At 70.4% G+C, this 55,737-nt stretch carries 51 protein-coding genes and 1 other RNA gene (2 of these 52 only partly in view); 24 read left to right on the forward strand and 28 right to left on the reverse strand.

All coding sequences use genetic code 11. The features are described from left to right. From K8556_RS23130 to K8556_RS23140, 3 genes are all read left to right on the forward strand, one after another. Window positions 1–641, forward strand: the 3' portion of a protein-coding gene (locus tag K8556_RS23130; RefSeq protein WP_171413429.1) for a Fic family protein. The gene continues 199 nt to the left of window position 1, outside the view; the window shows 641 of its 840 coding nt (coding positions 200–840); its start codon lies off the left edge, out of view; the stop codon is at window positions 639–641. A 192-nt stretch (window positions 642–833) separates the two neighbouring features. Then, on the forward strand, window positions 834–1,955 hold the full coding sequence (locus K8556_RS23135) for a bifunctional oligoribonuclease/PAP phosphatase NrnA (RefSeq protein WP_223742247.1): 1,122 nt from the start codon (window positions 834–836) through the stop codon (window positions 1,953–1,955). Next, entirely contained in the window at window positions 1,952–3,097 is a 1,146-nt protein-coding gene (locus K8556_RS23140; protein WP_223742248.1) for a cysteine desulfurase family protein, read from the forward strand. The genes K8556_RS23135 and K8556_RS23140 overlap by 4 nt, the downstream gene beginning before the upstream one ends. Before the next feature lie 22 nt (window positions 3,098–3,119). On the opposite strand, the gene K8556_RS23145 is transcribed toward K8556_RS23140, so the two are convergent. The 3 genes from K8556_RS23145 to K8556_RS23155 form a co-directional block, all read right to left on the reverse strand. Continuing rightward, complete coding sequence (locus K8556_RS23145) at window positions 3,120–3,296, reverse strand: hypothetical protein (protein ID WP_223742249.1); 177 nt, start codon at window positions 3,294–3,296, stop codon at window positions 3,120–3,122. A gap of 108 nt (window positions 3,297–3,404) precedes the next feature. Beyond that, complete coding sequence (locus K8556_RS23150; RefSeq protein ID WP_255671364.1) at window positions 3,405–4,316, reverse strand: serine/threonine-protein kinase; 912 nt, start codon at window positions 4,314–4,316, stop codon at window positions 3,405–3,407. 77 nt (window positions 4,317–4,393) lie between these two features. Beyond that, complete coding sequence (locus tag K8556_RS23155; RefSeq protein ID WP_223742251.1) at window positions 4,394–5,389, reverse strand: hypothetical protein; 996 nt, start codon at window positions 5,387–5,389, stop codon at window positions 4,394–4,396. A 159-nt stretch (window positions 5,390–5,548) separates the two neighbouring features. Between K8556_RS23155 and ssrS the strand changes: the two genes are divergently transcribed. The 3 genes from ssrS to tyrS all read left to right on the forward strand — a co-directional run bounded on the left by ssrS (window position 5,549) and on the right by tyrS (window position 7,769). Next, window positions 5,549–5,741, forward strand: a non-coding RNA gene (ssrS, locus tag K8556_RS23160) — 6S RNA. Window positions 5,742–5,760: 19 nt separating this feature from the next. Continuing rightward, the gene (locus K8556_RS23165; protein WP_223742252.1) at window positions 5,761–6,390 is read left to right on the forward strand and encodes a 5-formyltetrahydrofolate cyclo-ligase; all 630 of its coding nucleotides are present in this window, start codon (window positions 5,761–5,763) and stop codon (window positions 6,388–6,390) included. 116 nt (window positions 6,391–6,506) lie between these two features. Continuing rightward, window positions 6,507–7,769 (forward strand): tyrosine--tRNA ligase, encoded by a 1,263-nt coding sequence (tyrS, locus tag K8556_RS23170; RefSeq protein ID WP_223742253.1) that lies wholly within the window; start codon window positions 6,507–6,509, stop codon window positions 7,767–7,769. Window positions 7,770–7,800: 31 nt separating this feature from the next. Here tyrS and K8556_RS23175 read toward each other — a convergent pair whose 3' ends face one another. Next, window positions 7,801–8,616 carry an SDR family oxidoreductase gene (locus K8556_RS23175; RefSeq protein WP_223742254.1) on the reverse strand — a complete coding sequence of 272 codons (816 nt, stop codon included), beginning with the start codon at window positions 8,614–8,616 and terminating at the stop codon, window positions 7,801–7,803. A gap of 95 nt (window positions 8,617–8,711) precedes the next feature. On the opposite strand from K8556_RS23175, the gene K8556_RS23180 reads away from it, so the two are divergent. Further along, window positions 8,712–9,875 (forward strand): EndoU domain-containing protein, encoded by a 1,164-nt coding sequence (locus K8556_RS23180; protein WP_223742255.1) that lies wholly within the window; start codon window positions 8,712–8,714, stop codon window positions 9,873–9,875. A gap of 48 nt (window positions 9,876–9,923) precedes the next feature. Here K8556_RS23180 and K8556_RS23185 read toward each other — a convergent pair whose 3' ends face one another. After that, window positions 9,924–15,989: an alpha-2-macroglobulin gene (locus K8556_RS23185; protein ID WP_223742256.1), complete on the reverse strand. Its 6,066-nt coding sequence runs from the start codon at window positions 15,987–15,989 to the stop codon at window positions 9,924–9,926. A gap of 51 nt (window positions 15,990–16,040) precedes the next feature. Beyond that, window positions 16,041–16,682 (reverse strand): RlmE family RNA methyltransferase, encoded by a 642-nt coding sequence (locus K8556_RS23190; protein ID WP_223742257.1) that lies wholly within the window; start codon window positions 16,680–16,682, stop codon window positions 16,041–16,043. 81 nt (window positions 16,683–16,763) lie between these two features. Here K8556_RS23190 and K8556_RS23195 point away from each other — a divergent pair, with 81 nt between their 5' ends. Both K8556_RS23195 and K8556_RS23200 read left to right on the forward strand, forming a co-directional pair. Then, window positions 16,764–17,171, forward strand: a complete 408-nt coding sequence (locus tag K8556_RS23195) for a hypothetical protein (RefSeq protein ID WP_223742258.1) — start codon at window positions 16,764–16,766, stop codon at window positions 17,169–17,171. Between the two features lie 51 nt (window positions 17,172–17,222). Then, window positions 17,223–17,510: a hypothetical protein gene (locus K8556_RS23200; protein WP_223742259.1), complete on the forward strand. Its 288-nt coding sequence runs from the start codon at window positions 17,223–17,225 to the stop codon at window positions 17,508–17,510. On the opposite strand, the gene K8556_RS23205 is transcribed toward K8556_RS23200, so the two are convergent. After that, window positions 17,511–18,650: an acyl-CoA dehydrogenase family protein gene (locus K8556_RS23205; protein ID WP_223742260.1), complete on the reverse strand. Its 1,140-nt coding sequence runs from the start codon at window positions 18,648–18,650 to the stop codon at window positions 17,511–17,513. Window positions 18,651–18,982: 332 nt separating this feature from the next. Between K8556_RS23205 and K8556_RS23210 the strand changes: the two genes are divergently transcribed. From K8556_RS23210 to K8556_RS23225, 4 genes are read left to right on the forward strand one after another with little or no spacing between them, the layout of a single operon-like run. Continuing rightward, window positions 18,983–20,083, forward strand: coding sequence for an efflux RND transporter periplasmic adaptor subunit (locus tag K8556_RS23210; RefSeq protein WP_223742261.1), 1,101 nt, complete (start codon window positions 18,983–18,985; stop codon window positions 20,081–20,083). 38 nt (window positions 20,084–20,121) lie between these two features. Further along, on the forward strand, window positions 20,122–23,271 hold the full coding sequence (locus tag K8556_RS23215; protein WP_223742262.1) for an efflux RND transporter permease subunit: 3,150 nt from the start codon (window positions 20,122–20,124) through the stop codon (window positions 23,269–23,271). Beyond that, complete coding sequence (locus K8556_RS23220; RefSeq protein ID WP_223742263.1) at window positions 23,271–23,834, forward strand: MarR family winged helix-turn-helix transcriptional regulator; 564 nt, start codon at window positions 23,271–23,273, stop codon at window positions 23,832–23,834. Before K8556_RS23215 ends, K8556_RS23220 begins: the two co-directional genes overlap by 1 nt. Window positions 23,835–23,886: 52 nt before the next feature. Then, the gene (locus tag K8556_RS23225) at window positions 23,887–24,993 is read left to right on the forward strand and encodes a hypothetical protein (protein ID WP_223742264.1); all 1,107 of its coding nucleotides are present in this window, start codon (window positions 23,887–23,889) and stop codon (window positions 24,991–24,993) included. A gap of 9 nt (window positions 24,994–25,002) precedes the next feature. Here K8556_RS23225 and K8556_RS23230 read toward each other — a convergent pair whose 3' ends face one another. The 9 genes from K8556_RS23230 to K8556_RS23270 form a co-directional block, all read right to left on the reverse strand. Then, window positions 25,003–26,754, reverse strand: a complete 1,752-nt coding sequence (locus tag K8556_RS23230) for an AMP-binding protein (RefSeq protein ID WP_223742265.1) — start codon at window positions 26,752–26,754, stop codon at window positions 25,003–25,005. A 25-nt stretch (window positions 26,755–26,779) separates the two neighbouring features. Then, complete coding sequence (locus K8556_RS23235; RefSeq protein ID WP_223742266.1) at window positions 26,780–27,697, reverse strand: alpha/beta fold hydrolase; 918 nt, start codon at window positions 27,695–27,697, stop codon at window positions 26,780–26,782. Continuing rightward, window positions 27,694–28,140 carry an acyl-CoA thioesterase gene (locus K8556_RS23240; RefSeq protein ID WP_223742267.1) on the reverse strand — a complete coding sequence of 149 codons (447 nt, stop codon included), beginning with the start codon at window positions 28,138–28,140 and terminating at the stop codon, window positions 27,694–27,696. Before K8556_RS23240 ends, K8556_RS23235 begins: the two co-directional genes overlap by 4 nt. 40 nt (window positions 28,141–28,180) lie before the next feature. Continuing rightward, window positions 28,181–28,546 (reverse strand): holo-ACP synthase, encoded by a 366-nt coding sequence (locus K8556_RS23245; protein WP_223742301.1) that lies wholly within the window; start codon window positions 28,544–28,546, stop codon window positions 28,181–28,183. Then, window positions 28,546–29,505, reverse strand: a complete 960-nt coding sequence (locus K8556_RS23250; protein ID WP_223742268.1) for a ferritin-like domain-containing protein — start codon at window positions 29,503–29,505, stop codon at window positions 28,546–28,548. The genes K8556_RS23245 and K8556_RS23250 overlap by 1 nt, the downstream gene beginning before the upstream one ends. Continuing rightward, window positions 29,502–29,798, reverse strand: coding sequence for a hypothetical protein (locus K8556_RS23255; protein WP_223742269.1), 297 nt, complete (start codon window positions 29,796–29,798; stop codon window positions 29,502–29,504). The genes K8556_RS23250 and K8556_RS23255 overlap by 4 nt, the downstream gene beginning before the upstream one ends. Window positions 29,799–29,946: 148 nt before the next feature. Next, complete coding sequence (locus K8556_RS23260; protein WP_223742270.1) at window positions 29,947–31,125, reverse strand: CaiB/BaiF CoA-transferase family protein; 1,179 nt, start codon at window positions 31,123–31,125, stop codon at window positions 29,947–29,949. 93 nt (window positions 31,126–31,218) lie between these two features. Then, a complete protein-coding gene (locus tag K8556_RS23265; RefSeq protein WP_223742271.1) occupies window positions 31,219–31,548 on the reverse strand; it encodes an SCP2 sterol-binding domain-containing protein in 330 nt (109 codons plus the stop codon). Window positions 31,549–31,644: 96 nt separating this feature from the next. Then, window positions 31,645–32,019: a response regulator gene (locus K8556_RS23270; RefSeq protein WP_223742272.1), complete on the reverse strand. Its 375-nt coding sequence runs from the start codon at window positions 32,017–32,019 to the stop codon at window positions 31,645–31,647. 207 nt (window positions 32,020–32,226) lie between these two features. On the opposite strand from K8556_RS23270, the gene K8556_RS23275 reads away from it, so the two are divergent. Together K8556_RS23275 and K8556_RS23280 are read left to right on the forward strand one after the other, a co-directional pair. After that, entirely contained in the window at window positions 32,227–33,276 is a 1,050-nt protein-coding gene (locus K8556_RS23275; RefSeq protein WP_223742302.1) for a sensor histidine kinase KdpD, read from the forward strand. A gap of 78 nt (window positions 33,277–33,354) precedes the next feature. After that, window positions 33,355–33,591, forward strand: coding sequence for a twin-arginine translocase TatA/TatE family subunit (locus K8556_RS23280; RefSeq protein WP_223742273.1), 237 nt, complete (start codon window positions 33,355–33,357; stop codon window positions 33,589–33,591). 130 nt (window positions 33,592–33,721) lie between these two features. Here K8556_RS23280 and K8556_RS23285 read toward each other — a convergent pair whose 3' ends face one another. From K8556_RS23285 to folE, 5 genes are all read right to left on the reverse strand, one after another. Beyond that, window positions 33,722–35,590: an AMP-dependent synthetase/ligase gene (locus K8556_RS23285; RefSeq protein WP_223742274.1), complete on the reverse strand. Its 1,869-nt coding sequence runs from the start codon at window positions 35,588–35,590 to the stop codon at window positions 33,722–33,724. Beyond that, entirely contained in the window at window positions 35,587–36,327 is a 741-nt protein-coding gene (locus K8556_RS23290; RefSeq protein WP_223742275.1) for a tetratricopeptide repeat protein, read from the reverse strand. Before K8556_RS23290 ends, K8556_RS23285 begins: the two co-directional genes overlap by 4 nt. 146 nt (window positions 36,328–36,473) lie before the next feature. Next, the gene (locus tag K8556_RS23295; RefSeq protein ID WP_223742276.1) at window positions 36,474–37,214 is read right to left on the reverse strand and encodes an RNA polymerase sigma factor RpoD/SigA; all 741 of its coding nucleotides are present in this window, start codon (window positions 37,212–37,214) and stop codon (window positions 36,474–36,476) included. 230 nt (window positions 37,215–37,444) lie between these two features. After that, window positions 37,445–38,872 carry an FAD-binding oxidoreductase gene (locus K8556_RS23300; RefSeq protein ID WP_223742277.1) on the reverse strand — a complete coding sequence of 476 codons (1,428 nt, stop codon included), beginning with the start codon at window positions 38,870–38,872 and terminating at the stop codon, window positions 37,445–37,447. Then, the gene (gene folE, locus K8556_RS23305) at window positions 38,869–39,438 is read right to left on the reverse strand and encodes a GTP cyclohydrolase I (protein WP_255652079.1); all 570 of its coding nucleotides are present in this window, start codon (window positions 39,436–39,438) and stop codon (window positions 38,869–38,871) included. The genes K8556_RS23300 and folE overlap by 4 nt, the downstream gene beginning before the upstream one ends. Window positions 39,439–39,804: 366 nt before the next feature. Here folE and K8556_RS23310 point away from each other — a divergent pair, with 366 nt between their 5' ends. The 6 genes from K8556_RS23310 (at window position 39,805) to K8556_RS23335 (ending at window position 45,095) form a co-directional block, all read left to right on the forward strand. Next, a complete protein-coding gene (locus K8556_RS23310; RefSeq protein WP_223742279.1) occupies window positions 39,805–40,185 on the forward strand; it encodes a hypothetical protein in 381 nt (126 codons plus the stop codon). Window positions 40,186–40,288: 103 nt separating this feature from the next. Continuing rightward, complete coding sequence (locus tag K8556_RS23315; protein ID WP_223742280.1) at window positions 40,289–41,626, forward strand: zinc-regulated TonB-dependent outer membrane receptor; 1,338 nt, start codon at window positions 40,289–40,291, stop codon at window positions 41,624–41,626. Window positions 41,627–41,648: 22 nt separating this feature from the next. Continuing rightward, the gene (locus K8556_RS23320; protein WP_223742281.1) at window positions 41,649–42,572 is read left to right on the forward strand and encodes a metal ABC transporter solute-binding protein, Zn/Mn family; all 924 of its coding nucleotides are present in this window, start codon (window positions 41,649–41,651) and stop codon (window positions 42,570–42,572) included. A 4-nt stretch (window positions 42,573–42,576) separates the two neighbouring features. Then, complete coding sequence (locus K8556_RS23325) at window positions 42,577–43,437, forward strand: hypothetical protein (protein WP_223742282.1); 861 nt, start codon at window positions 42,577–42,579, stop codon at window positions 43,435–43,437. Continuing rightward, the gene (locus K8556_RS23330) at window positions 43,424–44,242 is read left to right on the forward strand and encodes a metal ABC transporter ATP-binding protein (protein WP_223742283.1); all 819 of its coding nucleotides are present in this window, start codon (window positions 43,424–43,426) and stop codon (window positions 44,240–44,242) included. The genes K8556_RS23325 and K8556_RS23330 overlap by 14 nt, the downstream gene beginning before the upstream one ends. After that, a complete protein-coding gene (locus tag K8556_RS23335; protein ID WP_223742284.1) occupies window positions 44,223–45,095 on the forward strand; it encodes a metal ABC transporter permease in 873 nt (290 codons plus the stop codon). The genes K8556_RS23330 and K8556_RS23335 overlap by 20 nt, the downstream gene beginning before the upstream one ends. A 26-nt stretch (window positions 45,096–45,121) precedes the next feature. Here K8556_RS23335 and K8556_RS23340 read toward each other — a convergent pair whose 3' ends face one another. The 6 genes from K8556_RS23340 to K8556_RS23365 all read right to left on the reverse strand — a co-directional run bounded on the left by K8556_RS23340 (window position 45,122) and on the right by K8556_RS23365 (window position 49,758). Then, window positions 45,122–45,670 (reverse strand): isochorismatase family protein, encoded by a 549-nt coding sequence (locus tag K8556_RS23340; protein ID WP_206792756.1) that lies wholly within the window; start codon window positions 45,668–45,670, stop codon window positions 45,122–45,124. Window positions 45,671–45,742: 72 nt separating this feature from the next. Next, window positions 45,743–47,485 (reverse strand): hypothetical protein, encoded by a 1,743-nt coding sequence (locus K8556_RS23345; RefSeq protein ID WP_223742285.1) that lies wholly within the window; start codon window positions 47,483–47,485, stop codon window positions 45,743–45,745. A 21-nt stretch (window positions 47,486–47,506) separates the two neighbouring features. Then, window positions 47,507–48,106 carry a hypothetical protein gene (locus K8556_RS23350; RefSeq protein ID WP_223742286.1) on the reverse strand — a complete coding sequence of 200 codons (600 nt, stop codon included), beginning with the start codon at window positions 48,104–48,106 and terminating at the stop codon, window positions 47,507–47,509. 18 nt (window positions 48,107–48,124) lie between these two features. After that, window positions 48,125–48,508 (reverse strand): hypothetical protein, encoded by a 384-nt coding sequence (locus K8556_RS23355; RefSeq protein WP_223742287.1) that lies wholly within the window; start codon window positions 48,506–48,508, stop codon window positions 48,125–48,127. A 29-nt stretch (window positions 48,509–48,537) separates the two neighbouring features. Continuing rightward, window positions 48,538–49,029: a hypothetical protein gene (locus K8556_RS23360; RefSeq protein WP_223742288.1), complete on the reverse strand. Its 492-nt coding sequence runs from the start codon at window positions 49,027–49,029 to the stop codon at window positions 48,538–48,540. Between the two features lie 288 nt (window positions 49,030–49,317). Further along, window positions 49,318–49,758: a hypothetical protein gene (locus tag K8556_RS23365; RefSeq protein WP_370639958.1), complete on the reverse strand. Its 441-nt coding sequence runs from the start codon at window positions 49,756–49,758 to the stop codon at window positions 49,318–49,320. Between the two features lie 179 nt (window positions 49,759–49,937). On the opposite strand from K8556_RS23365, the gene K8556_RS23370 reads away from it, so the two are divergent. Beyond that, on the forward strand, window positions 49,938–51,395 hold the full coding sequence (locus K8556_RS23370) for a hypothetical protein (protein WP_255652084.1): 1,458 nt from the start codon (window positions 49,938–49,940) through the stop codon (window positions 51,393–51,395). Between the two features lie 74 nt (window positions 51,396–51,469). Next, window positions 51,470–52,186 carry a Bax inhibitor-1/YccA family protein gene (locus K8556_RS23375; protein WP_223742290.1) on the forward strand — a complete coding sequence of 239 codons (717 nt, stop codon included), beginning with the start codon at window positions 51,470–51,472 and terminating at the stop codon, window positions 52,184–52,186. 54 nt (window positions 52,187–52,240) lie between these two features. Here K8556_RS23375 and K8556_RS23380 read toward each other — a convergent pair whose 3' ends face one another. Then, window positions 52,241–52,576: a ferredoxin gene (locus K8556_RS23380; protein WP_120530529.1), complete on the reverse strand. Its 336-nt coding sequence runs from the start codon at window positions 52,574–52,576 to the stop codon at window positions 52,241–52,243. A 581-nt stretch (window positions 52,577–53,157) separates the two neighbouring features. Here K8556_RS23380 and K8556_RS23385 point away from each other — a divergent pair. Next, window positions 53,158–55,737, forward strand: the 5' portion of a protein-coding gene (locus K8556_RS23385; protein WP_223742291.1) for a vitamin B12-dependent ribonucleotide reductase. Its footprint extends 225 nt past the window's final position; 2,580 of the gene's 2,805 nt are visible here — the first part of the coding sequence; it begins with the start codon at window positions 53,158–53,160; its stop codon lies beyond the right edge, outside the window.

Here is a 55,737-nt window from a genome sequence, read left to right on the forward strand (position 1 = left end):
CCGAAGCCTCCATGATCCCGGTGGTGCTGGAGATCCGCAACCACAAGGCCGTGGCGGACTACATCCGCGAGGAGGCGGCGGGCGCGAAGAAGCAGTCCGCGCTCACGCTCACCACCATCAAGCGGATGCACGACCTCTTCCTGGGCAACACGCCGGAAGCGCTGGCCGAGCGTGCGCGCATGGAGCGCCGCGAGCGCACGGAGAAGGAGCTGGCCAAGGAGCGCGACCGCGCGGGGCTGCGCAAGGACATGCCCCTGCACCGCACCTACTTCCACGACATCACCCAGCCCGCGAAGATCCAGGCCCGGCTGGAGAAGCTCGTGGACCACACCGCCAGCGCGGAGTTCCGCGAGTTCCACCCCATCAAGCAGGCGGCGGTGGTGCAGCACGAGTTCCTGCAGATCTTCCCCTTCACCGAGCACAGCGGGAAGGTGGGGCGCATGTGCAGCAACCTCATCCTGCTGCGCAACGGCTACATGCCCGCGGTCATCCACTCCATCGACCGGCAGCGCTACTACGAGTCCTTCCGCGCGCCCGTGGCCACGTTCCGCACGGTGCTGATGGACGCCATGGAGAACTCGCTGGACAACGGCGTGAAGTACTTCCGCGACCTCGGCCGCAAGTACAAGACGGTGGAGTAGCGCGGTCCGGGGCGGCGTGCTCCCGGAGGACTGGCGAGAAGGCAGGCGTCCCGCCCGTCCTCCGCCGCGGCGTGAAGAACGCGCGGCACGTCGACACCATTGGGGTGTTGGAAACACCCTTTCCGGAACGTTACGGGGAGAACATCCGACTTCTCGAATCCCTGTGCCGGAGGAAGTAAAAGAAGAGTCCCCATGCCTGTCACCCCATCCCTCCAAAGCCGCCGCGCCCAGTTGCCTGCCGGGAGCGAGCTCACGGAGCCTCCGCCAGCGCGGCTGGCCAAGCTGCCCGCCACCGACAAGCTGGCCCGCCTGCTCCAGGTGGCCAAGGGGCACCGCCGGGCGCTCATCCTCACGCACGACAACCCGGACCCGGACTCCATGGCGGCGGCGGTGTCGCTCGCCCACCTGCTGGAGCGCAAGGCCGGCATCGAGGCCCACGTGGGCTACGGCGGCATCATCGGCCGGGCGGAGAACGTCGCCTTCGTGCGCGTGCTGCGGCTGCCGGTGTCGCACGTGTCGCAGATCGACTTCAGCCAGTACGACCTCTTCGGTCTGGTGGACACGCAGCCGCCGGTGAGGAACCACTCGCTGCCGGCGCGCTACCGCGCGGACCTGGTGGTGGACCACCACCCGCTGCGCGAGGAGAGCCTGCTGGCCCCCTTCGCGGACGTGGGCGGCGACTTCGGCGCCACCTCCACCATGCTGGTGGAGTACCTGCGGGCCGCCCGGCTGGAGCCGTCCGTGGAGATCGCCACCGCGCTCTTCTACGGCATCAAGGCGGACACGCGGGACCTGGGCCGTGAGACGACCCAGACGGACGTGGACAGCTACCTGTGGCTGTTCCCCCGCTGTGACAAGCAGCTCCTGGGACAGATTGAGCACCCGGAGCTGCCGGCGCGCTTCTTCCAGCTCTTCCACACGTCCATCGAGAAGGCGAAGGTCTACCGCACCGCCATCATCACCGACCTGGAGGAGGTCTACTCCCCGGACCTGGTGGCGGAGGTCGCCGAGCGGATGATGTACCTGGAGGGGATGAAGTGGTCCCTGGCGTACGGGACTTTCCGCAACCAGCTCTTCCTGAGCCTGCGGGTGAAGGACCGGCGAATGAACGCGGGCCGCCTCATCCGCGAGCTGTGCGAGGACCTGGGCGGCTCGTCCGGCGGCCACGGCAGCATGGCCGGCGCGCGGCTGCCCCTGTCCGGCAGCGCGAACAAGCGCAAGGCGCTCAAGCGCGAGGTGGTGTCGCGCTTCCTCGAAGCCTTTGGTGTCTCCGAGGAGCGGCCGGTGTCGCTGCTGTCCGCGCAGGACACGTGATCTACTGGGACCACAACGCCGCCGCGCCGGTGCGCGAGGAGGTGGGCGCCCTGCTCGCCCGCGCCTTCACGCAAGGCGGCTTCGGCAACGCGTCCAGCGTGCACGGTGGCGGGCGCGAAGCCCGGGCCCGGCTGGACGCGGCGCGAGCGAAGGTGGCGCGCGTCCTGGGCTGCGAGCCGAAGGAGATCACCTTCACCGCGTCGGGCAGCGAGGCGGACGCGCTCGCGCTGGTGGGAGCGTACGCGGCCCGCCCGGTGAAGGACCGCCGCCGCGTGGTGTCCACCACGGTGGAGCACCCGGCGGCGCTGGGCGCGCTCACGCAGTTGGAGAAGGACGGCGCCCAGGTGGTGCGGCTGTCCCCTGACGCCAACGGCCGTGTCCCGCTGGAGGCCGTGCTGGAGGCGCTCACGCCGGACACCGCGCTGTGTTCGCTGATGTGGGCCAACAACGAGACGGGCGTGCTGCAGCCGGTGGCGGAGGCCGCGCGCGCGTGCCGTCAGCGAGGCATCCTCTTCCACACGGACGCCGTGCAGGCCGCGGGCAAGGTGCCGCTCACCTTGCGCGAAGTGGACGCGGACCTCCTCTCCCTCTCCGCGCACAAGTTCGGAGGCCCCCAGGGCGTGGGCGTGCTGGTGGTGCGCAAGGGCGTGGACGTGCGGGCGCTGACGCCCGGGCACCAGGAGGGAGGCCGGCGCGGAGGCACGCAGAACGTGCCCTACGCCGAGGCCCTGGCCCTGGCCCTGGAGCTGGCCACCGAGGAGCAGCCCGGCACCGCCGCGAGGGTCGCCGCCCTGCGCGACACCTTCGAGGAGCAGGTGCTCCAGCGGCTGCCCGGCGTCACGGTGAACGGCGCGGGCGCGCCCCGGGTGCCCAACACCAGCAACCTGCGCTTCGACGGTGTGGAGGGGGAAGCGCTGCTGATGGCGCTGGACCTGGAGGACATCCGCGTCTCGTCGGGAGCGGCCTGCGCGTCCGGCACGCTGTCCCCATCCCACGTGCTGCGCGCCATGGGCCTCTCCCCCGCCGACGCGCGCGCGAGCCTGCGCTTCAGCCTGGGCCCCGGCACCACCGGCGCGGAGGTCACTCGCGTCGTGGACGCGCTGTGCACGCACGTGCCCCGGGTGCGCGCGCTCGGAGGCTGAGGCCCGCGCCGCGCGGGGCCGCTCACCACTTCTGGTCGGGCAGGTTCTTCTCGCGGACCTCCGGGTCGGGCTGTCCGTAGCCGGGCATCCCCTCCTTGGCCTCGTCGGGCTTGGGCGGAAGCCGCTCGTCGCCGTGCCGCGTCTCGCGGGTGGGCTGCTGCTGCTCGGGCTGCTGCTGCTGCTTTCGCTCGGTCGCCATGGACTCCTCCCGGTGCGTGTTCGCGGGAGGAAAGGTCATCATCCGGGGCAGGCGCCGCAGCGGGCTTCACCGGCTGGGGGCCCACACGCCAGGGCCCTGCCCGCCCGGCTACCCGTTGTCGTCGGAGGGGCCGTTGGACGGCGAGCTGCGGTACGCGGGCATCTCGTCCGTGGTGCCGAACAGGCCGCGCACCACCGCCGCGATGGCCAGCGGCGTCCCCACGCGCTCGTCGAAGTGCGGCGACAGCGCCTTCGCGTACTCCTCCGCGGACGGGAAGCGGTCCTCGGGGTTCTCCGCGAACGCGCGCGCCAGCACGTCGTCCAGCGCCTGCGGGATGTCCGGACGCACCGAGCGCAGGAGCCGGTACTTGCGCGACAGGATGCCCGCGAAGACCTCCTCCGGCGTCGTGCCCACGAAGGGCCGGCCCAGCGTGAGCAGCTCGTAGAGCACCACGCTCGCGGCCCACAGGTCCGCCTCCGGCGTCACGGCGCCCTGCAGCGACTCCGGGGACAGGTAGTACGGCTTGCCCAGCACCTCGCCGCCCTGGAGCTTGCCGTCCACCAGCACGCGCGACACGCCGAAGTCGCCCAGCTTGATCTCCCCCACGCGGGAGATGAACAGGTTGGACGGGGACACGTCGCAGTGGACGATGCCCAGCGGCTTGCCGTCCGGCCCGGTGGCGGTGTGCGCGTACGCGAGCGCCTCCAGCAGCACCTTCGCCAGGTACACCGCGAAGTCGACGGGGAGCGGAATCCCGCGCGCCTTGCAGCGGCGCAGGATGTGGCCCAGGTCGCGCCCGTCCACCAGGTCCATCACCAGGAAGGACACGTCGTCCAGCATCCCGGCGTCCAGCACCTTCACGATGTTCGGGTGGTCCAACTGGCGGGACAACTGCGCCTCGCGGCGGAAGAGGTCCACCGACGCCGGGTCGCGGGTGAGCGCGGGCAACAGCCGCTTGAGCGCCACGGTCCAGCCTTCATGGGGACCGGAGCGCACGCGCGCGCGGTACACCTCGGCCATACCGCCCTTGCCCAGGAGCGATTGGATTTCGTAGTTGCCGAAGACGCGGATGGGCTTCGACACGGGAGTCGGCGCGTTCACGGGCTGGAGCTTCCAGCTCCTTGTGGATCACGGCCCTGGACCCGCTGCTTGCGACCGCGGGCCTGCTTCACCAGCGCCTCGTACAACGTTCCCTCATTGGCGAACTGCTGGAGCTCGCGCTCCACCAGCGCGTTGCCCTCCGGAGGAGACCAGCCTTCCTGCAGCGCCCGCTTCAGCGCGGCCTGGGCGAACGCGGACTCCTGCGCGGCCCGCTTCACGCACGCGGTCCAGAAGAAGGCCTCCGCCCGCGCCGCGCCGCTGCCCACGCTGCGCGCCTGATCCAGGTACTTGAGCGCCTCCGGCTGCTGCTTGCGCAGGTGGTACGCCACGCCCATGCCCGTCAGCGCCCAGGCGTTGTTCTTCTCCTTCTCCTGGGACAGCACCAACTGGAACTGCTGCGACGCCCCGAAGGGGTTGTTGGGCAGCAGCGACTGCCCCAGCTTCAGGGTGGCCGCCACGTCCAGGGGCTCCAGCCGGCGCTGCGCCGCCACCTGCGCGGCCCCACCGGACGGCGGAGGAGGCACGGGCGCCTGCACCTGGCGCTGCTCGGGGGCCTGCGCCGTCGCCGGCGTCACCGCCGCGCCCTGCTCCGTCGCGCGGAGCACCAGCATCCGGTTCTTGGGCAGCGCCGGGGACTCGCAGTCGTCCTCCAGCTTCACCACGCCGCCCAGCGCCCGCTCCTCCACGTTGTAGACGAGCATCACCGGGAAGCTGCGGGACGGGGTGCAGGTGTCCCCCGTCTGACAGAGCGTGAGCTCCCCCAGGAAGACGTTTCCCTGGAAGTCCCCCGTCAATATCGGCTCGGCGGCCGGGCGCTGGCAGGGCCCCCCGGCCGGCGCCGTGCCGACCAGGTGCTCCCCGTCCGAGCGCAACTCGATGGGGCCGAAGGCATCCGCCTGATAGGTACTGTTGAGCTGCGGACCCGCCCAGGCGAATCCGGAGGCGAGGCAGGCTACCGCCGCGAGAGCCAATGTTGGGGTCGGGAGCGACATGTCGGGGACCCGGGCATCATAGAAGTCCACGGGGCGGCTTGTAAACGCGCGAGGACGGCTTGACCGCACGCTTCTCCATCCTTATCATTTTCCCAGAACGCCCTGGGATTTTCCCAGTAATTCTAAGGACTTGCAGCACGATTTGAGTGGTAAAAGGTCTGTTCCCTGCGGGGTGCGTGATGCCCAGCAGAAATTCGAACCGATACGTCCATTCCGGGGTCCGTTTCGGTCGCCATGTGCAAGCCCTCCCCCTTCACCGGGGATGAGGGAAGCCTGCGGTGACATGATTTCGGTCCCCACCTGGCTTCTAAGGGTTCAATGGACGCTGGACACACGGCTCGGCGGGGGACTCTTTCTTTGGAGCGGCGGCGGTGAGCGAGACGGCGGTGGATACGGCGGCGGCGGCGGAGAAGAAGGTAACGCTTCGTGAGGAACTGACGGCGCGCCGCAAGGCGATGACCAACGACCTCATCGACGAGCGGGGCCTCAAGGTCCAGTCTCGATTCCTGGCATCGCCCTATTACGACAAGGCGCGGACGGTGGCGCTCTACGCCCCCATCCGGGGCGAAGTGCCCACCCGGGACATCCTCATCGCGGCGTTGCAGGACGAGAAGATCGTCTGCTACCCGCTGTCCCACGTGCACGGGCGCATCCTGGCCTTCCGGGCCATCAAGTCGGAGAGCGAGCTGGAGCCGGGGCGCCTGGGCGTCCGTGAGCCCACGAACTCCTCGGACCTGATTCCGGTGGATCAGATCGACCTGTTCGTGGTGCCCGGACTGGGCTTCAGCCCGGACGGCAAGCGGCTGGGGCGCGGCGGTGGCTACTACGACGCCACCCTCAAGGCGGCCAGCCCGCGCAGCCGCCGCGTGGGGCTCGCGTTCAACGACCAGATCGTCCAGGCGCTGCCCACCACGAGCGACGACGTGGACATGGACCAGATCGTCACGGAGAGCCAGACGCTGCGCGGCCTCTACCGCAGCTTCGACTTCCTGGACACCTGACGGCACCTGACGGCCCCCGAGCCGTAGGACGACAGTCAGGGTGACAGCCACGGGTGGGGCGGACACGGAAGTCCCGCCCTGCCCGTCGCCTTTTTTGGGCTAGTGTCCGCGGCGCCATGAACCCGGACGCGCTGCGCAAGGCAACCCCCGAAGAGCAGTTCGAAGAAGTCACTCGCGGCACCGTGGACCTCCACGTGCCGGAGGACCTGAAGAAGAAGCTCCAGCGCTCGTATGACAAGGGCAAGCCCCTCATCATCAAGGCGGGCTTCGACCCCAGCCGTCCCGACCTGCACCTGGGCCACACGCTGCTGCTCACGCGCATGCGGCGCTTCCAGGAGTTCGGCCACACGGTGGTCTTCCTCATCGGTGACTTCACCGCGCTCATCGGGGACCCGTCCGGCAAGAACGCCGCCCGGCCTCCGCTCACGCGCGAGCAGGTGAAGGTCAACTCGGAGACGTACAAGCAGCAGGTCTTCAAGGTCCTGGACCCGGACAAGACGGTGGTGAAGTTCAACTCGGAGTGGCTCGACGCGCTGGGCACCGAGGGGATGATCCGCCTGGCCGCGCGCTACTCCGTGCAGCGCATGCTCGAGCGCGACGACTTCAAGAAGCGCTACCGGGAGAACACCTCCATCGCCATCCACGAGTTCCTCTACCCGCTCCTGCAGGGCTACGACTCCGTGGCGCTGAAGGCGGACGTGGAGCTGGGCGCGACGGATCAGCTCTTCAACCTGCTCGTCGGCCGCCAGTTGATGAAGGAAGAGGGCATGGAGCCGCAGGTCATCATGACCGGCCCCATCCTGGAGGGCCTGGACGCGAAGCTGGTGGACGGCGTCATCACCGGCAACAAGATGTCCAAGAGCCTGGACAACTACGTGGGCATCGACGAGCCGGCGGACAGCATCTTCGGCAAGTTGATGAGCATCACGGACGACCTGATGTGGCGGTACTACAAGCTGCTCTCCGCCATGCCGCTCAAGCAGGTGCTGGAGCTGGAGGAGCAGACGAAGTCCGGCGCGGCGCACCCCAAGGCCGCGAAGGTCGCCTTCGCGCAGGAGATGGCCGCGCGCTTCCAGGGTGAGGAGGCCGGCCGCAAGGCGGCGGAGGACTTCGAGAAGCGCTTCGCCAAGAAGGAGCTGTCCACGGAGGACCTGCCGCTCGTGGAGGTGTCGCTTGGCGGCGCGGAGAAGCTGCTCGTCACCAAGCTGCTGCCGGAGACGAAGTTCGTCGCCTCCGCCACCGAGGCGCGCAAGATGATGGGCCAGGGCGGCGTGAAGGTGAACGGTGAGAAGGTCACCGACCCCAAGGCGGAGCTGGGGGCCGGCGAGTACACCGTGCAGGTGGGCAAGCTGAAGGTCACGCGGGTGAAGCTGTCCTGACGTGACGTGACGGACGCCGCCCGGGCCTGTTTCAGGGCGCGGGCGGCTCCTTCGGCAGCGCGCCTTCGTACAGCGCGGCCGAGCGCCCCATCATGAAGCCGTGGGGCAACAGCTTCATCATCGCCGCGAGGAAGCGGTTGAGGACGCCGGGCACGCAGAGTTCGCGGCGGTGCACGAACGCCTCCACGGCGATGCGCGCGCAGGCCTCCGCGGACATGATGCCCACGTCGCCCGCCTTGAACTTCCGGTCCAGGCCGGACACCGACAGCATCTCCGTGGCGATGCCGCCGGGCGCGAAGACGGTGACGGACACGCCCGCCTTGCGCAGCTCGTAGGCCAGGCCGCGCCCGTAGCTGATGACGAACGACTTCGACGCGGCGTAGGCCGTCTGGTACGGCAGCGGCGCGAAGCCCGCGGTGCTGGCGACGAGCATCAGCGCCCCGCCCCCGCCCCGCTTCGCGAAGTGCGCGCCGAAGCGCTGGGACATCCGCACCACGCTGGTGATGTTGGTGGCGAGCAGCGCGTCGAAGGACTCGGGCTGCTGCTCCAGCGCGTGGCCGAAGTAGGTGACGCCCGCGTTGAGGATGACGCCGTCGACGGTGCGGCCGGACGTGGCGGTCTCGAAGACGCGCTCGGCTTCGCCGGGCTTCGTGAGGTCCGCGGAGAGGGGCAGCACCTGCACGCCGTGCGCGGACTCCAGCTCCGCCTTCAGCGCGGCGAGCCGGTCCTCGCGGCGGGCCACGGCGATGATGTGGGCGCCGTGCTCCTTCGCGAGCAGGCGGGCCATCTCCAGCCCCAGGCCGGACGACGCGCCGGTAATGAGCACCCAGCGGCCTCGGAAATTCATCGGTTTCATATCGGGCGCGTTTATTTCGCGGCGCGGCGCCGGGCGCAACCGGGGAACAGCGGGCTTGGGGCGCCCCTGTTAGAGTCCGGCCCACCATGCGCCTCTCCGGGTCGCTCGCCTGCTTCTTCCTGGCCCTCTCCACCGCCCCCGTCGCCTTCGCGGGGAGCGGCGTCTTCGTCACCGAAGAGGCCGTGGACGCGGTGGACCAGCCCCAGTCCTCCAAGGTCGTCTTCTCCGTGCAGCCGGGCGTGTCCTATCCGCTCGTGAAGAAGGGCGGCCCCGACCGCGCGTGGTGCAAGCTCCAGGGGCCTGGGGCCGAGGGCTGGGTGCTCTGCGATGGCACGCCCACGGAGGCCGTCCAGAAGGCGCCGGACACGGACGCGCTCGTGCGCGCGGACCATGCGAACACGCGCCAGCAGCAGGTGTCGCGAGGCGGCGGGGCCCTCGCGGAGGCAAAGCCCATCGGGAGCGGAGCCGGTGCGGGTGCGCCCCCTGCGGAGCCGGACGACACGGAAGAGGTCACCGTGGCGGTGCGCGCACCGGCGAGTCGCGCCGCGGCTCCGGGCGACGCGGCGGCCTGCGCGAGCACGTGTGATCAACCGCCCCTCTTCGCCAAGGCCCCGGCGCTGTCCGCGCTGGACCGCGAGGTGCTGGACCTGTGCCCCGCGCGCCCCGACGCGAGCGTGAGCGCCGGGGACGTGCAGCGCTTCTTCGCGAAGCACTACGACGACGCGCGGGTGCAGCGCGCGCTGTCCGCGGCGGGGCGTCCCGGCTCGCGGCAGGCGAACATCGAATGGCTCACGAGCCTGTGGGTGAGCACCGGCCCGCGCAACGCGTTCACGCACGTCTTCTGCGGGGATGACTGGCAGCGCGGCCCGATTGGCGGCCTGCACTTCCTGCCCCGCTACGCGCAGCTCGAGGCGGAAGGCAAGGTCTGCTACCAGGGCCCGGCCCGGGGCGAGGACGCCGTGCGCGGCGAGCAGTACCTCATCCGCTTCAAGGGGCTGTCCCCGTGGTCCTGCGGCGTGAAGCGCACGGGCGGCTTCTCCACGTCGCAGGACGCGGTCTCCATCGCCGCCATCGGGACCCGGGCGTTCGCGCGCTGCTGTGCGCGCGGCGGGGCGAAGAAGGAGGGCGGCGTCTACTCGGCGCCGGACGTGGGCGGCGGAAACTGGCGCATCTGGTGCGGCACGCGCAACGGCACCTACGGCATCGCCACGCTGCACCCCACCGACGAAGCCGCCACCTGCACGGAGTAGCAGCGGACCGGCGCCACGAAGGACGCCGGTCCCCTGCCCCGCCGGGGCCTACTGTGCCTTGTCCACGGTGAGCACCGCGCCCGTGGAGTAGGCGGTGAACTCCGGCGCGTACACGGACTGCACCGTCGCCGGGCCCACGCGGAACGTCCCCGCCATGTTCGCGCGCAGCCGGTACTTGAAGGTGTACTCACCGGCCGGCAGCGACTCGAAGAAGAAGTTCGTCCCCGAGTCGCGCGTCTCCTCGTACCAGACGATGCCCAGGTCCCACTTGTGGCGGGACTGCGCGTTCTCCGGCTCCAGGCCCGCGGCGCGCGGGTCCCTCAGGTGCACGTACTCGGCGGCGTGCTTCGTGCGCAGCGACAACTGCACCTCCACCTCGTCGCCGGGCCGCAGCCTCGCGCCGTCCGACAGCGGGCGCAGCAGCGTCTGGTTGCCTTCGCGGAGGCGCACGAAGTAGCGGCGCGACACCTGGAAGAAGTCGCCGCGCTCCTCCTTGGGGAGCTGCTCCGTGGAGAAGTGCCACGTGGCGGACGCGATGGCGAAGCCCGGCGTCGTCTTCTCCACCACCGTGGTCGCCGTGCTCGCGTTCACCTCCGGACCGGGGACGACGATCTGGTTCTTCTTCCCCGTGTACACGTCCGGCGAGAAGCTCAGGGCCACCGCCTTGGAGCCCACCGTCACCTTCAGCTCCTCGCGCGCGGCCAGCGAGCCCTCCGCCTCCATGTAGTTCACCAGCGCGTAGAGCGCCTCCGCCGTGGCGCGGGTGGACTTCCAGTGGTTCACCTTCTTGTCGAGCAGCAGGTACTGCACCAGGCCCGCGCGGCGGGGGTCCTTCGGGCGCAGCTCCGACAGCGTGCGCAGCGCGAAGGCGTGCGTCTCCGTGGAGTCGTTGTACCAGAGCCAGCCGCGGTCCTCCGGCGCCCAGTACGTGCCCAGGTCCTGTGACGTCTTCGCGGAGTCCATCACGCTGTCCCAGACCTTCTGCGCGTCCTTCGTGCGCTTCGACCGGTTCAGCGTGAGCGCCAGGTACCCCTTGAGGTACGGCGAGTGCTGCTTCCAGTGCTTGAAGGAGAACTCGAGCATCCGCTGCCGCTCGGCCGCCGTGAGCGCCTCGCCCGTGTAGCGCGCGTCCGGGTACGCGGACGCCACGAAGTTGAGGAACGTGAGGAACTCCCAGCCCAGGTCCTTCTTCATCAGCCGGTTCGCGTAGTCGTCCCGGAAGTGCTTCGCCAGGTAGCCCCACGCGGGCTCCGTCATGGAGGGCGACACCTCCACGCCGTGCTCCATGGCGCGCGACAGGCCGTGCAGGATGTAGAGCGTCATGTACGGCGACGACGGGCCGCCCGGCCACCAGGGGAAGCCGCCGTCCGCGTTCTGCGCCTTGCGCAGCTTCTGCTGCGACGACATGCGCTGGGCCTGGGCCACCTTCGGATCCAGCACGCGCAGGAGCGCCTCGTCGTTGCCCGTCCCGCCCTTCGCCTCGTTGAGCCAGGGCGTCTCCTCCAGCGCCATCTTCCGGTTGGGGTCCGCGTCGTCGAAGGTCTCGAAGCGCGTGCTCCGCTGGCTCAGGTCCTTGGCCACCTTCGCCACGGCCGGATACTTGTCGAAGAGGCTGGAGACGATGCCCGTGGATACGAAGCGGTTGAGGGTCTGCTCCGTGCACTCATAGGGGTAGTCCACCAGGTACGGCAGCGCCTGGAGCACGGAGTAGAAGAGCTGCGCGTCCACCGTCACGACGAGCTGCTCGTTCACGCGGGTGGGGTCGTCCGACTTCTTCAGGTCCTCGAACGTCAGCGTCCGGCGGTCCTGGTTGTTCAGCATGGCGAAGCGCGACTGCGACAGGTGCATGCGGCCGGGCAGCACCGGCAGGGGCCGCAGCTCACCGTCGCTGAACGCGCCCGTCTTCGCGACCACGCGGAAGGCCACCGGCCCCACCCGCGCGGGCGTGGTGATGGGGAAGCGCAGGTGCGTGCCCTTCCCCGCCGCCACCGTGAAGGCCTGAGAGGCCGTCTTCACGCCGAAGTCCGCGAGCAGGCTCTTCTGCGTGTCCGGATCCACGATGTCGAGCGTGAGCTGGCCCTGCTGCGGCTGGGTCCCCGCGTTGTTCACCACGACCTCCAGCTCCGCGCGGTCGCCCTCGCGCAGGAAGCGCGGCAGGTAGGGGCGCACCATCAGCTCCTTCACGCTGCGGGTGGCGCGCTGCGTGGAGCCCCCGCGCAGATCCCTCGTGAGCGCGTGCACCCAGACGTCCCACGCCGTCACCGAGTCCGGCACCGTGAACTCCAGCACCGCGGCCCCGTCCGGCCCGGTGAGCAGTTGCGGAATCCAGAACGCCGTCTCCGCGAAGTTCGAGCGCAGCGGCTCCTCCGACCCTTCCCCCGGCTCCGGTGCGCCGGGCGCCCCCTTGATGATCTGGATGATCTCACGCCGCTTCTGCTCCAGCACCCGGCCCTCCTTCGGCGCGGAGGCCATGGACGGCGCGGGCGCGGGCGGAGGAGGCGGCGGCGCGGCGTCCGCCTCCGGCTGGATGCCCCCGGGCTTCGCGGCCGTGGCGCGCATGCGGCGGCCCACTCCGCCGTAGTAGTTGCGGTAGCCCGGACCGCCCAGCCCGTAGCCCTCCCCGAACCTGAGCGTGTCGGCGCTGAGGTCCGGCGCGTCGGGTCCGTCCCGGACCAGCTCGTCGAAGAGCCAGTCCGCCCCGAAGACACCACCGGACGCCCGGGTGTCCACGTAGACGGGCTGCTGCGGATACAACTGCGCCACCTGCGGCGGCGTGTGCGGGCCGAAGACGTTCAGCGACTGATCGTACATGTACGCGAGCAGCTCCGCGGCCCCCGCCTCCAGCTTCGCGCCCTGGGGCCCCTTCACCGTCACGCGGAAGGTCTCCTTCGCGCCGGGCCGCAGCGTGTCCCGGAACGTGGCGAACTCCAGGCTCAGCTCCTTGTCGTCGAAGGGCACGGCCACCGTCTGCTGGAAGCTCAGCGACTGCCAGTCGCGCACCATCGTGAGCACCACCGTGAAGCCGCCGCGCAGGGACTCCGTCACCGGCAGCTCCACCACCGCGCGCCCCTGCCCCGCCGTCAACTGACGGTGCTCGACGCGCTGGCGCCCCTGGTACACGTCCAGCATCAACGGCTGGCCCTCGAAGCCGGAGGCCACCATCAGCCGGGCCACCTCGCCCACGCGCACGGAGGCGCGCTCCGCCGCCAGCACCGCGGGCAGCCCCGCCGGAGCCCGGGCTCCCGCCACCACGAAGTCCCGCTGCGCGGTGGCCTTCTGACCAAACGCATCCGTCGTCTCGTAGCGCAGGCGGTACGCCCCCGCGCGCAGCGCCGGCAGCTTCACGGTGGCCACCCCGTCCGCGCCATGCGTCACCGCCGCCTGCGCCACCTCCGCGCCGTCGTCCCAGCGCTGCAGCGTCTGCTCCACGTCGTAGCTCGTGTCCCAGCGCGCCTTGAGCGAATCCCCCGGCGTGGGGGAGGTCTCCTTGAGCGACTGCGCGTCCGCGTCCAGGGGCTTGGGCCTGTCCACCGGGACCTCCGACGGCATCAGCGGGCGGCCCGGAGCCTTCAGGGCGATGAGCCGCCAGCGGCCCGGTCCGGCCTGCGGCGCGCCATCCAGGTTCGAGCGGACGAGCCGCACCTCCGACGGGAAGTCCTCGCGGACGAAGCCCACGTCGGAGTCCACGCGGCCCTCCACCGACACGAAGCCCAGGCGGAAGGCGCGGGTCGCGGAGCGCGTCTCACCGCCCTCGTCCGTCAGGTCCGCCTCCACGCGGTAGCGCCACGACATGCCCTGCGCCTTCGCGAGCCGCTCGTCCGCCTCCGGGGTGAACGCCACCGTGAAGCCGCCGTCCTCCCCCACCGTGGCCGTCCCGGAGGCCACCAGGTCCGTGGTGGCCGGGATGCGCTCCCAGAACCACCAGCGCGGCAGCACCGGCTCGCGCGACACGCGCCACTTCACCGCGCCGCGCGTCACCGGCAGGCCGAAGTAGTAGCGGGCCTCGCCCTTGAACGTCGCGCGCCGGTTGAGCCGCAGGGCCTCCGGCGCGTCCTTCAGCGTCACCTCGAAGGTGGGCCGCTTGTACTCCTCCACTCGCACGTTCGCGTAGCCGTTGGGGCGGGTGCGCACCGTCCACTGGCCCAGCGGCCGCCCCGAGGGGATGTCGAACTCGCCCGCCACCGACCCGAACGTGTTGGTGCGGGCCTCGCGCTTGGACACCTCCTGGCCGTTGGGGTCCACGAGCGTCACCGTCACCGGCGAGTCCGGCAGGACGCGGTAGCGCTTGGACGCCACCTCCGGACGGTAGGCCACCACCTTCCACAGCAGCTTCTGCATGGGACGGTAGACGGCGCGGTCCGTGTAGATGAGCGTCTGGTCATCCAGGGACGGCTCATGGGCGGAGGACAGGTACATCGACCCCGGGACCACCATCACGCCCTTGCCCCGGCCCACCACCAACTGCATGTCCTCGTAGCGGTTGGCGTCCGAGCCCGTGACCAGCAGGTCGCCGTTCGCGTCCGTGCGGCGGCTGGTGACCCCGAAGCGGCGGGTGCGGTAGTCCGACGTCACCAGCCGCACCTCCACGTTCGCGGCGCCCGCCCCCGTGGCCCCGTCCACCACGTGGACCTCCGCCTGGTTGGGGTTCGCCTTGCGCACCGTCACCGCCCAGGGCGACACGGACATCGGCAGGGAGAGGATCCGGCTGTTCTTCTTCGCGAAGTCCTCGCGCGTGGACAGGGCGATGACGTATGCGCCCGGCTTGAGCGCGGGCGGGGTCACGAACGTCTGGTGCCGCTGGAAGTCCGGCGTGGGCGGCAGCGCCGTGCTCCACGCGGCGTCCGGCTTGCGAGACGCCACCATGCGCAGCATCTCCGCGGTGGAGGGGAACAGCGACAGGTCCTCGTCGGGCTTCGCGAGCCGCGCCTCCACGTCCAGCGCGTACGCCCGGAAGTACACCGCGCCCACGTTGCGGTGGCCCACCAGGATGGAGCGCTTGCCCGGCCCGTCCACCTGCATCCCGGTCGCGTACAGCTCCGGCGCCTCCAGGCTCCCCACCAGCGCCGCGCACTGCATGCCGCCCACCGACTTCGGCCACGCCTCCGCGCCCGCCTTCGCCAGGGCATGCGCGGTGATGGCGCGGCCCGCCTGCTGCTCCAGCGCCGCCAGCTCGAACTGCCCCTTGGACCACCACGGCACGTCCCGGAAGCCCTTCAGGTGCGCGGCCAGGTGCTCACGGATGCGCCGCTTGTCCGCGGCCTCGGTGAACGACGCCTCCATCGCCGCGTAGCGCCGCAGCCGCGCCTCCAGCGCCGCCTCGCGCCGGCCCGCCGCCAGGTGCCACGCCTCCAGGTCCCCCAGCACCGCCGCCACCTTCAGCAGCGGATGCACGGACGGGTCCTTCAGCTCCACCTTCGGCGTGCCCTCCAGCAGCGCGCCCAGGTCCAGCCGGTACACGCCCTGCTCCTGCTCCGGGCGCCACAGGTCCGTGTCGTCCAGCGAGTCCACCCACAGGTACGTCACCGCGTCGCGCACCGTGGACCGGATGCCGTCCGGATAGGTGTTGGGCTGGATGTACTCGGACAGCCCCTTCACGGGCTCCGTGCCGAACTTCTGCCGCGACTCCCAGACGGCGGCGTAGGTGCGCTGGATCTCCGCTGAAATCTGATCCTTCGTCCACGCCTTCAGGTCCACCGGCCCGGAGGACACCACCTGCTCGCGCTGGCCAATCTCATAGCTGTACGACTGCTGGTAGTTCGCGAGCACCGCCGCGTAGAACAGGTGGAGCGTGGCCTGCTGCCGCAGCCCCTCCGGCCAGGGCTGTTCACGCAGGAAGCGCACCGTCGTCTCATAGCCATGCAGCCGCGTGCGCAGTTGCACCGTGCGCACCAGCGCGCGCGTCCACTCGTCGGCGTCACCCTGGGCCTTCGCCGCGGCGAGCCGGGCCTCGGCCCCCTGCGCGGCGGACTCCACCTTGTCGTCCTCGACGAGCGCGTCGATGGCCTTCCACGTCGGGGGCCCCTTCGCGGGGGCGGCCACGGACACGGAGGACAGCGCGAGGGACAGCAGACACAGGACGACGGCGGCGGGACGCGAGCGTGGTGGAGAAGCCATAGGGGCGGCACTCTAGACGCCGCCCGCGTCCCTGGCGTTCCCTTCGCTGTTTCAGGACGCCGCTGGCGCCGGAGCCCGGCGCCGCAGCCCCACCACGTAGACCTCCATGCTGGCGCCGCGCGTGGCCTCCGGACGGACGCTCTTCACCTCCTCGAAGTGCTGGCGCACCTCGTCACGGAAGGCCTCGAAGTCGCCGCCCATGAAGACCTTGGCCACGAACGTGCCGCCGGGCCTGCCGCGCGTGGCGGCCACCTCCAGCGCCTTGCCCGCGAGCCGCAGGCTGCGCGCCTCGTCCGTGCCCTTGATGCCGGACGTCTTGGGCGCCATGTCGGAGATGACCGCGTCGAAGGGACCGTCGTACATCGCGGCCAGCTTCGCGTCGAAGTCGTCCGCGAGCACGTCCAGCACCGCCGTCGTCACCCACTTCTGGGTGAACGGCCGGATGGCGACGATGTCCACGCCGATGACGCGCCCATTCATCCCCACCGCGTCCGCCAATATCTGGAGGAACCCGCCCGGCGCCGCGCCCAGATCCAGCACCGCCGCGCCCTTCTTCACGGACCCGGGGAAGCGCTTGAGGATCTCATCGACCTTGAACGCGGAACGCGCTCGCAGTCCCTCTTGCTTGGCTTTCTGGAAATAGTGGTCTTTAGGACGGTAGGGCTTGCCCATGTCAGAAGCCGTCCCTAGCATCCGCTACTGTCTTCGGAAAGCCGGAGCAGTCGCGGCCTGTCGGCTGGCCGCGCCCACGGACTTCGCCGGAGGGTTGGTGGCATGGGCACCCGGAGCGTGACAGCGGCCTTGTGCATCTCCCTGCTCTTCGCGGGTGGGGCGGCGTTCTGCTACGCACGCGCCGAGGCCCTGCAGGCGGAGGGGCGCTGGCTGATGGCCCGGGGCAGCGCCCAGGCCTCCGACTTCGCCCAGAAGCTGGACGGCAGCTCCGTGGACGCCCAGTTGAAGACGTTCAAGGAGCGCCGTGGGGTGATGGAGCAGGCCCACCGCTGGCAGCGCGGCATGCTGCTGGGCATCATGGCCGCCGTCCTGTCCGCCCTGTCCGCCTACGTCCTCTTCCTCCTCAAGCGGCTGGATGATCAGCTCCTGGACGCCACCGGCGAGCTGCGCCGGCCCCAGGAGGCCTCCTCCCTGCCCGCCCCGGCGTTCGCGCCCAGCGTCCAGCGTTAGCCGGGACTCTGGCAGGATGCCCTCCGTCACCGTCTGACGGGGAGGACCGCCATGCCCGGCTGCGCGCACTGCGGACGCACGCTCGACATCATCGCCAACCAGGTGGGCCGCCGCGACACGTGTCCCGGCTGCGAGGAGGACCTGCGCTCGTGCCGCAACTGCCGGCACTTCGACGAGTCCGTGGCCAAGGCCTGCAAGGAGCCCTTCGCGGAGGTGCCCCGAGACAAGGACGAGGCCAACTTCTGCGAGCTCTTCCAGTTGGGCGAAGGCGGCCTGCACCAGAAGGACTCCCGCGACGCGATGCTCAGCGCCGCGGAGGCCCTCTTCGGCAGGAAGTAGCTAGAAGCCGTACAGCTTGGAGATGATCTCCTTCATCACCTCGGACGTGCCGCCGCCGATGGTGATGAGCCGCACGTCGCGCCACATGCGCGCGATGGGCGTCTCCTCGATGTAGCCCATGCCGCCGAAGAACTGCTGGCAGTCGTAGGCCACGCGCTGGGCCAGGTCTCCGGCGAACAGCTTCGCCATGGAGATCTCCTTCACCGGGTTCTCCTTCCGGTCGTAGAGGTCCACCGCGTAGTAGTTGAGCCGCCGCGCCGCCTCCACCGCCGTCAGGTGCTCCACGAACTTGTGGCGCCACACCTGGAACTTGATGAGCGGCCGGCCGAACGCCTCGCGCTCGTTGCCGTACTGGAGCGCGTCCTCCAGCATCCGGTCCATGCCGCCCACCGTGGTGATGGCGCCCACCAGGCGCTCACCCTGGAAGTTGGTCATGATGTGGTAGAAGCCCGCGTTCTCCTCGCCCAGCACGTAACGCGCGGGGATGCGGCAGTCCTCGAAGTAGAGGATGGCCGTGTCCGAGGACAGGTTTCCAATCTTGTCCAGCTTCTTGGAGACGCCGAACCCCTTCACGTCCGTGGGGAACGTCACCAGCGAGATGCCGCCGTAGCCCTGCTCACCCGTGCGCACCGCCAGCGTGATGAAGTCCGCGCGCGTGCCGTTGGTGATCCACATCTTGGAGCCGTTGATGACGTAGTCGTCGCCGTCCCGGCGCGCCGTCGTCTTGATGCTCGCCACGTCGGAGCCGCACCCCGGCTCGCTCACGCCCAGCGCCGCGATGCGCTCGCCCTTGAGCGCGGGCTCCAGGAACTCGCGCTTCTGCTCGTCCGTGCCGATTTCGTTGATGATGGGCGTGGCCATCTGGCTCTGCACCAGCAGCGCCATGTTCACGCCCGCGTTGCGGCTGCGCGACAGCTCCTCCGCGAACGCCGTCACGTACCAGTAGTCCAGGCCGCTGCCGCCGAACTTCGGGTCGTGGTTGATGCCCAAAAAGCCCAGCTCGCCGCACTTCTTGAACAGCTCCTTCGGGAAGATGCCCGCCCGGTCCCACTCCAGACCGTAGGGCGCCATCTCCTTCTCCACGAAGGCGCGCACCGACCTGCGAAACGCTTCGTGGTCCTCGGTGAACGGGTTGAGCATCGCGAGTCCTCGGGGGTTGTCCCGCTGTGGGTTGATTCGCGAGTCAATAACAGGCCCCCGGCGTCAGCCACAAGCGACGCGCCCCGTCCCCACCCCGCCCGGCGCCCGCCTTCCTGGTGACGCAGCGCGCCGGCACCGGTGTTGTGAAGAAGTCTGAAGCTCGGCAGGGCAAGCAGCCAACCCCGCAGGATGACTGGGGAGTGGATAGTCCGCACTCCGGAGTATCCTCTTGACAGATAATCGAGCGTCGGTAATTTCTAGCCCACAAAGAATTAGCCGGAGCAGGTGCCAGGGCGGGTGTCCCGCCGGCGACCCGGCAGGAGTTCGGACGCGTGAATCAGCGAATCTTGGCTGCCGTGGTGGCCGTGGCGGTGTCGACGGCGGGGTGCTCGAAGGCGGGCGCGGAGAAGGCGCAGCTTCCGGCGCAGCAGGAAGGCTCCAACGCGCTGGGCGTCAAGGCCATCACCCCGGCCACGGAGCTGGAGCAGAACGTGACGCGCGTGACGGGGCAGGTCCGCTCCAAGCAGGAGGCCGTCCTGGGTCCCCAGGCGACGGGCACGCTCGCGAAGGTGAACGTCCGGGTGGGCGACAAGGTGAAGAAGGGCGACGTGCTGGCGCAGTTGGACACGTCCAACGTGGCCATCGCGGTGGACCAGGCGAAGGCGGCCAAGGACATGGCGGAGGCCGCGCTGCAGTTGGCCACCAGCAACCTGGAGCGCACCCGCAAGGTCGCCGAGTCCGGCGGTGTCGCGGCCAACGCGCTGGAGCAGGTGGAGATTGGCCAGAAGCAGGCCGCGGCCCAGGCGGCCCAGGCGGGCGCGGCCTACCGGCTGGCGCTGGAGAACCTGCGCGACCACAACATCGTGGCGCCCTTCAACGGCATCATCACCGCGCGCAACAAGAACGTGGGTGACTCCGTGGCGATGACGCCCTCCACGCCGGTGTTCTCCATCGTGGACACGGACGGGCTGGAGATCCGGATGATGGTGCCGGAGTCCGTCATCGACAACGTGACGCCGGGCACGGTGACGCCGGGCACCGTGAACCCGAGCGGCATGCGCTTCGAGGCGAAGGTGGCCAACGTGGGCGCCGTCATCGACGCGCAGAGCCGCACCGTGGAGGTGCTGGCGGACGTGACGGGCAAGACGGACCACCCGCTGCGCCCCGGCGCGCTGGTGGAGATGGACTTCTCCAAGGCCGCGGGTGACGCGGGCAACGGCCTGTTCCTGCCGGCGCAGGCCGTCAGCAGCAAGGGCCAGGACGGCTTCGTGTGGGTGGTGCAGGACGGCACCGTGCGCAAGCGCGACGTGCGCGTGCAGCGCGTGCTGCCGGGCTACGTGAAGGTGCTGCAGGGCCTGACGGCGGAGGAGCGCGTGCTCGCCGACGCCTCGCTGGACGTCAAGGAGGGGACCGCCGTGCGCGTCGCGCAGTAGCGGTCCCTGCCCTCCCCTCTTCTTTCCTGGGTACCTGAATGCTCAAGACCTTCATTTCACGGCCCATCTTCACCGCCATGCTGATGCTGGCGGTGGTGGTGTTCGGCCTGTTCGCCTATCCGAAGATCGGCGTGGACCAGTTCCCCGACGTCGACTTCCCCGTCGTCACCGTGACGACCATCCTCCCGGGCGCGGACCCGGAGACCATCGAGAAGAACGTCTCCGACCCGCTGGAGGAGGCGCTCAACACGCTCAACGGCGTGGACACGCTCAAGTCCATCAACGTCGAAAGCGTTTCGCAGATCGTCGTGCAGTTCAAGCTGTCCACCAAGGTGGACATCGCGGCGCAGGACGTGCGCGACCGCGTGCAGGCCACGTTGAGCAAGCTGCCGGACGAGGTGGAGACGCCCGTCGTGGAGAAGTTCGACATCGGCGCGGCCCCCATCATCACGCTGGCGCTCGCGGGCGCCCTGCCGGTGGAGGAGCTGACGCGCGTGGCGGATGACGTCGTGAAGCCGGCCCTCCAGCGCCAGCAGGGCGTGGGCAGCATCGACATCGTCGGTGGCCGTGAGCGGGAGATCCAGCTCGTGGTGGACCCGCAGCGGCTGCGCGGCTTCGGCCTGGCCGTCAGCGACGTCAGCCAGGCGCTCAAGGCCCAGAGCCTGGACGTCCCGGGTGGCCGCAGCATGGACAGCGGCCGTGAGCGCATCGTGCGCCTCACGTCCGAGGCGAAGAGCGTGGAGGACATCCGCAACATCATCATCACCAGCGCGGGCGGTTCTCCCATCCGCGTGCGCGACATCGCGGAGGTGGTGGACGGCCCCGCGGAGCAGCGCTCGGGCGCGAAGAGCGGCGAGCGCAGCGCGGTGGCGCTGGTGGTGCGCAAGCAGTCCGGCTCCAACACGGTGCAGGTGGCGGACCTGGTGAAGGAGTCACTGGCGGAGATCAACAAGTCGCTGCCCGCGGGCGTCCAGGTGGAGACGGTGACGGACAACTCGCGCTTCATCCGTTCGTCCATCCACGCGGTGCAGGAGGACCTCATCCTGGGCGGCGTGCTCGCCGTCCTCATCGTGTTGGTGTTCCTGCGCAACCTGCGCTCCACCATCGTGGCGGCCATCGCGCTGCCGGTGTCCGTGGTGGGCACGTTCGCGGTGATGGCGGCGCTGGGCTTCACCTTCAACATGATCACGATGCTGGCGCTGACCCTGTCCATCGGTCTGCTCATCGACGACGCCATCGTGGTCATCGAGAACATCGTCCGTCACATGGAAGAGGGCGCCTCGCCCATGCAGGCCGCGCTGGAGGGCGCCGGACAGATTGCCCTCGCGGTGCTCGCGGTGACGCTGGCCATCGTGGCGGTGTTCATCCCGGTGGCCTTCATGGACGGCATGATCGGCAAGTTCTTCTACCAGTTCGGCGTCACGGTGGCGGTGGCCACGCTCATCTCCTACGTGGTGTCCATGACGCTCACGCCGATGCTGTCCTCGCGCCTGCTGCGTGAGCACGGCCACCCGACGGGCATCTCCGCCTCGGTGGAGAAGGTGCTGGTGGGCATGGAGAACGGCTACCGGAAGATCCTGGGCGGCATCCTCCGTCACCGCGCGCTCACGATGATCGTCGCGGTGGTGGTGCTCTTCGCGACCTTCGGCCTGGCCCGCTTCCTCAAGTTCACGTTCATCCCGGAGCAGGACAACGGCAACATCAAGCTCACGGTGGAGCTGCCCATCGGGTCCACCATCCAGGAGACCCAGGCGCAGTTGGACACCTACGCGGCGCAGGTCCAGGCGCTGCCGGGCATCGCCTCCACGTTCACCACCGCGGGCGGCGGCGTGCAGGAGGAGGTCCACAAGGGCGAGGTCCTCATCAACCTGAAGCCGGTGAGCGAGCGCGCCTTCAAGCAGAGCGAGCTGAAGGCCTACCTGCGCCAGACCCTCAAGGCCCCCCCGGGCATCGTGGTGGCCGTGCAGGACGTGGCGGCGGTGTCGGGCGGCGGCGCGAAGTCGCAGCAGGTGCAGTTCAACCTGCGCGGCGACAACTGGAAGGAGCTGACGGAGTCCGCGGAGAAGATGCGCCAGGCGATGCTCAAGAACCCGGGCCTCACCGACGTGGACATGACGTACCGCTCCGGCAAGCCGCAGTACGACGTGCAGGTGGACCGCGACCGCGCGGCCACGCTGGGCGTGCCGGCCGCGGCCCTGGGCCAGACGCTGCGCGCCTACCTGGGCCGCGACAAGGTGCTGGACTACCGCGAGGGCGGCGAGACGTACGAGGTGAAGCTGCGCCTGCCTCCGGAGACGCTGGCCTCCGCGGACGCGCTCGGTCAGTTGTCCGTGCGCTCCCCCACGGGGCAACTGGTGGAGCTGCGCAACCTGGCCCGCATCGTCCCCGCGGAGGGTCCGGTGCAGATCGACCGGCAGGCGCAGCGGCGGCAGATCACCATGCTGGCGAACCTGAAGGAGGGCTACGCGCTCTCCGACGCCATCACCTACATGCAGGGCTACGCCGCCACGGAGCTGCCCAAGAGCGTCACGGGCGAGCTGGAAGGCAACGCGAAGGAGCTGGGCAAGTCGGTGGCCGCGTTCGGCACGGCGCTGCTCCTGGGCATCATCCTCATCTACATGATCCTCGCGGCGCAGTTCGAAAGCCTCATCCACCCGTTCACGATCATGCTGTCCTTGCCCTTCGCCTTCATCGGGGCCATTGGCGGCCTGCTGATCACCGGCCAGTACATGTCCATGTTCGCCCTCATCGGCGTCATCATGCTCATGGGCCTGGTGGTGAAGAACGGCATCCTCCTGGTGGACTTCACGCTGCAGGTCCGTGAGAAGGGCCGCACGGCGCACGAGGCGCTCCTGGAGGCCGCCCCGGTGCGTCTGCGCCCCATCCTGATGACGACCATCGCGATGATCGCCGGCATGATCCCGGTGGCCATCGCCAAGGGCGACGGCGCGGAGACGCGCGCGCCCATGGCCATCACCATCATCGGCGGCCTCATCACCTCCACGTTCCTCACGCTGGGCGTGGTGCCGGTGGTGTACTCGCTGCTGGATCAGCTCGCCGCGCGCTTCAAGCGCAACAAGGGCAGCGACCCCGGCTTCGCGGGTGGCTCCGGCACGGCGCACGGTCCGGTCAACCAGGACCGTGAGCGGGAGGCCGCGGCGGCCGCGGCCCGGGTGGAGACGGCCTGATGCGCCGCCCCACCTCCATCATGCCGCCCTCGGAGCCGGACGCGCGCTCCGAGGGGAAGGACGAAGCCGCCGACGAGAAGGCCATGATGGAGCGCCTGCTCCAGGAGGGGGACCAGTCCACGCCGGACTCGCGCCGCTTCATGGGGCTCATCCGGGAGCTGGCCCACTTCCGCTCCCTGAGGGACCCGCTGGCGAGCCTCTGCGACGACATGCGGCTGACCCCCACCCAGGTGCACGCGCTTGGGTGGCTGGGCATGGACGGCCCCACCCAGGTCGGGGTGCTGGCCCAGCGCATCGGCATCACCAAGAAGACCATCACCGGCGTGGTGGACCGCCTGGAGGACATGGGCATGGTGGAGCGCGGCCGGGACGCGGAGGACCGCCGCGCCGTCACCGCGAAGCTCACCGACCGGGGCTGTGAAATCTACAAGGTCATCCAGTTGATGACGGACGCGGGCATCCGCCGGTTGATGGGCCTGCTTCCCGAGGAGGACCGCGAGGCGCTGTTCGGCATCATCGAGCGGATGCTCGCCCGCATGAAGGCCAGCGCCCCGCCGCGCTGAGGACGTCTCCCAGGTGCGTGGACGGGCGCGGGCTGCGACACTGCCCGCGCCCATGCTCCCCTCCTTCGTGGCCCTGCTCGGGCTTGGCCTGAGCGCCGCTCCCCCGCCCTCCCCCGCCCCTTCCGCCTCCGCGGTGCTCCACGCGCAGTGCCGCGCGCACGCGGCGGACCCCGCCCGCCCCTGGGCGCTCGCGCACGGCATGGACCTGGACGGCAAGGCCTTCCGGGCGCGGGATGGGCGCGCGGCCTCGGACGCCATCGTCGCGGGGTTCCTGCGCCGGGACGCCCCCGACGCGGGGGGCGCGGCCCGCTACTTCTTCGACGCCTTCACCCCGGACGGCACGCCCGTGGAGCCCCACCCGGCGCTCCAGGTGAAGACGTTCCTGCTCGCGGGCTACCCGCGCTCGCAGGCGTTCCCCACCGCGTGGGGAAAGGTGACGCTGCGGGAGCTGGTGGCGTCGCTCCAGCACGACTTCCGCCCCGCGCTCGCCACCTCGCCGGACGGAGCGTGGGCGCTGGACGCGCTGTCACACGTGCTGGAGCCCGGGGGCGCGTTCGTCAACGGCGCGGGTGAGACGGTGCGCATGGACGCGGTGATGGACGCCGCGCTCGCCACGCTGGAGTCCGCGAACGCGGAGCTGATGCGGGGCATGAAGGCGGGCCTCCCCCAGGTGCCCAAGAACAGGCAGGGCATCTACGCGCACCCGTGTGGAGGGCTCCACTTCTTCCAGGCCGTCGCGGGCTGGGCGCGCTTCCCCGCCGTGCGCAAGGCCTGGGGCGCGCGGCTGGACGCGCAGGTGGACGTGCTGGTGTACCGGCAGGGCTCGGAGGCGAAGCAGTACGAGGCCGCCCTCACCGCCGCGCCCGCGTACCGCGTCCCGGTGCTGGTGCAGATGGTGAAGTTCCACGGCCACTTCCTGGAGGCGCTGGGGCGCTACCGGGACGAGACGGGCTGGAAGCCCACGCCCGCGCAGGCCCGGGCGGTGGCGGAGGCGAAGGCCGCGCTGGAGCACGCCACGCTGAGGCTGGAGGCCACGGGCGCCTTCCGCGACACGGAGGCGCTGGCCAGGACGCAGCCCCAGCTCGCCCTGGACCTGGTGGGCGATGCGTGCCACGCGGCGCGCGGGTGGGACCTGTGGGCCTCCACGAAGGCCCGTTGAGCCCCGGGCTCAGGGCCCGTCCTGACGCCGGCCCCCCGGCTTGAGCCGCTGGAGGCCCGCGGTGAGCGCCGCCTTCCCGGAGGCCATCCACCGCCGGCCCCGCTGCCGCGCGACCATCACCGAGCCCAGCACGAGCCGCTGCGCGCGCATCTGGAGCAGGTCCGCCCTCAGCTCCATGGGCGTCACGGTGCGGATGCGGCCCTGCTCGTAGGCCTCCGTGATGGCGCGGCGCTGGAGCTTGCCGCTGCTCGTCTTCTGGAGCTGGCCGTAGCGGATGAAGAGGACGTCCTCCTGCGCGAGCGTCACGCCCACCGTCTCCAGCACCGACTGACAGACCTGCTTGCGGCTGGCCTCCAGGCGCTCCAGCGCGGACGGGTGGTTCACCTCCGCCAGCACCACGAGGCGCCCCTTCACCTGGATGACGGCGGTGCGCCCCGGGCGGATGAAGGCCAGCCGCTCCACGGCCTGCTCGAAGTCCGCGGAGAAGAAGCTCTGGCCGTTCACCTTGATGCGGTCGTTGATGCGCCCGGTGATGAAGAGCTCGCCCTCCTTCTGGAAGCCCAGGTCGCCCGTGGCGTAGAAGCCGTCCTCGCCGCGCAGGGGCCGGTCGTCCAGGAAGTACGACGGCGCCAGGCTGCCGCCGCGCAGCTCGATTTCCCCCATCTCGCCCTCGCCGCACGGCCGGCCGTCCTCGGCGCGCAGCCGCACCTCGAACTCCGTCAGCGGGCGGCCCACGGAGATGGCCGGCTGGCCGTTGGGCGCGGTGATGACGCGCACCGTCTGGCGCGGCGGCACGCTCGCGACCATCAGCACCGTCTCCGCCATGCCGTAGCAGGGCATGAACACGTCGCGCCGCAGGCCGCACGGGGCGAGGATCTCCAGGAACTGCTCCAGGTTGGGGATGTTGATGGGCTCGCTGCCCAGGTAGATGCTCTGCACGCGCGACAGGTCCAGCCGCTTCAAATCGTCCGCGTCCGCCGACTTGAGCGACTTGAGCGCGTAGTCGATGGCGAAGTTGGGGATGACGGAGCCCATCACCTTCTCGGAGGAGATGAGCTCCAGCCAGCCCAGCGGGTCCATCAGGAACGACGCGGGCTGGGACAGCAGCAGGTCATTGCCCACCGTGATGCAGGTGAGCAGCCCGCCGATGAGCCCCATGTCGTGGTAGAGCGGCAGCCAGCTCGTCACCCGGTCCTCGGCCGTGCGGCCGTCGTGCCGGATGATCATCCGCAGGTTCGCGGCCAGGTTCTCGTGGGTGATGGGCACGCCCTTGGGGAACGACGTGGACCCCGACGAGAACTGCACGAACGCCAGCTCCTCCGGCGCCACCTCGCGCAGCTTCGCTCCCGGACGCTTCGCGCCCGCGGGCGGCGGCGGCAGGCGCTCCAGGGGCAGCTCCAGGCCGGCCAGGCTGGGCACGTCCAGCACGAGCTGCGCGCCGTAGCGCTCGCGGATGCGCCCGAGGAACTCCCGGTAGGGCCCCTTCGGCGTGCTCAGGATGTACGGCTTCACGGACAGGGGCACCGCGCCCAGCTCCATCAGCGCCAGGAAGGCGAAGATGACGGACGAGGAGGTCTCGAAGGGCAGCACCACGCGCGTGCCCGGCGCCACGCCGCGCGCGCGGAAGTGCTCCGCCGCCCCGGCCACCCGGGAGGCGAACTCCCGGTAGGGCACGAACTCCGGCGGCCCGACGAAGTCGTCGTAGAGAAACAGGCCGCGCCGCGGGTCCACCGCCTCCAACCGCTGGATGATGTCGAGCATGTGAAAAGCCTCCCCTCCGGGTTCTTCAGTGCGCGGGCGCCACCTGGCGCATCCACGCGAGCACACGGGGCAGCACCTCCGCGCGGGCGCGCTCTCCGCGCACCACGTCGAAGTGGCCCGCGTCCCAGCTCAGCCCCTGCGCGCGCCCCAGCACGGCCAGCTCCTTGCGGGTGCCGCCCAGGTGGGCCACCAGCTTCTCCACGCGCATCGGTGACGCATGGAACAGGTCCGCCGCGCCCACGCCCGCGAACACCGGCAGCGTCACGTCGCGCAGCGCGCTCCAGTAGTTCGTCGCGCCGTCCGCGCTGCGGAACGCGCCCGTGGGCGCCCAGTCCGTGAACTGCCGCATCACGCCCGCCGGTTCGTCCCAGGGCCCCTGCTTCAGCGCCTTCGCCGGGAAGCGCCCCAGCAGCCCCGCCAGCGCGGCCGAGAAGCCCAGTTGGAAGCGCTTCTTGAACCCGCCGTCGCTGTAGTCGTTCACCGCCGAGGACAGCGTGCACACGCCAGACACCGCGGCCTGGAGCGAGGGGTCCACCCCCAGGGCCGCCAGCGCCGCGTAGCCCGCCATGCTGTGGGCCAGCAGGAACAGCGGCCCGGTGTGCCGCGCGCGCACGGCCCGCACCAGGTCCGGGATGTCGTGGCGCACGTACGTGTCGAAGCTCCAGTCGTACGCGCGCTTCGCGGGCCAGCGGCTCTTGCCGTGCCCGCGCAGGGACGCGACGTAGGCCACGCAGCCCGCGTCCACGAACGTGCGCGCGGCCCCGTCACCCTGCGCGCCCAGGAAGAAGCGGCCGTCGGAGAACAGCCCCGGCAGGAAGAGCACGCCGGGCGCGGAGTCCCGTGTCCCGGACAGGCGCGCCTCCACGACGTGCAGCGCGTGCTCCTGGGACGTGGGCACCCAGAACTCCAGGGACGCGAGCTCCGGCTTCGCGTTCGTGCTCATGGGCGCGGCTCCTCCACGGGGGCCGCCGGGGCGCGCGCGGCGGCCAGGAACTGCTGCAGCGACGCGAGCGACCGCTCCCGCGCGTCCAGGAAGGCCACGCTCACCAGCGCCTCCACCGCCACCGGCCCGTCCGCCGCCAGGAACACGCGCTGCCGGAAGCGCGCGCGGTAGTTGAGGCCGTCCTCCTCCAGCTCGTCCGCCGCCGGCGACTCCAGCTCCGTGTGCACCACCACGTCGCCCGGGGGAATCTCACGGCGGTAGTCCACCTCCACGCGCGACACCACGGCCACCACCGGCCCCCCGCGCGTCAGCCCCTGCCGCTCCAGCCAGGCCCAACGGCCCGCCTCCAGGTACTCCAGCGTGGTGGCGTTGTTCACGTGCCCCAGGGTGTCCAGGTCGTTGGGGCGCACGCGCAGCGTGAGGGACGACTCTTCGAAGTGCACGGGGGGATGTCCTTCTGGCTGCCGGGGGGGGACAGCGACTTCAGGGAGACGGAGCGCGCGTCACGATGACCACCGTCGAGACGAACCCTCCGCTATGTGACAGCGAGACAGCGACCTGCAGGGCCTCGCGCGCCAGGTGCGCCGCGAGCGTGCCGTGAAACCGGAAGCGCGGCGCGTGCCGGGCGTCGTGGACGAGCTCCGCGTCCGTCCAGAACCAGCCGGCGACCGCGGGCAGCGCCTTGAAGAGGGCCTCCTTCGCGCTGAAGCCCGCCGCCAGGCTCTGCAGCGGATCCGCCGCGCGCTCGAAGTGGGCGAGCTCCGCGGCGGTGAAGAAGACGTCCGGCTCCCGCAGGGCCCGCGCGGCCTCCAGCTCCGAGATGGCCTGGAGGTCGTGGCCCAGGCCCATCAGCACCCGACGAGGTCCATCCAGGTGTCCTCCACCTCCTCGCGCGACGCCACCGTGATGCCGGTGATGCGCTTGAGGGCGTGGAAGATGAGCTGCTCCTTCTTGCGCAGCGCGTCCGGCGCGTAGAAGCCCTCGCGGTGCTCCAACTGATCCCACCAGTTGACGTGGGTGTCGCGGCTCTCCACGCGCTCGCGCTTGCTGCCGTGCACCTCGCCGCCGTCGCGCAGGAACAGGTGCGCCACCGCGAACGCCTCCTTGGCCTTGTAGGCGCCGCTGTCCACCAGCGCCTTGGCGAAGGCGATGAAGTAGTTCATGTGCTGCACTTCGTCCGCGGCCACCTGCTTGAACAGCGCGCGCAGGCCCGGGTCCTGGACCCTCTGCGAGCACTGGCCGTAGTCCACCGCCGCCACCACCTCGGAGATGGCCAGCAGCGTGAGCGTGCGCAGCATGTCGTCGTCGGGGAAGACCTTGCGGAACTCGATGAAGGTGGCGTCGCTGACGGGCTCCAGCTTCAGCACCGAGGACAGGCGGTTGAACGCCGTCTCGTGGTGCGCCTCCTCCTCGTTCCAGTAGCGGCTCCACGTGCCGCACGCCTGCATGATGGCGGCGACGGTGGGGTTCTTCTCCTGCCACCGGCGGCACTCTCCGTCCGCCAGCCGCTCCAGCCGGTCCGCGCCCGGCTTCGTCGTCAGCTCCGCCCGTCCCGCGTTCCACACCAGGTGCCGGTCGGCTTCACCCACCTGTGTGGAGTCCACGTGGGAGAGCATCTCCACCACGCTCCAGCGCCGCGACTCGTGCAGGCGCTGCTGCTCCCAGGTGACGTCCACCAGCGACATGCCCCGCTGGGTGAGCGCTTCGTACAGCTCCGCCAGGATGGCCGGGCGGCCTTCGCCCGGAGGAGCCTTGGAGGGGACGCCGGTCGCTTCTTCGTGCTCGAGGCTGCGCGCCAGGACGCTCATGCCGACTTCCGCTCCGGGTTCGTGACTTCACCCATGAAGACCGCCAGGACCTGCGACACCGGTGTATCCAGGGACAGTGCCGGCAGGCGGACCCGCAGTCCAAAATCCTTGCGCAGCCCGTTGGACGTGCGGGCAAAGGCCTCCATCAGGTCCACGCTGTTGGTCATGCGCCCGGAGCGCGTGATCAGCGCCGCGAGCGAGAGATCCTCGGCGAACAACTCCTCCTCCGTGAGACCCACGTTTTCTGCGAACTTCCGGCGGATGTATGACTCGAGCTCCTGCGCGTCGGGCACGGGGGACCTTCCTTCCCAGGGCTTGAAAGTCGATTTTCCAGTCAGAAAACAGGAAAGATCTAACTGTGGCCCCGGAGCTGTCAATCAGCAACGGGTCACTTTGGATCCGCGTGCGAACCCGCCCTCCTGGGTTCGTTTCACGCGTTGTTCATGCAAGCAGGCGCGAGATTTCCTCGGCCGTGAAACCCGCGTCTTCCAGGATGACGCGTGAGTGTTGTCCCAGCGTGGGCGGTGGACGCAGTGCGACGTCGCCCATGCGCAGCGGCGTGAGCAGGTGTGTCACGCGGATGCCGCGCTGCGCATCGTCCGCGTCCACGAAGAGGCCGCGCGCGCGCAGTTGCGGATCCGCGAGCACCTCGTCGCCCTCCGCCACCGGCTCCACGCAGAACTCCGGGCCGGAGAGCTGCTCGCGCCAGTGCGCCAGCGGCTGGCTCGCGAGGATGCGGGCGAGCTCCGCCTTCACGCGCGCGCCGTCCTCGCCCCCTGAGTACGCGTCATCCAGCAGCTCCGGGCGGCCCAGCTTCGCGCAGAGTGCGCCGAAGAACTTGGGCTCCAGCGCGCCCACCGCGAGCCAGCGGTCGTCCGCGGTGCGGTACAGGCCATAGCTGGGGTAGCCGCCGTTGAGCGGCTCGCTCCCTCGCTGGAGCGGCGTGCCCTCCTGCCCCATGAACAGGCGCGAGGCCAGGTGCAGGTGGAGGAAGGCCAGCGCGCCGTCCGTCATGGACACGTCCACGAAGCGGCCCACGCCGGTGCGCTGGCGCTCGTGCAGCGCGGCCAGGATGCCCACCAGCGCGAAGAGGCTGCCCCCGCCGATGTCCGCCATCTGCACGCCCGGGAACGCGGGCGCGCCGCCGGCTTCGCCGCCGTAGCCCAGCAGGCCCGCGCGGGCCACGTAGTTGAGGTCATGCCCCGCCTTCAACCGGTCCGGCCCCGTCTGGCCGTAACCGGAGATGGCGCAGTAGATGAGCCGCGGGTTCTTCTGGCGCAGCACCGCCTCGCCCACGCCCAGCTTGTCCATGACGCCGGGGCGGAAGCTCTCCACCAGCACGTCGTAGTGGGCCACGAGGCGCAGGAGCGCGTCACGCCCCTCGGGCGTCTTGAGGTTCAGCGCGAGCGAGCGCTTGTTGCGGTGCAGCCCGTAGTAGAGCGCGCCCTCTCCGTCGCGGTGCGGCGGCATGTGACGGGTGGCGTCCCCCACGTCCGGGTCCTCCACCGTGTCCACGGTGGCGCCCATGTCCGCGAGCACCAGCGTCGCGTACGGGCCGGGCAGCAGGCGTGACAGGTCCAGCACCCGCAGGCCCGCGAGGGGGGCAGACGGCTCAGGCATGAAAACGGGGCTCCAGGGGGGAGGTGGAGACATGCAGACGGCGCGTCCCCACCAGGGGTGACGCGCCGTCGGTACGACACGAGACTCAGAGGCTCAGGCCAGCAGCTTCGCCAGCTTCATGGCGAGGCCCATGTCCATCGGCTTGAACTTGAGCTTGCCCTGCATGGCGGCCATCTGCGGGTTCAGCTTGCCCTCGCGGATCTTCACGAAGTCGTCGTTGCTGACGGTGACCGTCATCTTCGACGCGCCGTTGAGACCCTCGGACACCCAGCCGTCCGGCTTGGTGGTGTCCAGCGTCCACTTGCCGCCGCCCTCACCGGAGACGTCGAAGTGGATGATGGCGTTGATGTCCTTCGCCAGCTCCGGCTTCGCCTGAAGCTTCTCGGGAATCTGCGTCTCGATGATGTCCTTCGCGCTCGCCATGACTCGCTCCTTTTTAGCGTTGATTGGTGAATCAAGCCTGCGCGGACCGTAGTGGCGCGCCACGGCCCCGGTCAAGCACGGCCACGGGGGGCGTGCTCAGACGCGCGACGTGTCCGCCGAGGGGCCGAGGGACTGTCGCACCATCGACAGCAGGTCGTTGAGCTCGAAGGGCTTGGCCAGGTGGCCCATGGCGCCAATGTCCTTCGCCTTGCTGCCGACGTTGCGATCCGCGCTGAGGACGATGATGGGGATGCCCGCGAAGGCCGGCTTCTGGCGCATGCGCTGGGCGAACTCCCAGCCGTCCATCACCGGCATCATCAGGTCCAGGAGGATGAGGTGCGGAGGGTCCGGTTCCAGGCGCTCCAGGGCCTCCTTGCCGTTGCGGGCACGGCGGATCTCGAAGCCCTCGGCCTCCAGGATCTCCGAGAGCGCTTCGAGGATGTCGGGATCGTCATCCACGACGAGCACCACGGGTGCATCAGCATGCTGTGCGTTGAGCGAGGTCAGAGGTGTCTCCTCGATGCCGCTACCGGAGGTCGATCTTCCACCATCACTGGCCCCCCGGGTGCAAGAAATCAAGGGGCCCGCGGACGGAGCCGGAGCCCGTTGCAAAACCGACAGTCACTGCCCACCCTTCCGTTGATTCGAGGCACGGCCAGGGAGGCCCGCGTGACGTGGATGGGGGAGACGCCTGGAGGCAACGAAGCCGCGCCGGGGCTCGCGCTGCTGCCGCGGCAGGGGACACCCCGCCTGCTCGGCCCCCTGCTCCTGGACTACCTGGGGCTGGAGGCCCTGCCCCCCGCGCCCGCCGCGACGGGCATCGACGGGCTGATGGCCGCCGCGGGCTTCCGCCGCAAGGACGGCGAGCGCAACCTGTGGGAGCGCCAGGAGCGCATCCTGCTGGTGGGCGAGGAGCCGCTGGAGGACGGCGGACGCCTGGTCTGGGCGCTGCCGGTGCCCTGGAGCCTGGAGCAGGGTTCACCCCAGGTGTCCCAGGCTTCACCGCCGGGCGAGCGCGTGGCGGACCGCGTGCGCTTCCTGTCGCTCGCGTCGCACGACCTGCGCGGGTCGCTGGCCAACATCCGCTCGTACGCGGCCCTGCTGCTCAACGGGCGCATCCCGCTGGAGCCCAAGGCTCAGCGCGGGCTGGAGACCATCCTGCGCAACGCGGACCGGGCGCTCTCCTTCGCCCAGGACTTCTTCGACTCCAGCCGCGCGGACCTGGGCGCGCTCGCGTGTGAGCGGGAGCGGCAGCCGCTGCTGCCCATCCTGGATGCCGCGGTGGAGCGCACGCGCGCCGCGGCGTCCGCCGCCAACGTGGGGCTGGTGCTGGACGCGCTGCCGGAGCTGCCCGACGTGACGGTGGACGCGGGCCGCATCCAGCACGCGGTGGAGGCCTTCGTGCACCACCTGCTGGCGCGCGCGCAGCCGGGCGAGGCGCTCCACGTGCGCGCCGAGCGCCTGGGGCCCCAGGTGCGGGTGGAGGTGCGCCGCGAGGGCGCGGCCGTTCCGGAAGAGGACATCGACGCTGTCTTCCAGTGCGAGGCGCGGGCCTTCCGCGAGCGAAAGCTGGAGGATCCGCTGCGCGTCTTCCTGGCCCGGCAGGAGGTGGAGGCCCATGGCGGCCAGGTGGGTGGCCGGGTGGACGCGGGCGGCACCACCCTCTTCCTTACGCTGCCCTTATCGCTGCCAGAGGAACTCGGGCAGCCAGCGGGCTGGCAGGCATGAGCCCCGGCCGCTGGAGTTGCTAGCGCGACCCACCTCCCACCGGTATGCTCCCCCGCGCATTTCGTGAGGAGCGAAGCCATGGGATTGAAGCTTCCTGAGATTCTTCTGATTTTCGCGGCGCTGCTGCTGCTGTTCGGCGGCTCGCGGTTGCCGCAGCTCGGCTCGTCCCTGGGCAGCGCGCTCCGCAACTTCAAGCGCGGCTTCTCCAGCGACGAGGACAAGGACGACGCTTCCGAGAAGAAGCCCGGCACGCTGTCCGCGTCCACCACCGTGGACAAGGACGTCGCCGCGAAGTCGCCCAGCTCCCACGCCTGAGTGCGGGTCCGTCCGGGTGGGCCCGGGAAGGCCCCGCCCCTGACGTCACAACATCCCTGACCGTTCACCCGTGACGCCCGTACCCTGCTCGCTCTCAAGCGGCCAGGGACGGGCGTCGGGCTTTGGTGCGTCAGTCCATGACCTTGGCGCCTTCGTACATGGCGTCGATGGTCTTGATGTACTTCTGGCTGGCGACCTTGCGCTTCACCTTGAGGGTGGGCGTGAGCTCACCGGTCTCCTGCGTGAAGTCCGCGTCCATCACCGCGATCTTCTTGATGCTGGAGTACGGGGGGATCTCCGCGTTCACCTTCTTGATGATCTCCTCGACGGCCGCCTTGATCTCCGGCCGCTGGGAGTTCTGCGCGTAGGTGCCCACCGCGATGCCCTTCTCCTCCAGCAGCTTGCGCGCCGGCTCCTCGGAGACGGTGATCAGCGCCACGAGGAACGGGCGCTTGTCGCCGTACACCATGGCCTGGCTGATGAGCGGGAAGGTCTTGAGCGTGTTCTCGATGTTCTGCGGCGCCACGTTCTTGCCGCCCGCGGTGACGATGATGTCCTTCTTGCGGTCGGTGATGCGCAGGTAGTTGTCGGAGTCCACCTCGCCGATGTCGCCGGTGTGGAACCAGCCGTCCGGCTCCAGCACCTCCGCGGTGGCGGCGGGGTTCTTGTAGTAGCCCTTCATCACGCAGGGGCCACGCACGAGGATCTCACCATCCGCGGCGATCTTGATCTCCGTGCCCGGGACCGGCGGGCCCACGGTGCCGATCTTGATCTTCTCCACCCGGTTGGCGTTGCACGGAGCGCTCGTCTCCGTGAGGCCGTAGCCCTCCAGGACCTTGAGCTCCAGCAGGTCGAAGAAGTAGGCGATCTTCCGGGACAGCGGCGCGCCGCCGGAGATGAAGATGCGCATGTTGCCGCCCAGCTTCTCGTCGAGCGTCTTGCGCACCTTGGAGAACACGAGCTTCTTCGCCAGGCTGAACATCAGCGTGTCGTACTCGCGCCCCTGGCCCTTGGCCTCGGCGTACTCGTCGAAGAGGCCGAAGGCCCACTTGAAGAGCTTGCCCTTCACGCCGGGCGCGGCGGAGCCGTTGGCCACGACGTTGTTGTAGACCTTCTCGAACACGCGCGGCACGGACGGCAGCACCGTGGGGCGCGTCTCCGCCAGGTTCGCGAGCAGCTTGTCCACCGACTCCGCGATGATCAGCCGGAAGCCCATGGACAGCCACGCGGCCTTCACCACCTGGGCGAACACGTGCGCCAGGGGCAGGAACAGCATGACGGAGTCCTCCGGCTTCATCATGCCCATGGCCTGGGTGGCCTTCGCTTCATAGGCCCAGTTGCCGTGGGTGAGGATGACGCCCTTGGGGTCGCCCGTGGTGCCGGAGGTGTAGACGAGCAGGTTGGTGTCGTCCGACTTCACCTGCGCCACGCGCTCGGCGAACGCGGACTCGGCGGCCTGGGGCTGCCCCTTGCCGGAGGCCACCATGTCCGCGAGCGACATCTCCTTGTCGCCGGAGACCGGGCCCTCGAAGACGACGATCTTCTGCAGCGAGGGGATGTCCGCCAGCTTGGAGCGCACGCGCGACAGGCGGCCCGCCTGCTTGGCGTCCTTCTCGTCGTTGTCGACGAGCAGCAGCTTCGTCTCCGAGTGGTTCAGGACGTAGCGGCACTCATCCGGCGTGTTGGAGCCATAGATGGGGACCGTGATGGCCTGGGCCGCGCTGATGGCCAGGTCCGCGATGATCCACTGCAAGCTGGTGTTGGCGAAGATGGCGACCCGGTCCCCGGGCTGGATGCCCTGGGCGATGAGGCCCGCCGCCTGCGCCTTCACGTCCTCCAGCACCTGCGCGAACGTGACGTCCTGCCAGCGCCCGTCCTTCTTGTGCGTCACGCCTACCTTGGAGGCGTTCTGGGCCCGCTGAACGAGCAACTGGACGAGGTTCTGCTCCTGCGTCCCGCCCGCCGCGGGAGCCGTCGTGACCTGACTCTCTGCCCTCACTTGAGCTCCTCCTGGATGTCGGCATCCACCTTCTTGGCCCACTGCTGCACGCGCTGCCCCTCCGCGGGGTTGTACGCGGTGCTTCCCTGCTTGACCTTCTCGATGGCCGCGCTCGCCTCCTTCGCCTTGCCGTCCTTCAGCAACGTCTCGGCCAGGTAGTAGTGCGCGCGCAGCGACTGCGGAAACTTGGCGATGGCCTTCTGGTAGTACTCGGCGGACTTGCCCAGGTCCCGCTTGGGCCAGGGCAACTCATAGAAATAACGCCCCTTCACGACCCAGGGGCCGCCGTACTCGTACGTGGCGTCGAGCTTCAGCGCGGTGTCCAGCCGCTCGTTGAACTTGCCCTCCAGCCCGTCGCCCAGCGCCTTCATGATGCCCACGGCCTGCGAGTAGGAGCCGATGCCACAAGCGGCGAAGTAGTACCCCTCCACGCGCGCCGGCTGGAGCTTCGCCGCCTTGTCGCCGGCCTCCCAGGTCTGCTTGCCCAGGACCATCTTCAGCTTCTTCTCCGTGGCGCCGTCCGCCTGCCACTGGAGGATGCGGGCCTTGCGCCACGCCAGGTCGAAGTCGTCCGGCGCGGCCTTGAGCGCCTCGGACACCTGCGTGTCCAGCGCCTTCACGGACTCGGCGTCACCGCGCTTCGCGTACAACGCGTCGAGTTGGTCGAGCAGCGCGGGATCCGCGGCGTGTGCCGGGACGGCCCAAAGCACCCAAAGGGCAAGCAATTTCAAGCGCATCGAAAAGCCTTAGCACGCACGCTCGCCTACCATCAACCGAACGCGCCAGACGCAGCGCGGCAAAAAAGAAGACGGGACCGGCAAGGTGCGAACACCCCGCCAGGTCCCGTCAGCGATGCGACAGAAGCTGCTTGCGCCCGTCCGCTTCAGGCCGCGTCGGCCGTGGCGGTGTGCTCCTCGTTCTCGTTGAAGGCGATGAGGTAGCGCTCCAGGAAGTTCTTCGTCTTCAGCTCCACCTGGCGCACGCGCTCGCGCGACACGCCCCAGCGCTGGCCCAGCTCCTCCAGCGTCAGCGGCTTGTCCTGCGTGAGGCGCTCCTGGAGGATGTCCCAGCCCAGGTCGCCAATGCGCTTGCGCACCTTGGCCAGCGCGTCCTGGATTTCGGTGTCCTGCTCGCGGGAGAGGAACGACTCCTGCGGGGAGGGACCGCCGTCCTCCAGCCGGTCGAGGAAGGTCGTCTCGCCCTCCTCGTCGATGGTGGCGTCCAGCGAGAAGTCCACCATGCTGCCGCGCTCCGCCTCGCCGCCGCGCACCTGGCTGCGGTTGTCCTTCAGGTAGCGGGTGATGTAGGCGCGGATCCACCACACGGCATAGGTGGCGAAGCGCACGTTCTTCTTCGGATCGAAGTGCTCGATGGCCTTCATGAGGCCGACGTTGCCTTCCTGGATGAGGTCGTCCAGGCGGGCCCCGCGATTGGCGAACTTCTTCGCCACGGCGACCACGAAAGCGAGGTTGGAGCTGGCGAGCGTCTGTCGGGCGCTCTCGTCACCCTTGCGGGCCTGGCGGGCCAGCTCGTACTCCTGCTCACGCGTGAGCTGCTGGTGCCCGCCCAGGTGACGCAGGTAATGCGAAAGGCCCTCTGCCGCGTACTTCGTCGAGTTGGCCATGATTTCCCGTCCTTCCGTTCGTAACTGCCGGACGCGATGAATCCCCCGACGAACCGCGTCCATCTGTCACTAGGACGCGCAACGGCGGAAAGGGTTTCTCATTCCTTCCAAGAAGGGCATTTCCCCCTCTTACCCTTGTCAAAAGCCCATCACGCGCTCGCACTTCCGGGCGCTTGGAGGCGCGCGACGCGACGGGTGGGACAGCACCTACGTTTCCGGTCACGAAGTCTTCAACGCTTGAGCGCGGGGAAGATTTTCTCGGGGTTGAGCAGGCCTGATGGATCGAAAAAGGCCTTCAGGCGCCGCTGCAGCTCCAGCAGCGCGGGCGCCTGCTCCAGCGCCAGATATTCCCGCTTCGCGTGCCCCACGCCGTGCTCGCCGGTGATGGTGCCGCCCAGCTCCACGGTGAGCATCAACATGCGGCGCAGCGCCTCATCGACGAGGGGGCGCTGGCTGGGACCTTCGTACAGGATGTTGGCGTGCAGGTTGCCGTCGCCCGCGTGGCCGTAGGTGGCCACGGTGAGCCCCAGCTCCTCGCCCATCTTCTTCAGCCGCTCGATGATCTCGGGAATTTTCGAGCGGGGGACCACGATGTCCTCGGAGATCTTCGCCGGCTTGAGCGCGCGCAGCGCCGGCGAAATCACCCGCCGCGCCGCCCACAGCTTCTCGCGCTGGCTGTCGTCCTGGGCCACCAGGGTCTGGGTGGCCCCGTGGCGCTCGCAGAGGTCCCCCAACAGTTGGAGCTCCGCGAGCACGCCCTCGGAGGTGTTGCCGTCGACCTCGGCGATGAGGGCCGCGCCCGCGCCCGGGGGGAACTGGAAGCTGCCCCGGTGCACGATGGCCTGGACGGCGACCTCGTCGATGAGCTCCAGGCAGCGCGGCAGCAGGCCCGCGGCGAGCACCGCGGAGACGCCCTTCGCCGCGTCCAGCACGGACGGGAACACCACCAGCGCGGTCATCACCTGACGCGGCAATGGAATGAGTTGCACCGTGATTTCGGTGGCCACGCCGAGCGTGCCCTCGGAGCCCACGAAGAGGCCCACCAGGTCGTAGCCGGCCACGCCCTTGATGGTGCGCCGGCCCACGCGCAGCACCTCGCCGTCCGGCATCACCCACTCCAGACCGATGACGTAGTCGCGCGTGACGCCGTACTTCAGGGCGCGCGGGCCGCCGGCGTTCTCCGCCACGTTGCCGCCCAGCGTGCAGAACTCCCAGGAGTTCGGATCCGGCGGGTAGAAGAGCCCTTGCGCCTCCACCGCCTTCATCAGGTCGCCCGTCACCACGCCGGGCTCCACCACCGCGGTGAGGTCCTCGCGGGAGATGGAGCGGATGCGGTTCATGCGCTCCAGGCTCACCGCCATGCCGCCCTTGAGGGGCAGCGAGCCGCCGCTCTTGCCGCTGCGCGCGCCGCAGGGGGTGAAAGGCACGCCGTGCGCCTGGCACGCCTTGAAGATGGCGGACACCTGCGCGGTGGACTCCGGCAGGAGGACGGCGTCCGGCCGGTAGACGCCGCTGTCGGACTCGTCGCGCGCGTAGGCGTCGAGCGTGGCCTCGTCGCGCTTCACCTGGCCCTGGGAGAGCACGTCCGCCAGGGCCTCCAGCACCTTCGCCACGCGCTCGGGCGCCACCCGCTCGAAGGTCTGGGCGGCGGGGTTCATCGGCCTGTCCCCGGACGGGCGCCCAGGCGGGCCCACAGCTCGCGGCGCAGGGGGCCGTCGCGGCGCAGGCGCCCTTCATAGGCCTCCGCGTGGGTGACGGCGTCGCGCTGGTGGTCGGCCCTCAGCCGCAGGCACGCCTGCTCCGCCTCCAGGATGCAGGCGGTGGCGGGGCTGCCGAGCACGCGGGCGAGCGAGCGCGCCACCTGCCGGGCCAGGTCCTCCTGGAGGATGAGCCGGTGGGCGAAGAGGTCCACCAGCGCGCCGATGCGCCCGAAGCCCACCACGCGCGAACCCGGCACGTAGGCCACGTGGGCGCGGCCGGTGAAGGGCAGGAGGTGGTGCGGGCACATGGAGTGGAAGCGCAGGTCCGTCACCACGACCAGCTCGCCGGAGGAGTCCGAGGGCGCGGGGTAGGTCTTCCCGAGCGCCTCCTCCGGGGTGCGGCCGTAGCCGTCGAGGAAGCCGTTCGCCCACACGTCGGCCACGCGCGTGGGCGTGTCCACCAGGTTCACGTCCTGGAGGTCGAGCCCCGCGGCGGTGAGGAAGTCGCGGACCGCCCGGGCCATGGCGGCGGGGTCGGGGCGCACGGCGCGAGGGGCCGGGGCCTTGGCGGCGGGGGCGCGGCGACGGGAACGGGAGGAAGGCACGGGCGGCGCGACTCCTGGCGCGGTGGGGCGTGGCGGTGGTCCACCCAACCTAACCGATGCGGCCAGGAGGGACGTCCGGAATGAAAACAACGTTCCCTGGTCATCGTGTCGTGGCGGGGCTCGCCCGCGGCGTTGAATCGCCGCACCGCTCCATCCGTCCGTGCCCGGGAGCACCGGGAGACGGATGGATGCTCTGCCTGCCTTGACACTCCCGGGGGCCGACAGTAAGCCAGCCTGGACCCTCAGATGCTCTCGCGCGCCCACACCCTTGCCCGCCTAACCGCGATGCTGCTCGTCGCGCTCTGGGGTGCCCAGCCGCTGGGTCTGGCGCTGCACGTGGAGCAGCACGCGCACCGGTTCTGTCCGCAGCACCAGACGTTCGAGGAGGACGCGCGGCGCGCGAACCCCGCGCTGTCCCGCTTCTCCGAGCGCGCCCCCGTCGTCGCCTCCGTCCCGCCCGCCGTGGCGGACGCGACGGGCCTCAACCACGAGACGTGCCCGCTGCTCACGGCCGCCCCGCAGGTGGGGGCCCTCGCGGGCTCGGACGTCCCTGCCGCTTCGGCGTGCGTGGAGAGCAACCACCCGGCCACCGCGCCGCCCCGCTCCTTCGCGCCGCTCGCCGTCCTCGACACCGCGCCCAAGGCCTCGCCTCCGACGCACGCGTAGTCCCGCGTGTCGTGTCCGTGAAGCAGGTCATCAGGTCGACAGCTCGTCGTGGGGCGCGCACGCGCGTGCTCCACGGCCGGCCGGTTCCGAGGAGCAAACATCCGTGTCCCCCCTTCCGCGCAGGAATCCCCGCGCCCTCGCCGTCGTGCTCGCCGCGCAGTTGTCCGCGAGCGCCGCGTGGGCCCAGCAGTCCCCACCCGCAACCGAGTCCCCGCCCGCTTCTGAGGACACTCCGGCGCTGAGCCCGGAGGAGATGGAGGAGATTGAGAAGGCGCTGGGCACGGACACGAGCACGCGCGCGCGTCCGTCCGGCGACACGTCCCCGGCGTCGCCCACCGCGACGAACGACTCCGGCGTGACGCCGCTGAAGCTGCCCAACGCCATCTCCGGCGGCACCAACTTCCTCAACCTGAGCTTCATCCTGGACATGGCCCTGGCGGCCTTCTCCAACAAGGAGCCCCTGCAGGGCGGCGCGCACGACCCGACGAAGAACGGCTTCAACCTCCAGCAGTTGGAGCTGTCCATCGGCTCCGTGGTGGACCCGTACTTCCGCTTCGACAGCAACCTCGTCTTCAGCCAGTTCGGCGTGGAGATTGAAGAGGCGTACGTCACCACGTTGGACCTGCCCGCCAACCTCCAGGTGCGCGCGGGCCAGTTCCTCACCCGCTTCGGGCGGATCAACGCCACGCACCCGCACGCGTGGGACTTCGTGGATCAGCCCTTCATCATGAGCCGCTACTTCGGCGCGGAGGGCAACCGCGGCCTGGGCGTGGAGGGCTCGTGGCTCACGCCGCTGCCCTGGTACGTGGAGGTGATTGGCAGCGCCACCGACGCGACGGGCGAGGCCACCGCGCGCAGCTTCTTCGGCGCCGCCGCCGAGCGCGTGCTGTCCCCGCTGGACTTCCAGCTCACCGGCGCGGTGAAGCAGTTCTTCCCCCTGTCGGACGACCTGTCGCTGCTCTGGGGCCTGTCCGCCGCCACGGGCCCCAACGCCACGGGCTACCGCAACCACACCAGCATCTACGGCACGGACGTGTACCTGAAGTTCCGGCCCATCACGTCCCAGAGCTCGCAGCAACTGGTGCTCCAGGCGGAGGTGCTCTACCGCCGCAGGCAGGTGCCGGAGGACGTGCTGTCCGACTGGGGCGGCTACGCGCAGACGGTGTGGCGCTTCTCCAACCGCTGGGCCACGGGCCTGCGCTACGAGTTCGGCTCGGCCGCGAAGACGCTGGAGGGCCGCGTGGCGAATGATCCGCTCGACCCCGAGTGGATCTCCGACCGCCAGCGCATCACAGCGTCGGTGACGTTCTGGCCCACGGAGTTCTCCCGCCTGCGCCTGCAGGCCGCCACGGACCGCGTGGGCTGGCGCGAGTCGCCGGACTACTCGGCCTTCCTCGCCCTTGAAGTCGTGACCGGCGCCCACGGTGCCCATGCGTTCTGACCCCTTCTTCCGGAGCCCTTCCATGCGTTCCCTTCGCCTGTTCGCGGCCCTGTGCGCCGCCGTCGTCAGCCTCACCGCCGTCCCCGCTCGCGCGGACCTGAAGGTCGTCGCCACCCTCCCGGACCTGGCCGCGCTGGCCAGGACCGTGGGCGGGGACAAGGTGGACGTCACCGCGCTCGCGCTGCCCACGCAGGACCCGCACTTCGTGGACGCCAAGCCGAACCTGGCGCTCGCGCTCAACCGCGCGGACCTGCTCATCGCCGCGGGACTGGACCTGGAGATCGGCTGGCTGCCCACGCTCCAGTTGGGCGCGCGCAACAGCCGCATCCAGTCCGGCAACCCGGGCTACCTGGACGCGTCGCGGTTCGTGAGCCTCCAGGAGGTCCCCGCAGGTCAGGTGGACCGCAGCCAGGGCGACGTGCACCCCGGCGGCAACCCGCACTACCTCTATGACCCGCGGCAGGCCCTCAAGGTGGCGGCGGCCATCGAAGCGCGCATGTCGCAGTTGGATGCGAAGAACGCCGCGGCCTACAAGGCCAACCTGGCGAAGTTCACGCAGGAGCTGCAGGCGGCGCAGGCGGGCTGGGAGAAGCGGCTCGCGGGGTTCAAGGGCGTGCCCGTCATCGCGTACCACCGCACGACGGCGTACCTGCAGGACTGGCTGGGCTTCAAGACCATCGCCTTCCTGGAGCCCAAGCCGGGCATCCCGCCGAACCCGTCCCACGTCGCGCAGGTGCTGGGGCAGGGCAAGGCCAACAAGGTGAAGCTGGTGCTCAAGGAGGACTACTACCCGGACAACATCGCGAAGCTCGTGGCGTCGAAGATCCCCGCCGCGCTCGTCACGCTGCCGGGCGGCACCGACTTCCGCTCCGGCCAGACGTACGTGCAGCGCCTGGAGCTGATGGTGGGCCGGCTGGAGCAGGGCCTCGCCGGGAAGGGGGAATGACGCCATGAAGCGCTTTCCACTCAAGGCATGGTTGCTTCCCGTCGCGCTCGTGTCCGGGTGCGCGTTCGACGCGGGCGAGGGCTTCGCGGTGCTGGAGCCCTCCGTCCAGGCCGCGTACACGCCGGTGTCCGGCCGCGACGCGGGCGACGGCTACCAGGCGCTCGCGTCCGACTTCCAGTTGCGCATGGACACCGGCGCGGTGAGCCTGGGCAGCATCGACCTGCTGGCCAGCTCCGGGGGCGGAGGCAGCACGACGTTCGACCCGTCCTCTCCGCCGCCGGGCTACTCGCTGTGCCACAACGGGCACTGCCACAGCGACTCCGGGGCGCTCGTGGACTACGAGGACATCCAGGCGGAGCTGGGCGGCGGTGGCAGCACCACCGTCACCGTGGCCAACCTGCCGGTGGACGCGGAGCTGGACCTGCTGGCGCCCGCGACCCGCGGCCTCACCTGCGAGCCCGCGTGCGCGCTGGGCAAGACGACGCTGTCCCGGGGGCGCTGGGCCGTCACGGGCCTGCGGATGACGGGCAGCGTGCGGGATGGCCGCGTGCCGGCGCGCTTCGCGGGCGCCCTGCCCTTCCGCTTCACCGCGACGGTGACGGGCGCGGAGGCCACGCCGGTGGCGGTGCTCACCGGCGACCTGGACGTGCCGTCCGACCGGGAGAACGCGCCGCGCGTCGAGCTGGGCCTGAAGCTGGAAGTGACGCCGGCCCTCTTCGACGCGGTGGACTGGTCCGCCGCGAAGCCGGGCACCGACGGCGTGGTGGACCTGGACGCGCCTGAGAACGCGGCGGTGCGCGCCGCGCTCCTGGAGAAGGTGGCGGCGCTGAGCCCCACCGCGGAGGTGAGCCGTGGCTCACGGTGAACACGAGACGGAGCTGGACCGGGGCCACCGCGCCGCGGTGCCGGAGCCTGGCGAGCCGCTGCTCAAGTGCGAGCAGTTGGTCATCGGCTACGGGGGCAAGGACATCCTGCCGCCCATGGACCTGGTGGTGCGCCGCCACCAGTTCGTGGCGGTGGTAGGCCGCAACGGCTCCGGCAAGAGCACCTGGTTCAAGACGCTCCTGGGACTGATTCCCCCGGTGTCCGGCCGCATCACCCTGGGCGCGCCGCACATCCGCAGCGCGTACGTGCCGCAGATGTCCGCCATCGACTCGCTGCTGCCCGTGCACACGCGGGAGCTCACCAGTTGGGGACGGCTGTCCGGGTGGAACTTCCTGCGGCCCTTCCCCAGCAAGACGGACCGGCAGAAGGTGGAGGCGGCGCTCGACACTGCGGGCGCGCGCGGCATCGCGAAGCGGCCCTTCCGCGACCTGTCCGGCGGCGAGAAGCAGCGCGCGCTGCTGGCGCGGGTCATCGCCACCGAGGCGGACGTGGTGCTGCTGGATGAGCCCACCGCCGCGATGGACGCGGTGGCGGAGAAGCAGACGATGCTGCGGCTGTGCGCGCTCGCGCATGACCGGGGCCTGGGCGTGGTGGTGGTGAGCCACGACCTGTCCGTCGCCGCCGAGCACGCCGACGTCATCCTCTTCGTGGACCGCGAGCACCGCTGCTTCGTCATGGGCGATGCGCGCACCGTGTTCTGTCACCCCGCCTTCCGCCGCCAGTACGGCGACGATTACTGCCACAGCGCGCCCCAGGGACCCCACCGTGGAAACAACCCTGCTTGAGCCCTCGAAGTGGGAACAGTTCCAGGCGGGCTGGGAGCTGTTCCGCGACCCCATCCTCTGCGCGCTCATCGCCGGGTGCGTGCTGGGCTTCCTCAGCGTCTACGTGGTGCTGCGGCGCATGGTGTTCGTCAGCGCGGCGGTGACGAACACCGCGGGCCTGGGCGTGGCGCTGGCCTTCTTCGCGGAGATCCACCTGGGCGTGCACGTGGATCCGCTGGTGGGCGCGGTGGTGCTGTCCGTCGCGGCCACGCTGCTGCTGATGATTGAACCCGCGCGGCTGCGGCTGTCGCGGGAGAGCCTGCTGGGGTGCGCGTTCGCCTTCGCGGGCGGCGCGGCCATCCTGGTGGGCGACCGCATCGCGCAGGAGGCGCACGACATCCAGGGCATCCTCTTCGGCACCGCGGTGCTGGTGACGCCGGATCAACTCCAGGCGGTGGCGGTGGCCGGCGCGGTGCTGATGGTGCTGCACCTGTGGTGGTTCCGGGGCATCGCCTTCGTCAGCTTCGACCGCATTGGCGCCACCGTGCAGGGGCTGCCGGTGAAGCTGCTGGACACGGTGTTGATGGTGTCCATCGGCATCATGGTGGGCGTGTGCGCGCGGGCCCTGGGCGCCCTGCCCGTCTTCGCGTTCTCCACGCTGTCGGCCATCGCCGCGCTGGTGCTGGACCTGCGGCTGCCGTGGACCTTCTTCACGGCGACCGTGCTGGGCGGCATCGCGGGCGCGGGCGGGTACCTGTTCGCGTACTTCTACGACTTCCCGGTGGGAGGCTCTCAAACCGTCCTGTCCGGGGTGCTGGTGCTGATGATGATGCTCGTGCGCCTGGTGCGCGTGCCCTTCAAGCGCCGGGCGTGAGCGGGAGGCCGCCGTCGTCCCTGGCTTCAGCGGACGGCGGCGGACACCTTCTTGAACTCGGGCGTGCCCGCGCGGCCCAGCATGTCGAACAGGGCCGACTCCACGGTGAGGATGCGCGCGCCCGCGTCGCGGCACAGCTCCAGGCCCACGCGGCGGTCCTCCTCCGAGCGCGACAGCACCGCGTCCGCGAGCAGGCACGGCTCCCGGCCGCTGTCCGCCAGGTCGCGCGCCGTCTGGAAGACGCAGATGTGCGTCTCCATGCCGGTGATGAGCACCTGCTTGCGGTCCCCCAGCACGGAGAGCACGTCCGGCGTGGCGGCGGAGAACTCCAGCTTCTCCAGCGGCTTGAACTCCCCCAGGCGCAGCTTGAGCAGCGAGTGCGTGCGGCCCAGCCCCTGCGGGTACTGCTCCGTGACGATGACGGGCAGGCCCAGCGCCCGCGCCCCCTCCACGGCGGCGCCCGTGCGCGCGAGCATGCGGTCCAGGGCGTCGCGGTCCATCGCGGCGCACAGGCGCTCCTGGATGTCGACGACGAGCAGCGCGGCCTGCTCGGGCTTCAGGCGGAACGACGGCATGGGGCGGCTCCTTGGAGGATGTCCCTAGTGACGCGAAGGCCGCGCCTGCGTCAAGCGCGGCGGCGTGCGGGCTCAGGCGCCGTGAACGGTCCAGGGCGCTTCACCGCCCCGGGGGACGGGCGCGGTGTCCACCGAGGCCGCGTCCGGCACCCGGCGGAGCGCCGTGCGGCCCCGGTGCCCCCGCGCCGCGAAGCCCCGTGCGCGTTGCAGGCCCGGCAGGTGCGGATCCGCGTCGCGCCACAGGTCCAGCACCACGGCGAAGTCGTGCGCCGCCTCGGACATGCACTCGCAGGCGACGTGGGCCTCCGCGACCAGCAGCATGCAGTGGCCACAGCCGGGCCGCTCCCCTGCCCGCTCCAGCGCCAGCTCCAGGGCCTTCTCCTCGCGGCCGGAGCGCAGGCGGATGCGGGCCAGCGTCTCCCGGGGCGGCCGGCAGAAGAGCGCGGGGCCCACGGGGCGCAGGCGGCGCTCCAGGCGCAGCGCCCGCGTGAGCGCGGCCTCCGCCCGGCCAGAGTCTCCCCGGCGCGCATCCAGCGTGCCTCGCAGCTCCTGCGCCGCGACCTCCACCGTGCGCGCCACGTCGCGGGCACACAGGGCGCGGCCCTCGGAGCGCGGCGCTTCCGCCAGGGTGAGGACCAGCGCGTCCAGGGCGCCGCACGCGCGCTCCACGTCGCCCAGCCGTCCCGTCTCCAGGGCGCAGACGCCCTTCGCGTACAGGCGCACGGCGTCGCGCAGCCCGGCCTCCGCGACGGTGGCGGCGTCTCCCAGCTCCATGGGGACCTCCGCGGCCGCCCGGCTGAAGCCGAAGCGCAGGTGCGCGGCGACGAGCGTGGTGGCGGCGAAGAGCACCGCCTGTGGCTGGCCTCCTGAAGCCTCCACGCGCTGCCGCAGCTTGCGCGCCCAGGCCTGCGCGCCCCGGTACTGCCCCACCTCCACGCAGCCTTCGCTGAGCAGGCGCAGGGCGGTGTCCGCGCTCGGCGCCACCTCCAGGGGCAGCGACTCGCGCGCGAGGTACGCGTCGTCCGCCGTCACCGCGGCCTCCAGGACGCGGTTCGCGTCCACCGCCCTGCCCACGCGCAGCAGCAGGCGTCCGGCGGCGAGCAGCGCGGGGCTCCCCGAGGGCACGAGCGACGGGAGCAGCTCCGCGCTCTCCAACGCCGTCTCCGGCCGGGCGCTGGGCAGCCACGCCTGCACCCAGGCCACGTGCACGCCCGCGTGAGCCGGGTGCGTGCGCAGCAGGTCGCGCAGGAGGAACTGCGCGTAGGGCTGTCCCTGCCCGGGGCGCCCGTCGGATTCGTACCCGTCCAGCAGGAAGCCCGCGAGCAGCAGGCGCGGCTCGGGCTCCTGGGGGTAGCGGTCGATGAGGCACTCCATCTCCCGCACGAAGGCATGTCTGCCATTGGCGGGCCCCTTGTCCGCGAGGAGGCTGGCCGCGACGACCAGCCGCTGCTCCATGTCGGTGGTGCCCTCCGCCAGGGTCAGCGCCTTGCGGATGGCCTCCGCGCGGTCCGCCGTGAAGCGCTGCCCCACGCCCCGGGCGAGCGCGAGCCCCCACCACGCCATGGCGAGGGACGGGTCCTTCCGCGCGGCCTCCGCGAAGGCGCGCCGGGCCTCCAGCGCCCAGCCCAGGTGGAGCAGGCGCAGGCCCTGATTGAAGTACGCCTGCGCCAGGGGGACTTGCGTCGTCACCTGGAGGTGCGCGTCTCCCAGCCCGTCCAGGAGCGGCGGCGTGGGAAGGGCTTCGTCCGGCAGGTCCTCCCACGCGACGTGGGAGTGGACCGACGGGGCATCGGCTCGGAACAGACGTGCCAGCATGGTGTCCTCCTCACGCTCCGGTCATCGGAGCGACAGCGTGTTGACGGAGGCGTCGGTCGCGCGCACGCGCACGGCCAGCCTCCTCCAGGCGGTGGACAGCTCCTCGGCCGGGATGGGGGACGCCTTGCGCCGCGCCGCCAGGCACTCGCGCCGCCAGGCCAGGCCCACGTCGCGGGCCACCCACGCCTCGTACTCCGCGAGCCAGTCCGCCAGCCGCGCGAGCCCCGCCCGCGCCGCCCTGCGCTCCGGCCCGGTGGCGGCGTCGCGCCGGACGCCCACGTCCTCCACCCGGAAGGCCGGGCCGCGCGCGTCCTCCACCCACCGGGGTACGAAGCCGTCGCGCGGCACGAAGATGGCGGCGCCGCACGACTCGCACAGCGCGCCGAAGCCCCACAGCGTGAGGCGCCCCCCGTCCAAGAGCCGCCCCTGGTACGCGCTCTGTCCCTCCACGCCCGGCGGACGCGCCTCGCGCACCAGCCCGTGCCGCAGCAGCACGTTGCCGTCCGGGCAACGCACGTCCTGGCCCAGGCACCACATGGCCACGTCGAACAGACGGTCGCCGTCGCGGCGCACGTCGCAGGGAAGCAGGGAACCGGCACTGCCAGAAGAGACCTTGGACATGGGGCGCCTCCGGGGCCGCTACGAAGCGGCCTTCTTCACGGTGGGACCCACGCGCGCGGGCACGTCGCCGAAGAGCGCCTTCGCGTCCACGGCCGTGGCGCCCGCCTTGGTGAGCAGCGCGTTGACGGCGCGCACCAGCTTGGAGCGCACGCGCGGGGACAGCGGCTTGTCCTCGCGCGCGGCATTGAGCTGCTGCTCGCTCAGGCCCCGGCCGCTGCGCGGCTTGCCCAGGCCCAGCTCCGCGTACGGCTTCTGCTGCTGCTCCTTGTCGCGGCGGCGCGTGGAGCGCTTGCGCTTGAGGACGCGGTCCTCCTCCGTGTGCGCCTCAAGCTGGCGCGAGCGGCGCAGCAACACCGCGGGGGAGATCTTCTGACTGTCGAGGAACTGCTGGAAGGTACCCATGGGGAACTCCTGAGACGGGAAAGAGGTGGCTAGTGGTCGTGGTCGTGCTCGCCCGACTCCTCGATGACGAGCGACACCGAGGACAGGGTCGAGGGACCGAAGGTGAGCGTGTGCGTGCCCACGGTGAGCGGCACGACGTAGCGGCCCTGGATGTCCGTGCAGAGCGAGGAGCTGGTGGCGCTCTCCTCGAACTCCACCGCCGCGCCGCTGCCGTTGGTGACCTTCACCGGCACCGTGGCGCTCGTGTAGAGGACGTAGTCCGTGGCCTCGGAGACGGCGAAGGACACCGCGCCGCCCTTGCCTCCGGCGACGTCCACCAGGGCGATGTCGTAGCGCGTGTGGTCGTTGCTCACGGCCGGGCCCGTGCCGCTGACGGCGGCGGTGACGGCGACGGCGGGGCCCTTCTGCAGGTGCTCACAGCCCTCCTCGTCGACGTGGGCCTCCTCTTCGTCGTTACCCCCGCAGCCGGCGGCGAGGAGGGCGGTGGACAGCAGCAGGGCGGACAGAAGCTTCTTCTTCATGGTGGGGACTCCAGGGACACGGGGGGACTGCGGGAACTCCAGCCGCGCGGGCCGCACGCGCACCGCCCCGAAAGCAGGAGCGACCGCGAAGGACCGGAGCGGGACTGGAAGGCGGGATCGCCGCACGAAGCGCGCATCCGTGCGCGTGGCCGGAGGCTCCATGCGCGCGCGGCGGATCCGTTCAGCGAACGGCGACGCGCGAACCCTGGACCTGGACTCCGGTGACCACGGCGCACCCCGGCCCACGAAGACACGGGGGGCCAGGACGGCGGGCGACGGCGGCGGAGACTAGGCGCGCGGCGGCGACGACTTGGGCGCGAGCCTCAACAGCGCGACGGGCGCCGCGTGGAAGCGGAACACCGCCAGCGCCGGGCTGGAGCGCGTGGAGACCGCGGCCATGACGGGCGCGGCCCCGGCCGGAGGCGGTGCCTCGCGGCGCAGGAAGGCGTGGTGGCAGTGGGCCTCACCACCGTGGGGCGTGGCCTTCGACACCGGCGCCCGGGCCACGCGCGCGTCGTCGAAGGAGAGCTCCTCCTCCAACGGGCCGTCGTGGGACGACGCCTCGCTCACGTGCATCACGTCCCCGTGCTCCAGGCACGTGGTGTGCTGCACGAGCGCGAAGTGGAGCACGCTGCCCACATACACCAGCACGCACATGAGCACCCACGGCAGCGCCAACAGGCGCGGCAGGGAGCGGCTCGTGCTGGGCTGGCGTCGGAGGCGGCTCACGTCCACTCGGTCTCGAAAAGCAACTGAGTTGTTTTAAGCGACCTCCCCGCCCGGTGCAAGCCGGGACGCCCTGGCCCCGGGCCGGAGGGCGAGGTGGCGGACACGGAGCGCCGCGGCGGGCCCGCGGGTTGTGGACCCACGAGCCCCTGGGGTCGTAGGTTCCGCGCGTGCACGAGCTCATGGATGTCCTGCGCAGGCAGGCACACTATTTCGGACCGGAGCTGGCGAAGACCGCCTACCAGCGCGGCCTCGCGGTGACGAAGCTGGATGGCAGCACCCAGCCCATCCCCATCACCGCCACGCCGGTCATCCTGGACGCGGAGGAGATCAAGCGCCGCTCGCTCCTGTCCGCGAAGCTGGCCTCCGCCACGATGAAGATGACGCGCGCCATCCTCGGCGGCCCGGACGCGGAGCTGCTGTTGGGCGCGCTGTCGCCGCTGGAGCGCCGCCTGGCGCTGGCCACCTGGGAGGCCAGCCGCAAGCTCGCCACCACGCGCGTGGACTACTTCGTGTCCGGAGGCCGGCCCTGGGCGCTGGAGGTGAACGCCACCATCCCGGCCATGCAGGGCTATTCGGACATCGCGGCGCGCACCTTCATCGAAGTGGTGGCGCGGCACCTGCGCTATCCGGAGAAGGCCATCCCCGCGCTGCTCACGCTCAACGGCAACAACGCGCTGGCGCTCTACCGCTCGCTGCTGGACGGCTACGCGGCCGAACGCAACGGCCAGATGCCGGACACGGTGGCGCTGCTGTGCCGCAAGAACGACGCGCAGATCACGGAGCTGCGCTGGCTGTGCGAGCGCTTCCGCGAGTTCGGCGCGGACGCGGACATCGTGCACCCGGAGGACGTGTCCGGCGACGACGCCTTCACGGTGAACGGCAAGAAGTACGACCTCGTCTATCGCCACCTCTTCGTGCGCCGGCTGGAGCAGAACCCCGCCCCCTGGGTGGAGGACTTCCTCTCCGTCGTCCCGGGCAGGAAGGCCGTGTTCCTCAACCCGCCCGCGTCGCAGGTGGAGGTGAAGACGACATTCGCGCTCCTGTCGCAGGCGGTGACGGACGAGGCGCTCGCGCGGACCGCGGGCCTCGCGCCGGAGGAGCTGGAGGCGGTGCGCGAGTCGGTGCCGTGGACGCGCCCCTTCCGCCACGGGCCCGGCGTGGGTCCGGACGGCGCGAAGGTGGACGACATCGTGGCCCGCGTGGCCCGGGAGCCCGCGAGGTTCGTGCTCAAGCGCGCGTGGGACTACGGCGGCAAGGCCGTCTTCCTCGGCCGCTCCGTGGGCACCCTGCCCTACGAGGAGCGCGTCAAGGGCGCTTACGGCGAATCCAAGACGTGGGAGGCGCTGTGCGAGCGCGCCGCGACGGACACGCAGGGCGGCGGCTTCGTGGTGCAGGAGGTGGTGGACACGCAGCCGGAGGAGCACCTGCTCTGCGGCACGAACCAGGTGCTGCCCACGTCCTTCTTCGTGGATTACTCGGCGTATGCGTCTGTTGGGCTCGCGAAGCAGCCCGCGTGGGGCGGGGTGTGCCGTGGGTCCATGTCGGAGATCGTCAACATCGTGGGTGGCGGTGGCGTGCTGCCCCTCATCACGACGGAAGTCGCTTCGAAGCTTTTGCTGGCCTGGAAGGCCCTTTAAGGCGTCCTCCAGGGGTCATCGTTAGAGAAGGGCTGGGACTGAAGCGGTCCCCGGCCCGAAAGGAAAAGAAACACATGGCGTGGGAATCTTCAGGTGGCTGGCAGGGCGGGCAGGCAGGCTCGGTGGACGACGTCCTGGTGCAGGAGTCGCAGCGCGCGTTCATGTCGCGCGTGCACGGCTGGATGTTCGCGGGCCTGGCGCTCACCGGCGTGATGGCGATGGTGACGCTGGCCAATGAGACGCTGCTCCGCATGGCGGTGCAGAACCGGATGGCGCTGTTCCTGGTGCAGCTCGGCGTGGTGTTCGGCCTGTCCATCCTGGCGCCCCGGCTGTCCGGCCCGGTGGCCGCGGTGATGTTCGCGGGCTACGCGGCGCTCACCGGCGTGACGATGTCGGTCATCTTCCTCATCTACACGGCCGGCTCCATCGGCCAGGTGTTCTTCATCACCGCCGCGACCTACGGCGCGATGGCCGTCTACGGCACCGTCACGAAGAAGGACCTGAGCAGTTGGGGCACGTTCCTCTTCATGGGGCTCATCGGCATCGTCATCGCCGGCCTGGTGAACATGTTCGTCAAGAGCAGCGCCGTGTCGTTCGTGACGGCCTGCGCGGGCGTGCTCGTGTTCGCGGGCCTCACCGCCTATGACGTGCAGAAGCTGCGCGACTATCACGCGGGCACGGGCTTCAAGAGCGCGACCGCGGTGAGCATCGTGGGCGCGCTCACCCTCTACCTGGACTTCATCAACCTGTTCCTGTCGCTGCTGCGCCTGCTGGGCAACCGCCGCGACTAGTTCCAGGGTTCAACGCGGTTCCCCAAGGGCGGGGCGCGAGGCGGGAGACCGCCTTCAGCGCTCCGCCTTCTTGTTGAAGGGCATCAGCAGCCGCTCCACGGGGCGGCCCTGCACCAGGTGCTCCTCCACGATGGTGGGCACGTCCTCCACCTTCACGCCGCCGTACCAGGTGCCCTCCGGGTAGACGACCACGGAGACGCCGAAGGCGCACGTGTCCACACAGCCCGCCGCGTTGGCGCGCATGCTGCGCTTGAGCCCGCGCTTGTCGAGCTCCTCCTTGAAGGCGGCCCGCACCTCCTCGCCTCCCTTGGTGGCGCAGCACCCCTTGGGGTGGCCGTCCGGACGGCGGTTGGTGCAGACAAAGACGTGGCGTTCGAAGGGAGGCGGCATGGTTCGCCTCCTAACGCGGCCGGGCGTCGAAATCGATGCCCCCGTTCAGCAGGCGACCGTCCAGGCCCGCCCCACCCGGCCTCTTTGTCGCGGGGGCGCTGGAGCCCTCCTACGCTCGGCGCACGGACTGGCAGCAAACATCCGTCAGTGATCACGAGCGCTTGGACAGGCGCCCTTCCCTTCCTGTCCGATTTTGCATGGCCATGGCCATACATTGCCAGCCACGGCAGCCGTTGCCACTGGGGCCGGGGTTATTAGATCAGCCTTGGACGCAGATCAGAGCACCTCGGAATGCCTACCAAATGAAGTGTGTAAGAGGCGCCCTGACACTAGGTATAGGGGAGCAGGGGATGTTGACGGACCCCCCCAGCGATCATATGGATCCGCCCGCCCGGCGGGTGGGCAGTCAGGCCCGGGCCCGGATTCCAGCGGGGGGCCCGCTGGCTTCTGCCCATCCCGGACCATCCCAACGCGGCTGTCCCCGTGCCTGGAAGTGATCATCGGATCCCCTGGGATCTCGCGGCGTTGGCGATTTTGCAAACTTTGCATCAGCACTCTCAGTGAATCTGGAGGCGGGCGTCATGGAGAAGGAACTGAGTGGGAAGCCGGTGGTGGGAGGCAAGGAGTCGCGGCGCGGTGGCCGTGCGAAGGGCAAGGCGGCGACGGCCTCCACGGGGCTGACGGTGGAGCGCTTCTTCACGACGCCCGGGGTGGATCCGGCGGACGAGCTGGCGTGGGAGTACCGCAGCGCGAGCATCAAGGGCGAGGACGGCAAGGTCGTCTTCGATCAGAAGGACATCGAGGTCCCGAAGTCCTGGTCGATGCTGGCGACGAACGTCGTGGCGTCGAAGTACTTCCGGGGCACGCCCGGCACGCCCGAGCGTGAGACGAGCGTGCGCAAGCTGGTGGCGCGCGTGGTGGACACCCTCACCCGCTGGGGTGAGCAGGGGCACTACTTCGCTTCGGCGGTGGACCGCGAGGCGTTCCACGCGGAGCTGACGCACCTGCTGCTGCGTCAGAAGGCGGCGTTCAACTCGCCCGTCTGGTTCAACGTGGGCGTGGAGGAGCACCCGCAGTGTTCGGCGTGCTTCATCAACAGCGTGGACGACAACATGGAGTCCATCCTCGGGCTGGCGCGCACGGAGGGGATGCTCTTCAAGTACGGCAGCGGCACGGGCTCCAACCTGTCCTCCATCCGCGGCAGCAAGGAGCTGCTGGCAGGCGGCGGCACGGCGTCCGGCCCGGTGTCGTTCATGCGCGGCTTCGACGCGTTCGCGGGCGTCATCAAGAGCGGCGGCAAGACGCGGCGCGCGGCGAAGATGGTCATCCTCAACGCCGAGCACCCGGACATCCTCGAGTTCATCCGCTGCAAGTCGAACGAGGAGAAGAAGGCCTGGGCGCTGATTGAAGCGGGCTACGACCCGTCCTTCAACGGCGAGGCCTACGGGTCGGTGTTCTTCCAGAACTCCAACAACTCCGTGCGCGTCACCGACGACTTCATGAAGGCGGTGGTGAACGACGGCCCGTGGCAGACGCGCGCGGTGCGCGACGGCCAGGTGATGGAGACCTACAAGGCCCGTGAGCTGTTCCGCGAGATCGCGGAGGCGGCGCACCTGTGCGGCGACCCGGGCCTCCAGTACGACACCACGGTGAACGCGTGGCACACGTGCTCCGGCACGGCGCGCATCAACGCGTCCAACCCCTGCTCCGAGTACATGTTCCTGGATGACTCGGCCTGCAACCTGGCGTCGCTGAACCTGATGCACTTCCGCACGCTGGAGGGTGGCTTCGACGTGGCCGCCTTCAAGCACGCGGTGGACGTGGTGCTGCTGGCGCAGGAGATCATCGTCGGCTTCAGCCGCTACCCCACCGAGCGCATCGCGAAGAACAGCCACGACTACCGTCCGCTGGGCCTGGGCTACGCGAACCTGGGCGCGCTGCTGATGGCGTCCGGCCTGCCGTATGACTCCCCTGCCGGCCGCAACCTGGCGGGGGCGATCACGTCGCTCATGTGCGGCGAGGCGTACGCGATGAGCGCGCGCATCGCGGAGCGGCAGGGCGCGTTCGCGGGCTACGGAAACAACGCGGAGCCCATGCTCGGCGTCCTCCGCAAGCACCGCAAGGCGGCGTACCAGTTGCCGGTGGTGGGGGTCAGCGAGGAGCTGCACGCGGCGCAGAAGGAGGCGTGGGACGACGCGCTGGCGCGCGGCACGGAGCACGGCTACCGCAACAGCCAGGTGACGGTGCTGGCGCCCACGGGGACCATCGGCTTCATGATGGACTGCGACACCACGGGCATCGAGCCGGACATCGCGCTCATCAAGTACAAGAAGCTGGTGGGCGGCGGCATGCTGAAGATCGTCAACCAGACGGTGCCGCTGGCGCTGGAGAAGCTGGGCTACCCGCAGACGCAGGCGCAGGACATCATCGCGTACCTGGACAAGCACGACACCATCGAGGGCGCTCCGCACCTGAAGCCGGAGCACCTGCCGGTGTTCGACTGCGCGTTCAAGCCGTCGAAGGGCCAGCGCAGCATCCACTGGATGGGCCACATCGAGATGATGGCCGCGGCGCAGCCGTTCCTCTCCGGCGCCATCTCCAAGACGGTGAACCTGCCGAACGACGCCACGGTGGAGGACATCGAGAAGGCGTACATCGAGGCGTGGCGCAGCGGCCTGAAGGCCGTCGCCGTGTACCGCGACGGGTGCAAGCGCACGCAGCCGCTCAACACGTCGCAGGACAAGGCCCCGGAGGCGAAGCGCGTGGTGGCGGAGCCCGCCCCCGCCGTGACGCCCGAGCCCAAGGCGCTGCGCCGCCGGCTGCCGGACGAGCGGCAGTCCATCACGCACAAGTTCTCCATCGGCGGCCACGAGGGCTACCTGACGGTGGGCATGTACGAGGACGGCAAGCCGGGCGAGCTCTTCGTCGTCATGGCGAAAGAGGGCTCGGTGGTGAGCGGCCTGATGGACAGCTTCGCGACCAGCGTGTCGCTGGCGCTCCAGTACGGCGTGCCGCTCCAGGTGCTGGCGGACAAGTTCTGCCACACCCGCTACGAGCCGAGCGGCTTCACGGGCAACCCGGCCATCCCCATCGCGAAGTCCATCACGGACTACATCTTCCGGTGGCTGTCGCTGAAGTTCCTGCCCACGGAGCCCTGCGCG

The organism is Corallococcus sp. AS-1-12, from assembly GCF_020036995.1.
In the GTDB taxonomy this organism is placed as follows: domain Bacteria; phylum Myxococcota; class Myxococcia; order Myxococcales; family Myxococcaceae; genus Corallococcus.

What these genes read in the sequence shown, in the direction of transcription:
- K8556_RS23360 (WP_223742288.1), bottom strand. Translation starts at nt 49,029, where the DNA reads ATGAAGAAGAAGCTTCTGTCCGCCCTGCTGCTGTCCACCGCCCTCCTC.
- K8556_RS23355 (WP_223742287.1), bottom strand. Translation starts at nt 48,508, where the DNA reads ATGGGTACCTTCCAGCAGTTCCTCGACAGTCAGAAGATCTCCCCCGCG.
- K8556_RS23340 (WP_206792756.1), bottom strand. Translation starts at nt 45,670, where the DNA reads ATGCCGTCGTTCCGCCTGAAGCCCGAGCAGGCCGCGCTGCTCGTCGTC.
- K8556_RS23370 (WP_255652084.1), top strand. Translation starts at nt 49,938, where the DNA reads ATGGATGTCCTGCGCAGGCAGGCACACTATTTCGGACCGGAGCTGGCG.
- K8556_RS23320 (WP_223742281.1), top strand. Translation starts at nt 41,649, where the DNA reads ATGCGTTCCCTTCGCCTGTTCGCGGCCCTGTGCGCCGCCGTCGTCAGC.
- K8556_RS23190 (WP_223742257.1), bottom strand. Translation starts at nt 16,682, where the DNA reads ATGCTAGGGACGGCTTCTGACATGGGCAAGCCCTACCGTCCTAAAGAC.
- K8556_RS23215 (WP_223742262.1), top strand. Translation starts at nt 20,122, where the DNA reads ATGCTCAAGACCTTCATTTCACGGCCCATCTTCACCGCCATGCTGATG.
- K8556_RS23150 (WP_255671364.1), bottom strand. Translation starts at nt 4,316, where the DNA reads ATGGCCGAGGTGTACCGCGCGCGCGTGCGCTCCGGTCCCCATGAAGGC.
- K8556_RS23275 (WP_223742302.1), top strand. Translation starts at nt 32,227, where the DNA reads ATGGGGGAGACGCCTGGAGGCAACGAAGCCGCGCCGGGGCTCGCGCTG.
- K8556_RS23310 (WP_223742279.1), top strand. Translation starts at nt 39,805, where the DNA reads ATGCTGCTCGTCGCGCTCTGGGGTGCCCAGCCGCTGGGTCTGGCGCTG.
- K8556_RS23155 (WP_223742251.1), bottom strand. Translation starts at nt 5,389, where the DNA reads ATGTCGCTCCCGACCCCAACATTGGCTCTCGCGGCGGTAGCCTGCCTC.
- K8556_RS23290 (WP_223742275.1), bottom strand. Translation starts at nt 36,327, where the DNA reads ATGCGCTTGAAATTGCTTGCCCTTTGGGTGCTTTGGGCCGTCCCGGCA.
- K8556_RS23225 (WP_223742264.1), top strand. Translation starts at nt 23,887, where the DNA reads ATGCTCCCCTCCTTCGTGGCCCTGCTCGGGCTTGGCCTGAGCGCCGCT.
- K8556_RS23265 (WP_223742271.1), bottom strand. Translation starts at nt 31,548, where the DNA reads ATGGCGAGCGCGAAGGACATCATCGAGACGCAGATTCCCGAGAAGCTT.
- K8556_RS23295 (WP_223742276.1), bottom strand. Translation starts at nt 37,214, where the DNA reads ATGGCCAACTCGACGAAGTACGCGGCAGAGGGCCTTTCGCATTACCTG.
- K8556_RS23235 (WP_223742266.1), bottom strand. Translation starts at nt 27,697, where the DNA reads ATGAGCACGAACGCGAAGCCGGAGCTCGCGTCCCTGGAGTTCTGGGTG.
- K8556_RS23200 (WP_223742259.1), top strand. Translation starts at nt 17,223, where the DNA reads ATGCCCGGCTGCGCGCACTGCGGACGCACGCTCGACATCATCGCCAAC.
- K8556_RS23350 (WP_223742286.1), bottom strand. Translation starts at nt 48,106, where the DNA reads ATGTCCAAGGTCTCTTCTGGCAGTGCCGGTTCCCTGCTTCCCTGCGAC.
- K8556_RS23195 (WP_223742258.1), top strand. Translation starts at nt 16,764, where the DNA reads ATGGGCACCCGGAGCGTGACAGCGGCCTTGTGCATCTCCCTGCTCTTC.
- K8556_RS23230 (WP_223742265.1), bottom strand. Translation starts at nt 26,754, where the DNA reads ATGCTCGACATCATCCAGCGGTTGGAGGCGGTGGACCCGCGGCGCGGC.
- tyrS (WP_223742253.1), top strand. Translation starts at nt 6,507, where the DNA reads ATGAACCCGGACGCGCTGCGCAAGGCAACCCCCGAAGAGCAGTTCGAA.
- K8556_RS23220 (WP_223742263.1), top strand. Translation starts at nt 23,271, where the DNA reads ATGCGCCGCCCCACCTCCATCATGCCGCCCTCGGAGCCGGACGCGCGC.
- K8556_RS23325 (WP_223742282.1), top strand. Translation starts at nt 42,577, where the DNA reads ATGAAGCGCTTTCCACTCAAGGCATGGTTGCTTCCCGTCGCGCTCGTG.
- K8556_RS23260 (WP_223742270.1), bottom strand. Translation starts at nt 31,125, where the DNA reads ATGCCTGAGCCGTCTGCCCCCCTCGCGGGCCTGCGGGTGCTGGACCTG.
- K8556_RS23375 (WP_223742290.1), top strand. Translation starts at nt 51,470, where the DNA reads ATGGCGTGGGAATCTTCAGGTGGCTGGCAGGGCGGGCAGGCAGGCTCG.
- K8556_RS23175 (WP_223742254.1), bottom strand. Translation starts at nt 8,616, where the DNA reads ATGAATTTCCGAGGCCGCTGGGTGCTCATTACCGGCGCGTCGTCCGGC.
- K8556_RS23280 (WP_223742273.1), top strand. Translation starts at nt 33,355, where the DNA reads ATGGGATTGAAGCTTCCTGAGATTCTTCTGATTTTCGCGGCGCTGCTG.
- K8556_RS23180 (WP_223742255.1), top strand. Translation starts at nt 8,712, where the DNA reads ATGCGCCTCTCCGGGTCGCTCGCCTGCTTCTTCCTGGCCCTCTCCACC.
- K8556_RS23205 (WP_223742260.1), bottom strand. Translation starts at nt 18,650, where the DNA reads ATGCTCAACCCGTTCACCGAGGACCACGAAGCGTTTCGCAGGTCGGTG.
- K8556_RS23185 (WP_223742256.1), bottom strand. Translation starts at nt 15,989, where the DNA reads ATGGCTTCTCCACCACGCTCGCGTCCCGCCGCCGTCGTCCTGTGTCTG.
- K8556_RS23380 (WP_120530529.1), bottom strand. Translation starts at nt 52,576, where the DNA reads ATGCCGCCTCCCTTCGAACGCCACGTCTTTGTCTGCACCAACCGCCGT.
- K8556_RS23145 (WP_223742249.1), bottom strand. Translation starts at nt 3,296, where the DNA reads ATGGCGACCGAGCGAAAGCAGCAGCAGCAGCCCGAGCAGCAGCAGCCC.
- K8556_RS23300 (WP_223742277.1), bottom strand. Translation starts at nt 38,872, where the DNA reads ATGAACCCCGCCGCCCAGACCTTCGAGCGGGTGGCGCCCGAGCGCGTG.
- K8556_RS23345 (WP_223742285.1), bottom strand. Translation starts at nt 47,485, where the DNA reads ATGCTGGCACGTCTGTTCCGAGCCGATGCCCCGTCGGTCCACTCCCAC.
- K8556_RS23250 (WP_223742268.1), bottom strand. Translation starts at nt 29,505, where the DNA reads ATGAGCGTCCTGGCGCGCAGCCTCGAGCACGAAGAAGCGACCGGCGTC.
- K8556_RS23135 (WP_223742247.1), top strand. Translation starts at nt 834, where the DNA reads ATGCCTGTCACCCCATCCCTCCAAAGCCGCCGCGCCCAGTTGCCTGCC.
- K8556_RS23245 (WP_223742301.1), bottom strand. Translation starts at nt 28,546, where the DNA reads ATGGGCCTGGGCCACGACCTCCAGGCCATCTCGGAGCTGGAGGCCGCG.
- folE (WP_255652079.1), bottom strand. Translation starts at nt 39,438, where the DNA reads ATGGCCCGGGCGGTCCGCGACTTCCTCACCGCCGCGGGGCTCGACCTC.